Source organism: Rhizobium sp. CF122 (assembly GCF_000282035.1).
Taxonomy (GTDB): Bacteria; Pseudomonadota; Alphaproteobacteria; order Rhizobiales; family Rhizobiaceae; genus Rhizobium.
Map to the genome: position 1 here is coordinate 1 of NZ_AKKA01000080.1, position 56,311 is coordinate 56,311.

Consider the following 56,311-nt stretch of genomic DNA (forward strand, 5'->3'; position numbering starts at 1 on the left):
AGCCGATCGGCTTGCCGATCGTGTAGCCGAAGCCGCCGCTGGAGAGCCAGCCGACACGCTTGCCGTTGCGATAGATCGTCTCGCGGCCAAGCAGCACGACATCGGGATCCTCTGGCACGAAGCAGGCAAGCATCTTCTTGACGCCCGAAGTCAGCTGCCGTTCGATCACCTCTCGGCCGCGAAACTGCGTGGTCTTCCGAGTCTTCACCGCCCAGCCAAGCCCGGCTTCAACAGGTGTGTGATCCGGACCGATATCAGAGCCCCAGGCGCGATAACCCTTTTCGAGGCGGCAGCTTTCGATCGCGCGATAACCGGCATTGGTAAGCTGCAGCGGACCGCCCGCCGCCATCAGCGCGTCATAGACCGTCGTTGCGTATTCGACCGGTACATGCAACTCGTAGCCGAGTTCCCCGACATAGGTGATGCGTAAAGCCCGAACCGGGCAACCGGCAACGCCGATTGTCTTGATGCGGCCGAAGGGGAACGCGGCGTTGGAAACATCGCTCGTCGTGACCTTCTCGAGCACGGCGCGGGCATTCGGTCCCATCAGGGACAGGACGGAATAAGCGGAAGTGACATCGACGAGTTCGGCATGCATTCCATCGGGAATATTGCGTGCAATCCAGTCGAAATCATGCGTCGCGAAGCCGGTGCCGGTCACGATGTAATACTCGTCTTCAGCCACGCGGGCGCAGGTGAGATCGCACTCGATGCCGCCCTTGTCATTCAGCATCTGTGTGTAAACAAGCGAGCCAACCGGCTTTGCCACGTCGTTGGAGGCGATCCACGACAACGCCGCCTCGACATCGTGCCCTTTCATCACGAATTTGGCGAAGGACGTCTGATCGAAGATCACGGCGGCCTCGCGCACAGCCTTGTGCTCGCGACCAACGGCTTCGAACCAGTTCTGGCGGCCGTAGGTGTAGATATCCTTCGGCTCCTCGTTGGCGAAGAGATCGGCGAACCAGTTGGGCCGCTCCCATCCGAGCTTTTCGCCGAAGCAAGCGCCCTGTGCTTTCAGCCGTTCGTAGAGCGGCGATTTGCGGCATGGCCGTCCGCTTGAATACTCTTCGAAGGGGAAGGCCAGTGTGTAGTGCTTTCCGTAAGCTTCAAGGGTGCGGGTACGCACCCAGTCCGTATCGAAATGCGGGCGCCCGAAGCGGCGGATATCTACCGGCCAGAGGTCATAGGGTGGTTCGCCCTTGGCGACCCATTCGGCGAGTGCCATGCCGGCGCCGCCGCCGGAGGCGATGCCGAAGGCGTTGAAGCCGGCGCCAACGAAGAAGTTCTTCAGCTCCGGCGCTTCCCCGAGAATGAAGTTGCCGTCAGGCGTGAAGCTCTCCGGTCCGTTCAGCAGCTGCTTGACGCCGACATTTTCCAGCGCCGGGACGCGGCCGAGGGCCTGCTCCATGATCTGCTCGAAATGATCGAAGTTGCTGTCGAGCAGCGTTAAGTGGAAACCCTCGGGGATGCCATTCTTCGCCCAGGGGATCGGGTTCGGCTCGTAGCCGCCCATGACGATGCCGCCGACCTCCTCCTTGTAGTAGGTCAGCCGGTCTGGATCGCGCAGTGTCGGCAGGTTCGAGGGAACACCGAAGGATTCGGTGATGATGTACTGGTGCTCGACGGAAACCAGCGGCACATTGACGCCGAAGCGCGCCGCAAAGGCCCGCGTCCATTGCCCGGCGCAGACGACGACGCGTTCACACTCGATGCGTCCACGCTCGGTGATGACCGCGCGAATTCGGCCCTTGTCAATTTCGAGGTCGATAACCTCGGTATCCTCGAAGATCGAGACGCCGGACATGCGGGCGCCTTTGGCCAGCGCTTGGGTGATATCGGAGGGGTTGGCCTGGCCGTCAGTCGGCAGAAAGGCCGCGCCGACGAGATCGTCTATGGTCATCAACGGCCAGAGATCGAACGCCTCCTGTGGTGTCAGCAACTGCATTTCGAGTCCGAAGGATTGCGCGGTCGTCGCCTGCCGCTTGACCTCGGTCCAGCGTTCTTCGTTGCAGGCGAGGCGCAGGCCGCCATTCATCTTCCAGCCCGTCCCGAGCCCCGTTTCGGCCTCCAGCTTCTTGTAGAGATCGACGGAATAGCCGAGCAACTGGGTGATGTTGGCACTGGTGCGCAATTGGCCAACGAGCCCAGCGGCGTGGAAGGTCGTACCCGAGGTCAGCTTCCTGCGCTCGAGCAGCACCGTATCCGTCCAGCCGAGCTTGCCGAGATGATAGGCCGTAGAGCAGCCAATGATCCCGCCGCCGATGACAACCGCCTTGGCGGTCTTTGGCAATTCCTTCGTCATATTATCGATCCTGTTCGAATGCGTCGTAGGCGCGCTCGAAGCGCGCAAGATTCTCGGCCGTATAGCCGGCATAGTCGAAATCGATGGTGGAGTGGATTTCGGACACCATACTCCACAGTGTCTCGCGCAGCAGCGAGGCGCATTTCATGGCGTGATAGCGCCGCCCGAGATCCGCAGTCAGCGGCAGCTGATAATAGGTCTCGAGCATCGATCGCTCGGTCGCCTCGGAGAACTCGCTGTTGGAGGCGAGGCCGCCCAGATCGAAAAGCGGCGTGTTGAACCCCGCGTAGTCCCAGTCGATCAGCCATAGGCGCTTGCCATCATCGAGAAAGTTGGCGGCCAGCATGTCGTTATGGCCGAAGGCGATCTCGAAGGGGCCACCCGCCGCCTCCAGCTTTTCGGCCTTCGCGAGAAAATCCGGGAAAAGCCCGCGATAGGGGCTGCTGGCGGCCTCCAGATTGGCGATGTAATCGCGGATGACGTGGAAGACCCAGAAGATCGCCGCCGCGCCGCGAAATTCACGGGCGATGTCATGGTGGCAGGCCCGTACCAGCGGGATCACTCGCGCCAATGTCTCGGAGCGTCGCAGATCATCAGGTGAAAGCGCCCTCGACTCGATGTAGTCGAGAACCAGCACGCCTGGCGCATGATAGATGACCGCCGGCGAAAGCCCCGCTGCGTGTGCAGCTTGGCTAGCGGCAAGCTCGTTCTGCCGGCTGATATGGTGAACCGGAATGTCTTCTCCCAGTCGAACCACGCGGCGAACGGCGCGATCCCGCACCAGATAGTTCCGGTTGGTGATGCCGCCGGGGATCGGCACAATTTCAATCGGACCCTGCCAGATGCCAAGCGCATGAATCCGATCTTCAGGCGTCACGCTTTTCCCTTTCGTGGCCTATCCTATTGAAATCATGGCCAGAGCGGGATCGGCTGTCAAGCGCGGCTAGATTGCGGCGCCTGATGCGTCGAAGACGTGGCAGCGCGCTGGGTCAAAGGAGGCCTTCACGTTCGTTCCGCGTTCCACTTTCTGCTGTCCGTCGAGCGCGATCGTCATCTGCTGCCCATCCGCCGTCGTCGCGTAGAGCATGGTCGCACCGCCGAGGTTTTCAACGAGGTCAATGTTCACCGTCGCAAGCGTGATGCCGCTGTTCCCAACAACCGAAAGATGCTCCGGACGGATGCCGAAGGTCACAGTCTGGCCGGCTTCTGCCTTCAGTCGCAGCGGCAGGCGAACAGAGTTGCCGCAGACGTTGATGGTCGTCTCGGCCTCTCCAACCTGCTCAACGCGCGCCTGCAGGAAGTTCATCTTCGGGCTACCGATGAAGCCTGCTACGAAGCGGTTGGTCGGATTGTTGTAGAGATCGAGCGGCGCGCCGATCTGCTCGATGCGGCCGGCGTTCAGCACGACGATCTTGTCGGCCATGGTCATGGCTTCGACCTGGTCGTGGGTGACGTAGATCATCGTATTGCCAAGGCTGCGGTGCAGGCGGGAAATCTCCACGCGCATCTGCACGCGCAATTCCGCGTCGAGGTTGGAGAGCGGTTCGTCAAACAGGAAGATGCGCGGCTCGCGCACGATCGCGCGACCGATCGCCACGCGCTGGCGCTGGCCACCGGAAAGCGCCTTCGGCTTGCGTTCCAGCAGTTTCTCGATCTGCAGGATCTCGGCAGCGCGTTTCACCTTCGGCTGGATCTCGGTCTTCTTGTAGCCGGCCGTCTCAAGCCCGAAGGCAAGGTTCTTGTAGACCGACATATGCGGATAGAGCGCATAGGACTGGAACACCATCGCGATGCCGCGCTTGGCCGGCGCCACTTCGTTCATTCGCTCGTTGTCGAGCAGAAGCGCGCCGCCGGTGATTTCCTCAAGTCCGGCTATCATGCGAAGCAGCGTGGACTTGCCGCACCCGGAGGGGCCGACGAAGACCGCGAACTCGCCGGGATCAATCTTCAGGTCGATGCCGTGTATGACGTCCAGGGCGCCGTAACGCTTCTCGACCTTCTGGAGAACGACGCTTGTTGCCATGATCTCAGGATCCTCCCTGGTCCGTTATTTCGTGTGAGCACGCCAGTCGGCGTACTTCGGGCTGCCCGATCCGATCGGCAAGATGACTTCGCTGCCGGTATCGGACGATTGATAGATGGCGGTGACGAGCTCCAGTGCACGGCGGGCATCCTGGGTCGTCACCGGCAGCGGCCCGTTGCCGCTGAGATAGGCGTGGAAGTGTTCCATCTGCGTGGTGAAGCGCGGTGCGACCGGCCGCCAGTCGCCGATGACGGCATCGATGCGCGCCTGCACGTCGTCATTCGCGGCGATGATCTTCCAAGGGTCTTTGCCCGGCGAATAAGGTTCGTGATTGCTCTCGAAGGTGACGTTCTCGAAGTGCAGCCGCAGGCGGCTGATCTGCTCCTGCGAACCAAGAGTGCAGGAGAGCGACACGAAGGCGCCATTCTGCATCAGCAGGCTTGCCGAGGCGCAGTCTTCGACCTCGATGTCGTTGACGTGGGTCGCAACACGGCCGAATACCTTTGAAACCGGGCCCATCAGGTGCAGCAGCATGTCGTGCAGATGCAGCGCGTGAGTCACGAGCACGCCGCCAAGCTCGGTCGCCCATTTGCCGCGCCACGGCACGGAATAATATTCGGGCGTCCGCAGCCAGAAGGTCTCCACCGAGCCTATGTAAGGCTTGCCGGCGATGCCGGCCTCGATGATCCGCTTCGCCTTCTCGATGCCGTCGCCGTAGCGATACTGGAAAATCGGCATCAACGTGCCTTTGGCCGCCTTTTCCGCCTCCATGATCGTGTCGACGCCCGAGAGCGAGCCAGTCAGCGGCTTTTCGCAGATGACGTGCTTGCCCGCAGCCAGCGCCGCCACCACCTGCTCAAGATGAGTGCCGGGCGGCGTGCAGATATCGACGATGTCGACGCTCCCGCAGGCCAGCACATCGGCAAACGAGGTCGTGCGCTTGGCGATGTCGAACTCGTCGCCGATCTCGCGCAGCCGCTCTTCATTCAGGTCGCAGATCGCCACGACCTTGAACTTGTCGGGATGCGGCAGGTAGCCTTCAACGATGTGGGAACGGCCGATGCCGCAGCCAACGATGGCAACATTCTTGATACTCATTGACCTAAATCCGTAACTGCATCAGCGCTTCATGCCTGTCGTGGCGATGCCTTCGATCAGCAATCGCTGGAAGAACAGGAAGAAGAAGAACACTGGCACCAGCGTCAGCGTGGACATGGCAAACAGACCGCCCCAGTCCGAGGCGCTGGTCGAGTCGACGAAGGTGCGCAGACCGAGCTGGATCGTGTAGGTGTTCATGTCGTTGAGGTAAATCAGCGGGCCGAAGAAGTCGTCCCAGGTCCAGATAAAGGAGAAGATCGCGGCGGTCGCCAGCACTGGCAGCGACAGCGGCAGCATGATCTTCCAGTAGATCCGCCAGGGGCTGCAGCCGTCCATCATGGCGGCTTCATCGAGTTCGCGTGGGATTCCGCGGAAGAACTGCACCATCAGGAAGATGAAGAAGGCATCGCTTGCCAGGAACTTCGGCACGACGAGTGGCAGGATGGTGTTGACCCAGCCGAGATTGAGGAACAGCACATACTGCGGAATGAGCGTCACGTGGTATGGGATCATCAGCGTGCCGAGCATGATCGCGAACCAGAAGTTCCGGCCAGCAAAGTGCAGGCGCGCAAAGGCATAGGCTGCCAGCGAACAGGCAACGACATTGCCGATGACGGTCAGCACCGAGATGACGAGCGAGTTCCAGAAGAAGCGACCGAAGGTGATGTCGAGCCCGGTCCAGCCGCGAAGATAAGATGAAAAGTCGATCGACGACGGAATGAGCGAGGTCGACGAGAAGATCTCGTTTTCCGGGCGGACCGAGGCCGAGACCATCCACAGGAGCGGATAGAGCATCAGCAGCGAGCCAAGGATCAGCAGCGTGTGGATCGCAACAGACGCCGGAAGGCTGCGCTTGGTGATGTCGGATGGCGGTGCCGCAATCGCGGTGGTGATCCCGTTAGTCATCGTAGTGCACCCAGTAACGCGAGGTCAGGAAGGAGAAGGCCGTAAAGATCGCGATGATCAGCACGAGGATCCAGGCGAGCGCCGAGGCGTAGCCCATGCGGAAGTTTCCGAAAGCCTCCTGATAGAGATAGAGCGTGTAGAACAGCGTCGAGTTGATCGGCCCGCCCGTTCCGCCTGAGATAATAAAAGCCGGCGTGAAGGCCTTGAAGGCGTCGATCGTCTGCACGACGGCATTGAAGAAGATGACCGGCGTCAACAGCGGCAGTGTGATCTTGTAGAACTGCCGGAACTTGGATGCGCCGTCGAGGCTGGCGGCCTCGTACATATCGGTCGGAATCTGACGCAAGCCGGCGAGGAAGATGATCATCGGCGAACCGAACTGCCAGACGCTCAGCGCCACCAGCGTATAGATGGAATAGCTCGGGTGCGAGATCCAGCTCGGGCCTTCGATCCCGAAATGGGCGAGCGCCGCATTGACCAGACCATCGCCGGCAAAGAGCTGTCGCCAGAGGACGGCGATCGCCACGCTGCCGCCGAGCAGTGACGGCAGGTAGAAGATTGCGCGGTAGAGCGGCAGGCCGCGAACGCCCTTGTTGAGCGCCATCGCGACCAGGAGTGCGAAGGTCAGCTTGAACGGCACCGACAGCACGACATAGGTCAGCGTGACCGTCATTGCCGCGGCAAATTTCGGGTCGGCGGTTGCGATGCGCACATAGTTCGCCGCTCCAACCCACTCAGCAGACCGGATCATGTCGAAATCCGTGAACGAGAGGTAGAGCGAGATGACGGCCGGTCCGAGCGTCAGCCCGAAAAAGCCGATCAGCCACGGCAGGAGAAAGAGATAGCCTGGAGCATTGGCAGTCCAGAGGCGCTTGAAACGCCCCTGGGCCGCCGCCCCATATTCACTCTTGATGGCGTCCGGGGCGGTCGTGCGCATCACATCACTCATCCGCGTCAGCCTTTGGCGAGCAGGCGGCTGATCTCATCGACCAGTTGCTTGCCACCGTCGCTCGGCGAAAGCTGGCCGAAAGCGACTTGCTCGGCGATGGTGCGCAGCACCACCTGGCCTTCGCCGGCGCCTGAGGGCGGTGGCGGCGGCAGCTTGCCTGCGAGGTCGCCGAGACCGCTGACGTAGTTGAGCGGGACCTTGCCCGTTTCGTCGAGCTTGGCGGCCACGACGTCGCGCATCGCCTTCGATTCCGGAATGCCGCGTTCGACGTCGAGCGCGAGAGCAGCATCGGGATTGGTGACGAAGAAATTGACGTAGTCGACCGCCTGGTCAATCACCTTCGACTGCGAGGATACGGAGAAGAACATCGATGGCTTGCGATAGTGGCCGCCCTTCGAATCCGGCTTGATGCGCATGTAGTTGGTCAGCGCCAGCTTGTCTTTGCTGATGGCCTGGAAGCCGACGAACTGGTTGCTGTGCGCGTAATCGGCCGCAGCCTTGCCAAGGGTGAGCGGGCTGGTGTCGATCGTGTCCTTGTAGAGCGCCTGAACGTCGGGCGGTACGCAGGCGCTCGCCTCGCGGAATTTGCTCCACATGTCGAACCATTCGGAAGCCTCTTCGGCGCCGAAAGCGATCTTGGAATCGGCCGTGTAGAGTGCTTTGCCGCGCTGGCGGAGATAGTTTTCCAGAAGCGGTTCGTTGCCGCTACCGTCGGCAAAGCCGTAGAAGCCTTTGCGCTTGCCGGCCTTGGTGATCTCGGCGCCGATCTTGCCGAATTCCTCCCAGGTGGTTGCCTGTGTCGGCAGGTCGACACCGGCTTCCTGGAACGCGGTGGTATTCAAGACCGTTGATGCGGCGTTTGCGCCGAGGCTGACGCCGTAGAAGTGTCCGTCAACGCTGCCGCCCTCGATCTGTGCCGGGTCGAAATCGCCAAGATTGAGCTTGGCCGGCATGTAGGATTCGAGCGGGGCGAGCGCGCCGCGCCGCGCATATTCGACGATATAGCGGTAGTCCATCTGGATGACATCGGGCGCATTGCGGCCGGCGACCTGCGTCGCCAGGCGTGGCCAATAGTCCCCCCATCCGAGAAATTCGCCGGTGATCGACGTTCCGGCATTCTTCGTCTGATAGAGCTGAGAAACCTTGTTGGTGCGGTCGGCGCGCGGCTGCGAACCCCACCACAGAAGCCGCAGGCGGGTATCGGCGGCAAATGCCTTCGATCCCAGTGCGGACAATGAAAGAAGCGTTGCTCCCCCCGCCATAAAATTACGTCTGCTTACGCGTAGTGTCATCTGTTCTCCTCCTCCCTTGGGGAACGCCTCCACACGTTCCTTGCTGGTTTCTCTTGCAACAAATAACCAATTGGTTACAAGCTATGGACAAGCTTCGAGCCTGTCAAGCGCTGATGTGATAGTGCTCCTCGCGGTTCTCGTTTTTTACAATTTGCTCACAACGTACTATGAGCGCGTTGGGGAATTAAGAAAGGTGGGTCGATGGACAGCGCCAGCGGAAATAGGGAAAAGAAGACAGCAAGGCGTCAGTCATCCGAGCGGGTCTTGCAAAGAGACCCGGAGCGGACGCGCGCGGCAATCCTCGAAGCAGCGACAAAGGAATTCGCCGAAAACGGAATGGGCGGGGCGCGCGTAGATGCGATCGCCGAGCGAGCCGGCACCAATAAGCGCATGCTCTACCACTATTTCGGCGACAAGGAGCAACTCTATCTGCGGGTGCTTGAGGAGGCCTATGTCGGCATCCGTACGGCGGAGCGCGAGCTTCACATCGGCGATCGCACGCCGCAGGAAGGGATTGGCGAACTGGCGCTGTTCACCTGGCGCTATTTCCTGAAACACCCCGAATTCCTCAGCCTGCTCGGCACCGAAAACCTTCATCGCGCGCGCTGGCTGCGCCAATCCGTTCGGCTCAAGGAACTGCATTCGCATCTAATCGGAGAACTTGCCGAGGTGCTGGAGCGCGGCAAGAAGGCTGGCGTCTTTGCTGCCAGCGCTGATCCGCTGAATGTCTACCTGACGATCGCCTCGCTCGGGTACTTCTACCTCTCCAACCAGTATACGCTTTCGACGATCTTCGGTCGTGACCTGGTCGAACCGGGCAATCTCGACGCCTGGGAACGGCACATCGTCCATGTGACGCTCGCGTCGATTTCCGCCTGATCCGCGAAATTCGCAATCGGCTATTGACAGTGGACGGCGTCTGTCATCAGGTAACTGTTTAGTTACAGCCTGATATGGTCCGCAGATTGGGGAGCCGCGACTTGTTGGGCACCAGACCAATTTTCGTTTCATGACGTATGAAGGAGGATCATAGGATGGAGAAACGTCGCTTTGCCTTGATTGGAACGGGAAACCGCGGCACCACCATGTGGGGCAAGGAACTGCTTGCCGGCTGGCGCGAGCATGTGGATCTCGTCGCGATCGTCGACACCAATTCGCTGCGTGCCGAGCGGGCCCGCACGATGATCGGCAGCAATGCGCCGATCTATGAGAACATCGACGCCATGCTCGCCGAACAGCAGGTCGACCTCGTGATCGTCTGCACGCCCGACTATACGCATGACGATATCGTCGTCCGTGCGCTGGAAGCCGGCATCGACGTCATCACAGAAAAACCGATGACCACCGCTGTCGACAAGATCCGCCGTATCCTCGATGCCGAAAAGCGCACAGGCAAGCGCGTCGACGTCTCCTTCAACTACCGCTATGCGCCGACAGCCGCCAAGATCAAGGAACTGCTGAACGCCGGCGAGATCGGCCGCGTGACCTCGGTCGACTTCCACTGGTATCTCGACACCAAGCATGGCGCGGACTATTTCCGTCGCTGGCACGCCTATACGGAAAATTCCGGCAGCCTTTTCGTCCACAAGGCGACGCACCACTTCGATCTCTTGAATTGGTACCTGGACAGCGACCCGGATGCAGTCACCTCTTTTGCCGATTTGCAGAATTACGGCCGCAAGGGACCGTTCCGCGGCCCGCGCTGCAAGCTCTGTCCGCATACCGGCGAGTGCGACTACTATCTCGATCTCGAGGCCGATCCCTTCCTCGATTCTCTGTACGAGGATCCGTCGAAGATCGACGGCTACTTCCGCGACGGCTGCGTCTATCGCGAGGATATCGACATCCCCGACACGATGGTCGTCAGCATCCGCTACAAGAACAATGTCCACGTCTCCTATTCACTGAACACCTTCCAGCCGATCGAAGGCCACCACATCGCTTTCAACGGCACGCAAGGGCGCATTGAGTTGAGGCAATACGAGAAGCAGCCGTGGGAAACACCCGATGAGGACACCATCCTGCTCGTGCGCAACTTCCCGAAGGGCAAGGATGCCGTCGAGCGAATCGTCGTGCCGCACTCTCCTGGCGGCCATTACGGCGGCGACGACCGGATGCGCAACATGATCTTCAAGCAGGGCATGGACGACAAGCTCGGTCAGCGCGCCGGGACGCGCGCCGGCGCCATGTCGGTGCTCTGCGGCATTGCCGCTCTGAGCAGCTCGCGCACCGGCAAGGTCGTAAAGATCTCCGACCTGATGCCGGATATAGTCGCGGCCGGTGTGCCGGGCAATCTGAAAGCCGGCTAAGCAATCAGTTCCAGATCACGGCGCTGGATCTGATAGCGGAGCGGTTCGCCTTTGACGAACCGCTCTATTTCATCAGCGGCCATGTCACCGAGGCGTCCGCGTTCCAGCCCCACGGCGCCGGCGATGTGTGGCGTCAAGAAGACATTCGGCAGGTCATAGAAGCCGGATGCCTTCTCCGGTATCTCAGGATCGGTCACGTCGATGATGGCGTCGATCCGGCCGGTGTGAAGCGTCTCCAGCAGTGCGGCTTCATCGATCAAGGCGCCGCGCGCCGTGTTGATCAGCGTGGCGCCGTCTTTCATCAGCGACAGTTCTCCGCTTCCGATCATATGACGCGTCGATGGCAGCGAGGGTGCGTGCAGGGAGACGATGTCGGACTGCTGCAGGAGCGTCGGCAGATCCACCTTCTCGGTTCCGAGGCTTTTTGCCTCGGTGGCATCGAGGGTCGGGTCGAAGAGAAGCACGCGGTACTCGAATGGTCGCAGCAGCTCGATAACCCGTCGACCGATGCGGGAGGCGCCGACCATGCCGACCGTGCGACGATAGTTGCCGATTGCCAACCGTTGCATCGCATGCGTCCGGTCGCGATTGCGTTCAGTGACGTAGAGGTCGCGGAAGCGGAACACCTGTTTGCCGGCAAAGATGATCGCCGCAAGCGTAAACTCCGCGACGGGGATGGAATTTGCTTCCGCGGCGTGCGTCACGGCTATACCGGCATCGAAGATCTGCTCGTCGACAATCCCCTTCACAGTTCCGGCCGCATGCGCGATCAGCCGCAGCCGTGGAGCAGCCGCAAGCACCTCGCGCCCGACGTAAGGGGACCCCCAACCCGTGACAAGAATCTCGGTCTCTGCGAGAACGCGCCGGGCGCGATCATCATCAAAGCGCTGCAGGGGTTGGGTATCAAGCAGGTCGCCAAGCTCGCTGAGCCGGCGCAGTGTCGCAGCGGGCAGGACATGCTCCGTCCGCGAAGGCTGCATCGCAAGCGCGATGGAGGGGTGCTTCATGGCATCTGCCCCGGCGCCTCGATGGCACTGACCCTGATGCCCTCTTTCGCGACAAGCGCTTCGAGTTCGGCAATATCAGGGACCTTCGGTGGGGTGGTCCAGGCACCGGTCTCGGTACCTGTGTCGTTTGCGGCAAGAACGGCTGTCATCAGGATCGTCCGGCCAGCCGGTACTTCTCCGCGCAACTGCGGCACCAGCGTCTTGGCGACGATCATGTTGGTATTCGGAGGCGCCTTCTGCGTCAGGCCCGTGCGCGGTACCTCAGAACCGATGTCGAGAATGCCGCTGAAATCCTCTTCTCCGATCGCGTAGGTGCTCGAGCCCTCCGCGACCAGCGTATCGAGCTCGAAATCGCGGCGCGCGATCGCAAAGCCTCCTTCCGCGGTCTGCAGCGGCCGTGGCGTGTTGATGCGGTGAACGCGGATGTGCCAGGGCGCTGCCGGCACCAGCCAGGTTTCGACCTCCACGTCCCGGAATGGTGACCACTTTGAGTAGAGAACGTTGCCCGCAAGCTTGGCTTCCTGGTTGGTCTCCCGAACCCGGTAGTGCAAGCCGTCATCGCTGAAGGCGAGGGTCGAATCGAGGGCCGCGCCAGCGAAGTTGCGCTCGTCGGATTCCACACTGAAGCCGTAGCGGCTGGAATAGGCGAATTTCGCGTATTTCTCCGTGCCGAACCGCATCTGCAGGTTCTCCTGGCCGGAGGAGAGCGCCACCACGTCGCCGGCATTGCGCATCATCACCATGCCGGGATGGCGTTGCGGCAGGACACTCGCCGTCTGCTGAGGCGGCGTTTCCTCGATCGTCCAGAAGGGATGATCTTCTGCGAGGGCAAGCGGCAGAAACGCCTTGAAGGCCCAGTAGGGCGAACCGGCGGAATTGTAGTTCTCCGACATCAGCAGGTTGGGATAGCCGAAACCGATCGACAGAATGCCGTCACGGTTCGTCATTGGCTTGTCCTTCCACCAGCGCAGATGCTGAAGGCACAGGCTCTTGATCTCGCCCCAAGGCAGCGCTTCAAGATCGGCAAAGGCAAGCGCTGACCAGAAGCCTGCACACGCGAAACGGTAGGTCAGGCTGCGGCCGAACGGAATCGTCGCCCCATCCGAGCCGAACCAGTGCTTGAAGTCGTTTGCGAAGAGGAGGGCGCGCTGGCGATAGCGCTTTGCGTAATCGTCATCGATGAGCTTGGAATAGATCAGGCCGTAGAAATGCATGGCGAACGGGATGTAGTGGTCGATGCGGCGCACATTGCCGTCACGGTACCATCCGTCGCCGATGTAGAAGCCCTCCAGCTCCTCGAGATATTGCTTGGTCAAGGTGCGGTCGAAATTGGCGCCCACGCGGTCGAGTGCGATGTCGACGAAAATGCGAAAGAATTTCCAGTTGTTGTCGGCATAATCGAACTGCCGCGCGTGCTTGAGGTAGGCGACGACGTTGTCGCGTGCCCGGCCGCCAAGCGGCTCCCAGACCTTCTCCGGCACGAGCGCCAAGGCAAAACCCAGCGCCGCAAGCTCGACCATGCGCTGGTCGCGGCCGTTGACGGTTCCCCAATATTCGGGGTGTTTCGGGTCGGTGCCATTGGCGATACCTTCGGCAAAGCGATGCCACTCCGTAAATTCGCCGCCGCCGGCTCCTAGCGGCGCCAATCCCCAGAGCGGCCGCGCAAAGCCTTCGAGATCCGCTGCAGCGCGGTCGAAATGCGCAGCCGCTCCGTCGAGCCGCACGCGCGCATTGCCTGCCGAGAAATAGGACAGCAGCGGATCGAAGAGGTCGCGAAGTGCGCGCGACATATCTTCGCGCGTTTTCAGCGGGTTGTTGGCGAGCGGATTTGCACTGGCAGGGTCATAGGTCATCGGCATTGCTCTTTGAGGAGTGCGGGACGGTGCCGCCGGCAATCGGCACGACGGCATGGCAAATCTGGCGGGCGGGGGCGGCGCGGTCCTTGAAGCGCGCAACCATGAGACCGGCCGCCTCCCTGCCGAGCGTCACGCGATCCACACGCATGGTCGACAGCGGCGGGTTGGTCATCAGCGCGCAGGGAAGGTCGTCGAAGCCGACAATGGCGAAGTCATCAGGCACGCGTAGCCCGGCCTCGGTTACGGCCTCGAGAACGCCGACGGCGATGAAGTCGTTCATGCAGAAGGCGGCGGTGAAACCAGCATTCTCGCCGAGCACGGCGGCCGTCAGTTCGTGCGCCTCATGGCTGGCGCTCCCCTGGAAGGTCATCGACACGAGACGCCCTTCGGCGCCTTCGACCTCGGCGATCGCAGCCTTGAAACCCCGCACGCGTTCGCGAATTGTGTGACGATGCGAGCCGGTCAGATGTAGGATCCGGCGGTGGCCGGCATTCAGCAGGCGGGTCGTCGCTTCATATGCGCCGAAGAAATTCGATGGCGAAACGCCATCGAGCCGCAGCCGCGGATCGGTGCCATTGACAAGCACTGTCGGAATTGCCGCGTCCTCTAACCAGGCGCGCAACTCGGCGCTCGGATCGATCCCGACCAGGAACAGCCCACCGGCGCTTGCCGTCTGCATGTATTCGTGAACGACATCGGGCGTCGCCCGGTTCTCGCGGATCAGCCGCACCTCGAAGGGTATGCCGGCGTCAAGTGCGCCGGCGCGCAATCCCTCGACGATCCCTTCGTAAAAGACGCTCAGCCCGCCGGTTACGCCGTCGCTTGCAATCAGCGCCAGGCCGCCGCGCAGCGGCCCGGTCACGGTGCGGGCCGAATAGCCGTTTTCGGCCGCCACTTTGAGAATATGCTGGCGCACGCTCTCGCTGATGCCGGGCTCGTTGGCGAGCACGCGGGACACGGTGGATACGGACACGCCCGCCATTGCGGCGATATCGGCCTGCCTCAGTCGCTTGGTCTTGATCTCGTTCATGGCAACGAAATTATGCAAATAATGCAAATTTGCAAGAGAAAGATAATTTGTTGCATGGGAGATTTTTTTGCGTAATCTACGCCGCATGGCCCGTTTAGCTGTTGGAGGATGGCGGGGCGATGAAAGAGGAGGATGAAACATGCAGGTCAATCGCCGTTCATTTCTGATGGGCTCGGCAGGTGTCGCTGCCGGGCTGGCCTTCGGGGCCGGAAGCGCAATTCCGGCCTTTGCGGACGACGCCAAATTGCGTGCCATGTGGTGGGGATCGAACGATCGTGCCAAGCGCACGCTCGATGTCGCCAAGCTCTACGAAAGCAAGAATCCCGGCGTCTCGATCGTCGGCGAATCGCTGAGCGGCGACGGCTACTGGACGAAGCTCTCCACGCAGATGGCCGGCCGCGCCATCGCCGACGTCTTCCAGCTCGAGCCGGGAACGATCTCGGACTATTCCAAGCGCGGCGCATGCCTGCCGCTGGACGAATTCGTCCCCTCGACATTGAAAGTCGATTCCTTCGGCAAGGACATACTGAAGCTGACGACGGTGGACGACAAGCTCTACGGCATCGGTCTCGGCCTCAACTCCTTCGCACTGTTCTTCGACCAGACAGCCTTTGAAAAGGCAGGCATTCCGGTGCCGACGGCGGATCTGACCTGGGATGAGTACGCCAAGCTCGCGGTCGAACTCACGAAAGCCGGCGGCAAGGATAACTACTGGGGCGGCCCTTATGGCGCGCGCTACGCCTACGTCTTCGATGCTTGGCTGCGCCAGCGCGGCAAGAGCCTCTATGCCGACGGCAAGCTCGGCTTCAATGTTGATGACGCAACGGCCTGGTTCACCTATTGGGAAGATCTACGCAAGAAGGGTGGCACGGTTGCGGCCGACGTGCAGACGCTCGATCAGAATACGATCGACACCAACTGCCTGGCGCTCGGCAAGTCGGCGATGGGTATGGCCTATTCCAACCAGCTTGTCGGCTATCAGCTGATTTCCAAGAACACGCTCGCGATCACGCTCCTGCCGCGTGAAAAGAAGGGTGGTCCGTCCGGCCACTACTATCGCCCGGCGTTGATATGGAGCGTTGGCGGAACCACGAAGAACGGCGAGGCTGCGGCCAAGTTCATCGATTTCTTCGTCAATGATGTCGAGGCTGGCAAGATCCTTGGCGTGGAGCGTGGCGTGCCCCTATCGCCTGCCGTGCGCGAGGCGATCCTGCCCAACCTTAATCCGACCGAGCAGGCCACCGTGAAGTATATTAACCTGCTGAAAGATCAGGTCGGCGAATATCCGGCGCCTGCGCCGCTCGGTTCGACCCAATTCGATCAACGCGTCTTCCGCCCGATCGCCGACGAGCTTGCGTTCGAGCGGACGAAACCTGCCGAAGCGGCGGCACGTCTCCTGGAGGAAGGTAAGGCGACGATCAAGGGCTGATCGCACGCCACATCGGCTAAGCTTTCGATCGCGGCGGCCATTGGTCTGCCGCGTTTTTCTTTGTCTCCAAATGCTTTAATGACAATCGTATGATTTTTGCGTGAGAAAACCTTTTCTCACTTGACGCAAAAGTTGGGAAAAGCTTTTCTCATCTTTAAATGAGGAGAAAGCGCGGTGAACATCGCGGGAGGAAAAAGAGGCCGGATCACCATCCACGACGTCGCGGCGGCGGCGGGGGTCAGCATTTCGACCGCCTCGAAGGCTCTGAACGAGACCGGTCGCATGAGTGCGGAAACCCGCGAGCGCGTAAAGCGCATTGCCGGCGAAGTTGGTTTCCGCCCGAATGCGCTCGCCCGGGGCCTCTTGAGCAAGCGCAGTTTCACGATCGGCCTGCTGACCAATGATACCTACGGGCGCTTCACGCTGCCTGTGATGGCCGGCATTTCAGAGGCGCTCGTCGATCACGGCGTATCGGTTTTTCTCTGTGCGATCGAAGATGATCCGGCGCTTGGCCAGATTCATGTCGACGCAATGCTCGAAAAGCAGGTCGATGGCATCATTGCCACCGGCAAGCGATTGGATCGGCAGCTTCCGGTCGATCTGTCGAACCTGCATGTCCCTGTCGTCTACGCGTTCACAGAGGGGACGCCGGCAAGCGTCACCTTCCGCTCCGACGACGCGCAGGGTGCGCAATTGGCGGTGGAGTGGTTGGTCAAAATGGGCCGTCGGCGGATTGCCCATGTGACTGGGCCGGAGAGCTTTTTTTCCGTCCGCGAACGCGCGGATGCCTATCGCGATGTCATTGGCGGTGAGGGCCTCGTCATGTTCGGCCATTGGGCGGAGGCCTGGGGGCACGAAGCCGTTGCAGAGATCTGGAACGGAGAGAGCGAAAAACCGGACGCCATCTTCTGCGGCAACGATCAGATCGCCCGTGGCGCTGTGGATGCGCTCCGCGAGCGCGGTGTTCGCGTGCCGGAGGATGTTTCCGTGGTCGGCTTCGACAATTGGGAGATTGTCGCCGGCCAGACGCGGCCACCGCTTACCTCCGTCGATATGGAGTTGAAGGAGCTGGGGCGCCAGGCCGGATTGACGGTTCTGGCGCTGGCGGAGGGACGCCCGGTGGAACCAGGCGTCAGGAAATTGCCGTGCCGTCTCGTGGTGCGGCAGTCATGCGGGGCCCAAAACCCCAGGAGATGAAGAACCGGCGCGGAGGAGATGCGCCAATTTGGGAGGAAGTGCCATGATTAAGCGTCTGCTGGCTGCGACAAGCGTTGCCACCCTATGCCTGGTGTCCGGAGCATCGGCCGCCGAAAAGGTCGAAATGTGGGTCCGCACGGGTATCGGCGAGTCCTTCAAGAAGGTCGTCGAAGCCTACAACTCCAGCCACGAGAACCAGGTTGTTGCGACGGAGGTTCCGTTCTCGGAACTTGTCCAGAAATACGCAACGGCGATCGCCGGCGGCCAGGCGCCGGACGCCTTGTCGATGGACCTTATCTACAACCCGGCCTTTGCCGCTGCGGGACAGCTGGAAGACTTGACGGATTGGGCAAAGAAATTGCCCTATTTCAATGCGCTATCGCCATCGCATGTTCGCCTCGGCACCTATCAGGATCGCGTCTACGGCCTGCCGCTTTCTGTCGAAACGTCGGTCTTCGCCTGGAACAAAGACCTGTACAAGAAGGCTGGTCTCGACCCTGAAAAGGCGCCCGCGACCTGGGAGGAAATCACAACCAACGCCGAGAAGATCCGCAAGCTCGGTGACGATACCTACGGCTTCTATTTCTCCGGCGGTGGTTGCGGCGGCTGCATGATCTTTACGTTCACGCCGCTCACCTGGGGTGCAGGTGCTGATATCCTGTCGGCCGATGGCAAGACGGCGACGCTTGACACCCCGCAGATGCGCAAGGCCGTCGACTACTATCGCGACATGGTGAAGAAGGACCTTGTCCCGGCAAGTGCTGCCAGCGACAATGGTGCCAACTTCCTGACCTTTACCAACGGCAAGATCGGTCAACAGAGCCTCGGCGCATTCGCGATCGGCACGCTCGTCACCGAGCATCCCGACATCAACTTTGGCGTGACCCTCATCCCGGGCGTTGACGGCAAGCCGTCCTCCTTCGCCGGCGGTGACAACTTCGTCATCACCAAGGGCACCAAGAAGATCGATGCCGTGAAGGAATTCCTCGAATACATTTACTCGATGGACGGCCAGAAAGTCATGGCGAAGTACGGTAGCCTGCCGACCCGCGGCGATATCGCCGACAAGGTGCTCGCCGGTCTCGATCCAAGGATGCAGGTCGGCCTGAAAGCCATCTCGGTCGCAAAGACACCGTACACGCTGCAGTTCAACGATCTGATCAACAGCGCCAACGGTCCGTGGGCAACCTTTACGAACGCCGCCATCTTCGGTGACGACGTCGACGGTGCCTTCAAGAACGCACAGTCGGAGATGCAGTCGATCATCGACAGCGGCCAATAATCTCCCAACGGCCGTGGCCGGAGGGTGGTGGCAGTCCTCCGGCCGATTTTATCAGGAATGATGCGGAGTGTTTCGATGACCGTGACGGGTCGAAAGCAGACAGCATGCGTGCGCAGACGCGCCCCGAGACCGGAATGGACCGGCCTCCTCTATATCGCTCCGGCGATGCTTTTGGTGATCATGTTCTTCGTGTTGCCGGTCGCCTTCACCGCCTGGATGAGCCTTCACAACTGGCCGCTGATGGGGGCCTCGCGCTGGATCGGCTTCAACAACTACTTCCGCATGTTCAATGACGGCCGTTTCGTCGCGGCGCTGAACTTCACTGCCTATTACACGGTCATCGTGACGATCCTCATCTTCGCGGTCGCCTTTCCGCTTGCTCTTTTCGTCGAGCGGCAGCGGGCCTTCGTCAGTACCTATCGCACCGTCATCTTCCTGCCCGTCGTCGTCGGTCTAGCGTCGGCGTCGCTGCTGTGGGTATGGCTTGCCAATGTCGACAGCGGGTTCATCGGACCCGCCTTGAAGGCGCTCGGACTTGTCGAGAAGAGCCCCAATCTGCTTGCCACCTTCGACAGTGCATTCCTGACGATCTGCGTCATGGTGGTGTGGAAGATAGCCGGCTTTACAATGATCATCCTGCTGACAGGACTGCAGGCGATCCCGGCCGATCTGACGGAGGCCGCCGTCGTCGATGGGGCAAGCTGGTGGCAGCGGTTCCGCTTTCTGACGCTGCCGCTGATGCGCAGGACGATCGCGCTCGCGCTTATCATTTCCGTGACGGGGTCGATCCTCGCCTTTGATCAGTTTTACATCATGACCTCTGGCGGACCGCAAAACCGTATGATCTCCGTCGTCTACTACATCTTCAACCAGTCTTTCGTGTCCTTCAATCTCGGATATGGCGCGGCCTTGTCGATTGCGCTTCTCGCCATTCTCGTGGTCATCAGCGTCGCGCAGCTCTGGCTGCTGCGTGTTGGGGAGGAGAGCTGATGAGCCTCGTCACCGGTCGCAAGAGAAGCCGCGAAATCCGTGGGCAGGCCGCCTACCACGGCACCGGCATAGCCGTTGCCATTTTCTTTCTCGCTCCGTTTGTCATTACGCTGATGGCCTCGTTCCGGCATGGAACGGAGGCGCGGCTGCCGCCGCTGCCGCCATGGCCGACAAACGGCATCAGTTTCGATTCCTACCGTTCGCTCGACAGTTTCGGCGCCGGCATTTTGCAGCACACCCTCAATTCGCTCATCGTGTCGCTTGCGACCGTTGTGCTGACCGTGGTGATCAGCCTGCTCGCCGGCTACGGCTTTTCGCGCTATCGCTTCCCGCTGAAGAATGTCTTCTTCATCCTGATCATCGCGACGCTGATGATCCCGTTCCAGTCGATCCTCACGCCGCTCTTCATCATCCTCGCCAGGCTCGGGCTCAACAATTCGCTCTTTGGCCTGACGCTGGTTTACGTGACGCTGCAGCTGCCGTTTTCGGTGTTCATGATGCGCAACGCCTTCGATGCGGTGCCGAAGGAGATCGAGGAAGCAGCGCGTATCGACGGCGCCCACGATCTGAAGATGCTCGTGCTGGTTCTGCTGCCGCTCGTACTGCCGGGTGTCGCGACGGTGGCGATCTTCGCCTTCCTCAATGCCTGGAACGAATTCCTGGCCGCGCTTGTGCTGCTTTCCAGCAACGAGAAATACACGCTGCCTGTCCTTATGATGGCGGTGCGCGCCGGTCGCCTCGGGGCGATCAACTGGGGTGCCGTGCAAGCGGGTGTCGCAGTCATGACCATCCCTTGCCTCATCGTCTTCCTGCTTCTGCAACGCTACTACATGCGCGGGCTCATGGCCGGCGCGGTGAAATGACTTCTGAAAGAGAGATGGATCAAGCCATGAACAAGTTGAAAAGAGACCGCCAGTTTCGTCCGCTTCCCGTGCCTGATGTCGATGTGCACGGCCTCTTCGGGGAGCGCCAGGACGCGATCTGCGATTCCACCGCTGAAACGCTGCTCGACCGTTGCGTCGAGGCGGGGATGTTGCGTGCGATCGATATCGACCAGCCGAGCCCCGGGATCGTGATCCCGATCGGCCCATGGGGTGGTTCTACGCAAATGTTCTGGGATAGCGATTTCGGCAAGTCGATCGAGACCGTTGCCTACTCGCTCTATCGCCGCGCCAATCCCGCTCTGGAAGCCCGTGTCGATGCCATCGTCGACATGTATGAGAAGCTGCAGGACAAGGATGGCTATCTGAATGCGTGGTTTCAGCGGGTTCAGCCCGACCGCCGCTGGACCAACCTGCGCGACCATCACGAACTCTATTGCGCCGGCCACCTGATGGAAGGGGCGGTCGCCTATTATCAGGCCACCGGCAAGCGCAAGCTGCTCGATATCATGTGCCGCTTTGCCGACTACATGATTACCGTCTTTGGTCACGGCCCGGGCAAGATCCCCGGCTATTGCGGCCACGAGGAAGTCGAACTGGCGCTGGTCAAGCTTGCCCGTGTGACCGGCGAGAAGAAGTATCTGGACCTTGCCAAGTTCTTCATCGACGAGCGCGGAACCGAACCGAACTTCTTCACCGAAGAAGCAATTCGTGACGGCCGCGATGCCGCCGACTTCCATCAGAAGACCTATGAATACGGCCAGGCGCACGAGCCGGTTCGCGAGCAGAAGAAGGTCGTCGGTCATGCCGTGCGCGCCATGTATCTCTATTCCGGCATGGCCGACATCGCGACGGAGTATAATGACGACAGCCTGACCGGGGCGCTCGAGACGCTCTGGGACGACCTGACGACCAAGCAGATGTACGTCACCGGCGGCATCGGCCCGGCGGCCGCCAACGAAGGCTTCACCGACTACTACGATCTGCCGAACGAAAGCGCCTACGCCGAAACCTGCGCATCAGTCGGCCTGGTTTTCTGGGCGAACCGCATGCTCGGACGCGGCCCGAACCGGCGCTATGCCGATATCATGGAGCAGGCGCTTTATAACGGCGCCATGGCCGGCCTGTCGCTCGACGGCAAGACGTTCTTCTACGAGAACCCGCTGGAAAGCGCCGGCAAGCACCATCGCTGGATTTGGCACCATTGCCCCTGCTGCCCGCCGAACATTGCCCGGCTGCTCGCCTCGATCGGCTCCTATATGTACGGGGTCGCGGAAGATGAGATCGCCGTCCACCTCTATGGCGAAGGCAGGGCGCGATTCAAGATGGCGGGTGCCGATGTCGCACTGACCCAGAAGACCCGCTACCCCTGGCATGGTGCTGTTCATTTCGACATCAAGACGAGCAAGCCGGCGCAGTTTGCGGTTTCGCTGCGCATCCCGGGATGGGCAAACGGCGCCACGCTTGCCGTCAACGGCGAGGCAATCGACATCGGTTCGGTCGACGTCGACGGTTACGCCCGCATCGAACGCGAATGGCGCGATGGCGACAAGATCGATCTGGACATCCCGCTGGAAGCGCGCTCCCTCTGGGCAAACCCGTTGGTGCGCCAGGACGCCGGACGCGCCGCCCTGATGCGCGGCCCGCTCGTCTATTGTGTGGAGGCAACGGATAATGGGGCGGGCCTGAACGGCATCCGGCTTGGCGAAGACATTGCGGCAAAGACGGCGGAGATCGCCGAGCTCGGTGGTGCGATTGCCCTCGATATTCCTGTGACGAAGGATGAGGCGGATTGGGGCGCGACGCTCTATCGCACCAGGCCTCCCGCGGCCGAGAAGGCGACAGCCCGTTTCGTGCCCTACCATCTCTGGGACAATCGTGCGCCCGGTGAAATGCTCGTCTGGGTCCGTTCCGCGACCCAGCGTGAGTGATGCCGCGTTAGTTCGCCTACTGTCGTCGCCGGCTTTATCTGCCGGCGACTGCCTTGGGTTGCCGCCGCGCCTGCGCTTTGATCATGCATACCCAATTGCGCCCGATCGCAAGACCGCTTGCATCTGATTCGCTCGCATGCTTGGCAGCAAGCCCCGCATAGCCTTCATGCCAGCCCGGCTCCATCTGCTCGATCGAAGCGGCAAATTCGGCCTTCCAGCTGTCGATCACCGATGCGCTGGCCTCGAAGTGGAACTGCGTGCCATAGGCCGCGCGTCCAACGCGAAACGCCTGGTTCTCCGTCAGGCCGCTTGTGGCGAGACGCGTCGCGCCCTCCGGTAGCGTAAACGTGTCACTGTGCCACTGGAAGGTTGTGAAATCGTCCGGGAGGTCGGAGAGCAGTGCATCCGTCTGGCCCTCCTTGGACTTGCTGACTGCGTGCCAGCCGAACTCCAGTCCGGCGTTCAGATGGTTCTCCGCGCCGTAAGCACGCGCGAGAATCTGTGCGCCGAGGCAGATGCCGAGCACTGCCTTGTCGGCCTCGACGAAGTCGCGCATCAATTGCGCAAGCGTCGGCAGATACGGATAGTTCTGATCATCGATCGCATTCTGCTCGCCGCCGAGCACCACCAGAGCGTCATGACCGGCACTGCCCGCAGGCAGCTTGCCGTCGATCCAGGGACGGAAGCGCTCAATCTCTGCGTTGGCCTCCGCCAGCGCCACGCCCAGCAAGCCAAGCGGCGTGCTCTTCATGTTCTCGATGACGGCGACCCGCATCAGCATCTCCAATACGATCTTCGACTCGGACAGGAACACCAAGCGCTCTACGATTGCAATATCGATTGCGCCACGCCTCGGCAGTTCTTAAATCGGCATGACGAAAGGAAACCTGACATGAGTGACAAGAAGGCCCGCGTGACGATCCTCTACTGCACCCAATGCAACTGGCTACTGCGTGCCGGCTGGATGGCGCAGGAGCTTCTGCAGACCTTTGCCGACAGCCTCGGCGAGGTGGCGCTCATTCCTGGGACTGGCGGCAACTTCGAAATACGGGTCGATGACGTGCTGATCTGGGAGCGTAAGCGTGATGGCGGCTTTCCCGGTCCGAAGGAGTTAAAGCAGCGCGTCCGCGACATCATCGAGCCCGGCCGGGACCTCGGTCACGTCGACCGCGCCTCGCTGGAAAGCTGAGCCTAGTCGTAAGGTGAATTGCAGGTCTTGTAGATGCCTTCGTAAGTCACGAATCGGTCGGTCTTCGGATTGTAGGTCCGATACTGATTGCGGCACCAATCGACGTGAAATTGTCGTCCTTGCGTCTTAGGCTGCACCGTGCGCACTGGCGGCGGATCGTAATAAAGCGGTGCCGGTCCCCGCGCGCCTGGCCGATAGTAGGTCGGGCCGGTGGCCGTCGGCGGTCGATAGTTAGGCTGGACGTAGGACGGTCGGAACGATTGTACCGGCCCGAAGGTAAAGCAGCCGCGCGCATCGCACATGGTCGACCCCACAGGGACGATGTCCGACTGGCCGGCGACGGGCGAAAAGGCGCCAAGCGGCATCGCAAAGATCGCATTGGGCAGCAGCGAGAAGAGCGCAATCAGGCAGAGTTTGTGAAGGCCGGACATCGGACGATCCTTTCTTGCTGCATTTATATAGGGCCGATTGTGTCGATCGCTACCGCTGCCTCAGATTGGGCCCTCGTCAACATAGACCGGCATCAACGAGTTTTTTGCTGCCTGTCAGGAAAACTTTAAAAACCCTGTTGACAGCAAGAGGCCACGCCCGTACATGGCTCTCCGTCGCCCAGATGGCGGAATTGGTAGACGCGCAGGTTTCAGGTACCTGTGCCGCGAGGCGTGGAGGTTCGAGTCCTCTTCTGGGCACCATTCCATTTTGATCGTTATCCAGATCAAATACTTAGGCCTTTCCAATAAGTTGCGCTCACCACACCGTGTAACAAAGGTGAGTAACATGAGGCTGCAACTGGTGGCGCCGACGCAGCGAAAAGATTCGGCCAATCCGCATTTATCCAGCGTATTCCCAGCGACTTGAAGGCCAGTATGGTCGGCATGACGGTCGAAATGCCGCTTGGTACTGACGCTGTTCCCATCACCATCACCGACAAGATGCAGGCCATACGGTTGTCCCTACGCACGGCAGATGCTGGCGAAGCGAAGGCAGGCAGCAATCATTGCCTATCTTGAAGGCCTCTACCGCAACCTTCGGGCTACCGCGCGGATCTCGCCGACCATAAACAATGCGTGGCGCTGTCCGGCGAATTGTATCGGTCTTGGTTGGCCGACCTTGAGACATCCCGGCGGATCACGTTTCAAGTCGAGGCAGAAGCGTCGTGGGATACGGCGTTGACTTGGAGGAAGAGGCCGCCGCCCTTCTCCTGGAGGCGGACAGGGTGGAGCAACTGGACAGGACGGACCTTGAGCAACACCTAGGGCCGTTGGTGAACCGGCTGTTGTTGAGGCGTGGGTGTTACCTGAGCCTGTGCCATATAAATCTCGGCTCTATAGCGCGACGATCAGGATGAGACGGCGTCTCACCTTGATTGTCGCCGCGCACGGCTCAATCCTAAGCACGGTATATGCACATTTCTGCGCACATGAAGACCCCTTTGAGAACTGCACCCTCCCCGGCTCCCCCAATTTAGGACGAGGAACGGTCGGCGTCGCGGCGGCTCCTGCCAAGCCTCTCCCGTGATTACCGCAGGGCTTAATATCTAGCAGGGGCCTGGTTCGGGGACGATCATCTGGCTCAGAGGGTTCCTGCATCGGATGGCTTACGGAAGCACCGGGCCGTTCAATATCGGTGGATCGCCATCTGGCGCGGATTCATCAACAGTGCCTTGCGGCCCATCAGGCCCTACCGTCAGCGAATCCCTTCCCGGAAAGACGATGGCCGATTCTGTATAGCCAGACAGCGCTCATTCGCAACGGGCAGCGGACCGTCTTTGCCTGGGAGACGGAAGCGGTGCATCTCTTGCTTACGCTTCTGTGCAAGAAGCGCTCGCGTGGCTCGACCGAAGGTCGTCACCGCCCCGGAAAGGACTGCCACCTCTTGCACTTTCGCCATCGGCAGTAGAGAATCTCACGCATTGCGGTATTGGTAATTGCAGAACTTAAAAGGGCAGATTGCCTTGATCATTCTCGAACAGCTCGATCATCTCCCCGACAAGAAGCGCCGTGAGCTGAGCCGCGTCGTGCAGATCATCTTCGAGGAGTTCGAGGACGCCCAGAAGAACAAGTTGTCGGACAAAGCCCGCGCCGGCCGAATCCTGAAACTGATCCTGTTTGGCAGTTTCGCACGTGGCGATTGGGTCGAGGATCGCGACAGCGGCTATCGTTCCGATTACGACCTGCTGGCCGTCGTCAACGTCGAGAGCTTCGCCGAGGAGAACGACGTCTGGCAGGCGATCGACGATCGGCTGACGCGGGAGTTCGCCGTCACCGGCCATCTCGAGACACCGACCAAGGTGATTGCCCATAGCCTGGCCGACGTCAACGACAAGCTGGCGCGGGGACTGCCGTTCTTCATGGACATCGCCCGTGACGGGATTATGCTCTATGAAACGCCCGGCCATCCGCTGGCCGCGCCGAAACCGCTGACACCGGAGGCGGCCCGAGCGGAAGCGCAGCGGCATTTTGATCAGTGGTTCCAGCTGTCGGTAGATGCACTCAAAGTCGCTGAATTTAGTCTCTCCAACGACATCTGGCGTCACGGCGCGTTCATGCTGCATCAGGCGACGGAGGAAGCCTATCATTGCGCCCTCCTCGTGCTCACGCTCTACTCCCCGAAATCGCACCGGCTCAGCGTGCTTCGAACGCATGCCGAACGTATCGAGCCGCGGATGATGGAGGCATGGCCTCGCGACAGCAAGTTTGCCAGGCGCTGCTTTACCCGGCTTGACCGGGCCTATGTCGATGCCCGTTACTCGCCGCATTACGAGATCACGACCGAGGAGCTTGCCTGGCTGGTCGGGCGGATCAAGGTGCTGCAGTCTCTCGTCAAGGATGTCTGTGAAGCGCGCCTGCGCAGTTAAGGCCGGTCGAAGGCCCGACGGCAGGCGTTGCCGGCAGATGGCCCGCGCGCCGCCGGATAGCAAGGTAAGCTACGCCGGCTCCCCCTTCACCGTCGCTACGATCCAGTCTATCCGGAGCCGCTGTCGAGCGGTCATATGCCGTAAGCCAGGATTATGCCGCATGGCCCAGAGTTGCAAAGCGAAAGCCGCTACAACGGCTTCCTGTTTCTTCCGCGAAAAGACATCACCAACGCAGGTAACGACGTCCGATCAGGCTGCCGATTGCAGTCAAGGCCGCGATCGGCAGATAAAAGTGATGCAGTCGTGTGGGGTATGATCGAGCAGCCGCAGCATACGGTAGAGTTTCTGCGGGATCGTCAGCCCCTGCATATGGTTCATCGCGATTTCATCGTGCATGGGCGTGTCTCTACACATGAGTTAGCGAACGGAACAAAATGCGTCCGTCCGTAAGGCACCGGCGAGATTAGCCGAGAGGTAGAACGCAGGAGTCTCCGCAACAGCCGCCGCGACCGAACCGGCAAGCGACATGCCTGCTGCCAGTGCTTCGATATAGGCGGCACCACCGGCCGGCAGGCGATGAACCTCGACGCTCATATGAGCTCGGACGATCAGCGCATCTTGGCCGCACCAGTCGACAACCGGCCCGAGTTCAGATCGATGGCTGGCATGTCGCCGACAACGCAGTCTGCCTGTTCGAGAATGAATACAAGTTGCCGTTCGTCGATGCTTGGATCGGCGCTCATCTGGTGGCAGTTGCCGAACACGTCTTCCCACGCTGCTGGTGATCGGTCTGGCAAGCCGTCTTTCCGCCCTTGCCCTTCTTGGCATGGCACTGGTGATCGAGTTATTCGTCTATCCCGATGCTTGGCCGACGCATGGCACCTGGGCCGTCTGCTTCCTCGTGATCATGGCGGGGGGGCCAGGGCGACCATCGATCGACCACCTGATCGCGCGCCACTTTGGCGACGCCGCCCGATAGCTCAGCGGACCGGCTGATAGTGTCCGCGCCGCGGCACCTGCGTCCCGACGCTCTCCACGCCGTCACGATCGCAGACATAGACGAGGGTCGGCAGCCCGCCGGTACGGAAGATCTTATCGTATCCGCGGCGAAGCGGCCGCGTCTCCGTCCGGCAGTCATACTGTTCTTCGTCCTTCGGCTCCGGCCGTGCCTTGACGCCCGGCAGGTTCGCGTAGGGATAGACCGACTGGGTCTGTGCTTCGCCGGCGCGCCGCCAGTCCGTGGCAAAGCTCGCTCCCGGCGCCAGGCTTGCGCCGGCGGCCATGGCTATCAACAACGCTCTTGCGAACCGCATATTTGGCGCCTCGCCGGATATCGGACTTCATTTTCTTCGTGGATGTAGGCGCAACTGCGATCCGCATCAAGCAAGCGGATCACTCTGTCGGCCGTCATCTCGAAAACGTGACTTCGTCGAGGTGAGTTGCATGCGGTGCTGCGTACGGCGGGGATACGCGTCTTGACGACGCAAGCGGAACGGAGTTTTGCGTGCTCTGCCGTAAGTTGGTCGCGACGGGGAGACGCAAGGGCCTGCAAGGTTCTGACGGTTTCTCTTGCAAATAGTTGCACGAATGAAGGCGCGGTGCTCTATCCGTGACTTTCGCTTTGATCTAAGCAGCCGGCCGATAGGCGGCGCGAGAGGACGGAACAGATGACGAGCTATGTATTGACGGTGACGTGCAAGTCGACGCGCGGGATCGTTGCGGCGATTGCGAACTACCTGGCGGATCAAGGCTGCAACATCGTCGATTCGTCGCAGTTCGACGACCTCGATACCGGCAAGTTCTTCACCCGTGTTAGCTTCATTTCAGAAGAAGGTGTGGGCCTTGCGGCACTGAAAGAAGGCTTCAAGCCGGTCGCCGAGAAATTCGAAATGGATGCTGAAATCCATGCTGGCGACAGCCGCATGAAGGTGCTTCTGATGGTGTCCCGTTTCGGCCACTGTTTGAACGACTTGCTCTACCGCTGGAAGATCGGTGCTTTGCCGATCGATATCGTCGGCGTGGTCTCCAATCATTTCGACTATCAGAAGGTTGTGGTGAACCACGATATCCCGTTCCACCACATCAAGGTGACGAAGGAAAACAAGCCGCAGGCCGAGGCTCAGCTCCTCGACCTCGTGGATCAGACCGGCACCGAACTGATCGTGCTCGCGCGCTACATGCAGGTCCTTTCCGACGCCATGTGCCGCAAGATGTCGGGCAGGATCATCAACATCCATCACTCCTTCCTGCCAAGCTTCAAGGGCGCCAACCCATACAAGCAGGCCTATGAGCGCGGCGTGAAGCTCATTGGTGCCACGGCGCACTATGTGACGGCGGATCTCGATGAGGGCCCAATCATCGAGCAGGATACGGCCCGCATCACGCACGCTCAGAGTGCGGACGACTATGTCTCTATCGGCCGGGACGTCGAGAGCCAGGTGCTGGCGCGTGCCATCCATGCCCATATCCATCGCCGCGTTTTCCTGAACGGCAACCGCACGATCGTATTTCCCGCAAGCCCGGGCAGCTATGCCTCCGAGCGCATGGGCTGATCGCTGCGGCGGGTTGCCGTTGAGTGAGTGAGATCTCCTCGCTTGCCGGTGGCAAGGATTCGATTATCTGCTTAGTCTGCAAAATCGAATCATGCCGCGGGGGATGCCATGACTGACGAGACGCTTGCCGATCGCGCGACGTTGCCACGCCCTGACGTGAGCGCCGCGGAAGCTGGCGACATTCTTCAGTCGCGCTATGGCTTGTCGGGTACGATCACTGAGCTCGGCAGCCAACAGGACCGCAACTATCGTCTGGATACGGACGAGCGGCGCTACGTGCTGAAGATCTGCCACGTGGCGTACGCGACGCTGGAGCTCGAGGCGCAGAACGCGGCCATCCACCACATCAGTACGAAGGAGGGTGCACCGCGCGTCCCGCGGGTGATCCCGTCGACCGACGCCCAGGACATCGTTGCTGTCACCGTCCGCGATCAGACCTATCAGGTTCGCCTTCTGGAATATCTGGAAGGTGAGGGGCTGACGCATCGGAAGCATCTGCCGAAGGAGTCGGTCGCGGCACTTGGGGGGCTCTGCGCACGCCTGGCGCAGTCGCTGGCCGATTTCACGCATCCCGGTCTCGATCGCAGCCTGCAATGGGATTTGCGCCGTGCCGGTCCAGTCGCCGTCCAGCTGCTGTCGGCGATCACCGACAGCGCTGCGCGCGATCGCATCGCCAAGACGATGGTATCAGCCGTGCGGCGAATCCAACCCTTGGCGCCATCCTTGCGTCTGCAGGCCGTGCACCACGATGTGACCGGCGACAACGTCGTCAGCCGTCGCGACGATCGCGGCCACCTGGTCCCAGACGGCGTCATCGATTTCGGCGATATCATCCGCGGCTGGCTGATCGGGGATCTGGCGGTCACCTGCGCCTCACTGCTGCATCAGGCAGATGGCGATCCGCTCTACATTCTTCCTGCGGTAAAGGCATATCACGAGGTCTATCCGCTCACGGAAGAAGAGCTGCGGGCGCTCTGGCCACTGGTCGTTGCCCGCGCCGTCATTCTTGTCGCCAGCAGCGAGCAGCAGATCTCGATCGACCCCGAGAACGACTATGTTCGCGGCAATCTCGAACTTGAGCGCCGCATATTCGATACGGCGGTATCCGTTCCGTTCGAACTCATGGAGATCGCTGTCCTCAAGGCAGTCGGTATCGAAACGGCCGCGCTGTCGTCGGAGAACTGGCATCCGCTGTTACCCGATGTCGATCCAGCGACCATTTCCTTCGTCGATCTCGGTGTCCAGAGTCCGCATTTTGCCGCGGGCAACTGGTCGCAGGCCGACATGGATTGGCGGCTGCTTGCCCGCGCGGCGACGGAGACCGGTACCGCGGCGACGCGCTACGGTGAATACCGATTGTCGCGCTCGAAGCTTCGGAGCGCCGCCCCGTCTTCAACCTTCACACTGCATTCCGACATCTGCCTCGCAGGCGGCACCACGGTTGCTGCTCCATTCGCCGGGAAGGTGAGTTGGAAGAACCACCATTTCGTTCTGGCAGGCGAGGGCATCAGCCTTCATCTCGACGGAATTGAGCCGTCGCTTGAGGATGAAGCAGAGGTCGAAGCCGGGCAGTCGATCGGGACCGTCTCTGGCGAAGACGGCTCTCTCGGTGGACTGCGCGTGCAGCTCTCCACCCTGCAAGGCGCGGAGCCCCCGCTGTTTTGCGCCCCGCAGGAAGCGGTCGCCTGGTCTGAACTGTGTCCGTCGCCAGCCGCCCTTCTCGGCCCCGATGTGAATGCGCGGAAGCCGGTGTCGGCGGAACTGTTTGCGCTCAGGCAGGCCCATCTCGCAAAGCCGCAGAAGAACTACTACGAGATGCCGCCGCAGATGGAGCGCGGTTGGAAAGAGCATATGTTCGATGTCGAAGGCCGCGCCTATCTCGACATGCTCAACAACGTCACGATCCTCGGCCATGGCCACCCGCGCCTGGCCGAAGCGATCAGCGAACAGTTGCTGCGGCTGAACACCAATTCGCGATTCCACTATGCCGCCATTGCCGAATTTTCGGAGCGCCTTGCGTCACTTGCCCCGGAGGGGCTGGACACGGTGTTCCTCGTCAACAGCGGATCGGAGGCAAACGACCTCGCGCTACGGCTTGCTTGGGCTCACACCGGCGCCAAACAGATGCTCAGCCTTCTCGAGGCCTATCACGGCTGGTCGGTTGCGAGTGACGCAGTCTCCACGTCAATCGCCGACAACCCACAGGCTATGACGACGCGGCCCGACTGGGTGCATGCCGTTCTCTCGCCAAATACATATCGGGGTGCCTTCCGTGGGTCGGAATCAACGATCCACTACCTGGAAGCGGTCGTTGAGGTCCTTGAGGCCATCGACGCAAAAGGCGAGGGGCTGGCCGGCTTCATCGCCGAGCCGGTCTTTGGAAATGCCGGCGGAATTTCGCTTCCGGACGGTTACCTTGCGGCGGTTTATGGGCAGGTCCGGGCTCGTGGCGGCGTCTGCATCGCCGACGAAGTGCAGGTGGGTTACGGACGGCTTGGGCACCATTTCTGGGGTTTCGAGCAGCAGGGCGTCGTCCCCGACATCATCACTGTCGCGAAGGGTATGGGAGACGGGCATCCACTCGGCGCTGTGATCACGACTAGGGCCATCGCCGGTTCACTGGAGAAGGAAGGCTATTTCTTTTCGTCCACGGGCGGCAGCCCGGTCAGTTGTGTGGCCGGTATGACGGTGCTCGATATCATGGCCGATGAAGGTCTGCAGGAGAACGCGCGCGATGTCGGCGATCACCTCAAGGGTCGTCTTGTGGCGTTGATCGAACGCTATCCGCTCGTCGGTGCCGTGCATGGCATGGGACTTTATCTTGGCCTCGAACTGGTCCGCGACAGAACGACGCTGGAGCCGGCGACCGAAGAGACCGCGGCAATCTGCACCCGACTCCTCGATCTTGGCGTCTTGATGCAGCCGACTGGCGATCACCTGAATGTGTTGAAGATTAAGCCGCCGCTCTGCCTGACAGTCGAGAGTGCCGATTTCTTCGTCGACATGCTGGAAAAGGTGCTCTCGCAGGGGTGGTAGGCCGTTTGTGGCAGCGTTAACCATTTCGGTCATTTCGAGGTTTTCCGTCTTTTAATCAAATGCCCCATTGCCGGAATCAGCAGCACTTCCTATGTCTGCTCCGTGATCGAAAGAGAGCTTCGGACCGTCACGCGAATTGCACAAAGACTTGATAGGGTTCTTGCAGTTAATTCGAGCATGATGGAATGAAATTTTCCGAATGGTCGATTTTTTGACATGTTTCGGAATATGTTTCTGACAGACTGCGATGTATAGTCTACCAATGAAGTAGATTAATAGCGCAGTCGTCGCCGGCCCTGGAACACCAGGGCCTCAAGCAAGCGCAACGCCAGAGAAAGGAACGAGACATGACTGACATCGATACTCTCGCCAATTTCCTTGGGCGATCCGTGCTTGGCAATGACCGTCCGGGCGCCCTCTCCCGCCCGAACTGTCGAATGTGACCTTCGTCCACCTTTACGGAATCAGACAAGTCAATTCGCCATCGCCAGCGCATACCGCGCGGCAGGAGTTCTACGCATGAAAAAAGAAGTAATCGAGTACGCAGGTGTTCCCGTCGGGATCGTCATCCCGGATGAGAACCGGTTGAAGTTCATCGCAGTGAAGTTTCACGTTCACGATCTGGACGAGCAGCATTTCAGCTCGCCGGCGGAAGTGAAGCTCGCTATCCATGATCTGATGACCCGCCGTCACCCGAAGCCCATCCATGCCTGAGAGCATGAAGCACGGCCTAACCAGCCTTGACGGATTTCAGACCGGTCTTGCCAAAGGTGAGGCCGGTCTTGTCTTTTGATCGCCGTTGCGGTCCTATCGCGCGCTCTTGCTTAAACAAGGATGACGCGCGTGCTCAATCTGATCACCGACATTGAAGGGGTCTCCGTCGGGAACGCGACGGATCTGAAGCTCGGCTCAGGTGTAACCGCAATCGTCTTCGACGAACCTGCGACGGCCTCCGGCGTGGTACTAGGTGGTGCTCCCGGCGGCCGCGACACAGCTCTTCTCGATCCGTCGATGACGGTCGGCGCAGTCGACGCCTTCGTGCTTTCCGGTGGCTCCGCATTCGGCCTTGACGCAGCAGGCGGCGTTCAGGCGGGTTTGCGGGAAGTCGGCCGAGGCTTTCCGGTCGGCGATGTGAAGGTGCCGATCGTTCCCCAGGCGATCCTGATGGACCTGCTGAACGGCGGTGACAAGAACTGGGGTCTGCAGTCGCCCTATCGCGACATGGGCTATGAGGCTTTCAAGGCGGCGGCGAAAGGGCCGTTCGCTCTCGGTACCGTCGGCGCTGGCGCGGGTGCAACGACCGCGACTTTTAAAGGGGGGCTCGGTTCGGCAAGTGCCGAAACCGGCGCCGGCCTGAAGATCGCGGCGATCGTTGCCGTCAATGCGCTTGGCTCGGCGACGGTGGGGGAGGGGCCGCATTTCTGGTCGGCGCCCTTCGAGCAGAACGGAGAATTTGGCGGCCTTGGCTTGCCCTCGCCGATCTCTGAAGCTGACACCCGCATGCGGCTGAAGGGCATGAGTACCACGGCGACAACAATCGGCGCCATTGTCACAGATGCCGAATTGACCAAGCAGGAGGCCCATCGCCTGGCGATCATGGCTCACAATGGTTTCGCGCGCGCCTTGCTGCCGGCTCATCTGCCGCTTGATGGCGATACCGTCTTTGCGGCCTCGACGGGCAGGAAGCCGCGGCTGGACCTTTCCGCTTTTCTGGAGCTTTGCCACTTTGCTGCAACGGTCATGGCGCGCGCCATCGCGCGTGGCGTCTACGAGGCCACCGTTCTTCCGGTCGCCGGCGCGCAAGAGGCTTGGCGAGACCGCTACCCGGATCGCGCAAGATCGCCTAAACAGGGCGACATTGCCTGAAGCGGCGGAGACCACGACATGCAGATCCGTGCCCTGATGTATTTCGACGAGCTGGTGCGCACGAACTCCATGCGCCAGGCCGCGGAGAATTTGAACGTTGCGCCGACGGCGATCAGCCGGCAGATCGAGAACCTGGAGTATCACTTTGGCGCGCCGCTTGTGGAGCGCAGCGCCCGCGGCGTCAAACTGACCGCTGCCGGCGAGTTGCTTGCGGCGCGCGCAGGGCGGACGCTGCGCGAACTCGATCACGTCGGCGAGCTTATCGAAGACCTGAAGGGGTTGCAGCGCGGCAAGGTCAGCATTTATGCCAACGGCGCCACCGTCGCCAATCTGCTCGCTCCGGCGCTGGCGGAATTCAGCCTGAAATATCCAAAGCTGCGCTTCGAGGTCGCGATCACCAGCGCGCGGCAGGCGATCGAAGCGGTCAACGGCGCGGAAGCCGATATTGCCGTGACGTTGTTCGCGCCTCCGTTGTCGGGCACGAAAGTACGACTGCGCTCGGAAATCGCCTATGATCTGATCGTTGCTCCAACACATGCCGCCGCGGAACGGCCCGAAATCCAGCTGAAGGATATCGCCGAGTACTCCTTGGCGCTTCCCGACCAGTCTTTCGGTTTCCGCCAGGCTTTCGATGCGCGCATCGAGAAGGATGGCCTTGATGTTGAGCCCGTCTTCGTCACCAGTTCGCTCGAAATGCTCAAGGAGCTGGTTTTGAGCGGCGCAGCCGTAACTCTGTTGCCGGCGTTGACTGTCCGTCGCGAGATCGAGGCAGGCCAGCTTCGCGCCATTCCCTTGGCCGGCAAGAATGCGATACGCACTTATGTCGATCTCTGCGTCGCTCCTGACCGCCAGCTTTCCTTTGCGGCAACAAAGCTGGTGGATTTTATTGAACGGTTCATGCGTGAGCGCGCCGAAACAAGTTTGCAGCCAAAAGATTAGCCCCATGGACTTGCTCGGAACACATCTTCGAGTGTAGCACTTTCGGCTACACTGAGCACACATAATCGCCATTGTGTGTGCACTCCGAGAATGACACCTTAGCGCGCGTAAAGGTCATCGCCACGGCGGCGGCCAGACAGGGGAATATAATGATGAAGGTTTCGCTTGCGCCGTCGGCGCGGCTGACTCGGCGGCTCTATCTCGGCGCGGCCGCTTCGGTCGGCGTCGCTCTGCTGGGGCTTACCCCGGCGGAAGCCGCCAAGACCACGCTGACCCTCGGTATGACAGTAGAGCCGACTGGCCTGGATCCAACGATTGCGGCCCCTGTCGCAATTGGCCAAGTGACATGGCAGAACATCTTCGAAGGCCTTGTCGCAATTGATGAGGACGGCAAGGTGCAACCGCAACTCGCCAAGAGCTGGGAAGTCTCCCCGGACGGCCTCGTCTATACCTTCAAGCTACAAACCGGCGTCAAATTTCACGATGGCGAGGCTTTCGATTCTGCCGCGGCGAGGTTCGCGCTTGATCGTGCTCGCGGTGCCGATTCGGTAAATCCGCAGAAGCGCTTCTTCGCTTCGATTGCTTCCATCGAGACGCCCGACCCGGAAACGCTCGTCCTGCATCTCTCGGCTCCAACGGGCAGCGTCCTCTATTGGCTCGGTTGGCCAGCCTCCGTCATGGTGGGGCCGAAGTCTGCCGCCGCAGACAAAACGACGCCTGTCGGCACCGGCCCGTTCAAGTTCGTGAATTGGGCAAAGGGCGACAAGGTCGAGCTCGAAAGGAACGCCGACTATTGGAACAAAGATGATGCGGCAAAGCTCGACAAAGTGACCTTCCGCTTCATCGCCGATCCGCAGGCCCAGGCCGCGGCGTTGAAGTCGGGCGATGTCGACGCCATTCCGGAATTCGCGGCGCCCGAGCTGATGAGTTCGTTCGACGGCGATGCCAAGCTGGTGATTAAGATCGGCAATACCGAGCTCAAGGTCGTGGCCGGGATGAACAACGCCAAAAAGCCATTCGACGACAAGCGCGTGCGTCAGGCCCTGATGATGGCGATTGACCGCAAGACGGTTGTCGACGGTGCTTGGTCCGGCCTCGGCACGCCGATCGGCAGCCACTACACACCGAATGATCCGGGTTATATCGATCTCACCGGCGTTCTGCCCTACGATCCCGAAAAGGCCAAGGCACTGCTTGCCGAAGCCGGCTATCCCAACGGTTTCACCTTCACGATCAAATCGCCGCAAATGGCCTATGCGCCACGAAGCGCACAGGTCATGCAGGCAATGCTGGCTGAAATCGGCGTGACGGTGAACATCGAGCCGACCGAGTTTCCGGCCAAATGGGTGCAGGATGTCATGAAGGACCGCGCCTACGAGATGACGATCGTCGCTCACGCAGAACCGCTCGACATCGACATCTACGCTCGTGATCCATACTACTTCAACTACAAGAATCCGGCTTTCAACGACCTGATGAAGAAGGTGCAGGAAACCTCGGATCCTGCAGCGCAAGCGAAGATCTACGGAGAGGCTCAGAAGATTCTGGCCGAGGATGTGCCGGCGCTCTATCTCTTCGTCATGCCCAAGCTCGGCGTCTGGGACAAGAAGCTGAAAGGTCTCTGGGAAAATGAGCCCATTCCCTCGAACGTCCTCACGAAGGTCTCCTGGGAAGACTGATTGCGGATGGATGGTATGGCGGGGCGGCAAACAGTACCGGACGTGAAATGATAGCCCTTCTGTCCCGTCGTCTTGTTGGTCTGATCGCAACGCTCGCCGTCGTTTCCCTGTTGATCTTTGCTGTGATGGATCTTCTGCCGGGCGATCCGGCCTCCATCATGCTCGGTACGTCGGCTTCGCCGGAAACGCTGGCAACTCTCCGTCATGAACTTGGTCTCGATCAGCCGCTCTTGTGGCGCTATGGTGAATGGCTCGCCGGCGTATTCCGCGGCAATCTCGGCCAATCCTATACCTACGGCGTGCCGGTGGCCGGGCTGATCCTTGAGAGATTGGCGGTGACGCTCCCCTTGGCGCTGATGGCAATTGCGCTCTCCGTCGCCATCGCCATTCCTCTGGGTGTCCTAGCGGCCGCGCATCGCGGTGGGCTGCCGGATGCAGTGGCTTCGGTGTTTTCGCAGATCGGCATCGCCGTTCCCGGTTTCTGGGTGGCCCTGTTGCTGATCATGCTCTTCTCGACTGCGCTCGGCTGGATGCCGGCTGGAGGTTTCCCGGGGTGGGGTGTCGGCATCTTGCCCGCTTTCAAGGCACTTGTTATGCCCGCAATAGCGCTCGCCTTGCCGCAGGCAGCCGTCCTGACGCGCGTCACGCGTTCCGCCGTTCTGGAGACCCTGCATGAGGATTTCACGCGAACAGCGCTTGCCAAGGGACTGTCGAAGCGCCGGGTCCTGTGGCGCCATTCGGTGCCGAATGCCCTCGTTCCCGTTTTGACGATCCTGGGCTTACAGTTCACTTTCCTGGTCGCGGGCGCGGTTCTTGTCGAAAACGTTTTCAACCTCCCAGGCCTCGGTCGGCTTGCCTATCAGGCGCTGTCGCAACGCGACATCATCGTCATGCAGGATGTCGTGCTGTTCTTTGCCGCGCTCGTTGTTGTCATGAACTTCATCGTCGATCTCTCCTATTTGGCGATCGACCCGCGCTTGCGGAAAGGCGTCTGATATGGCGCCCATCGTATCCAATCAAATGAACGCTCGGCGCCGGCGATTTGAAATTAGCCGGAGAACGGGTCTGGTGGTGGGCGGCGGCATCATTGCTGTTCTTGTTGTCGTCGCGTTGCTGTCGCTTGTCTGGACACCGCTGCCGCCGGCAAAGATGCAGATCGTTCACAAGCTGCAGCCACCCTTGGCGTTCGGCGTTCTCGGCACCGACCAGTTTGGCCGGGACGTCCTTTCGATGATGATGGTCGGCTGCTGGAATTCTCTTTCGATCGCCATCGCCGCCGTGTTGATCGGCGGGACGCTCGGATCAATCGCCGGTATCGCGGCCGCCGCCGTGCGGGGCACATTCGAAACATTGCTGATGCGCGCCTGCGATGTCGTCTTCGCATTGCCGCCGATCCTCTCGGCAATGATGCTGGGAGCCTTTCTCGGTCCGGGTCGACTGACGGCGATCACTGCGATCGCGACATTTATGATTCCCGTGTTTGCGCGGGTCACGCTTGCCACAGCCCTGCAGGCGTGGAGCCGCGACTATGTGCTCGCCGCTCGCGCAATCGGGAACAGCCGCTTCACGATCTCCGTCCGACACGTGCTGCCCAATATCATCAGCCAGATCATCGTCCAGGCGACGATCCAATTGGGGCTGGCAGTGCTGACGGAAGCGGGCCTCAGCTTCCTTGGCCTCGGTATCGCGCCACCGGCTCCTACCTGGGGCCGTATGCTTGCTGACGCACAAACTTACCTTGCACTCGCGCCGTGGCTGGCAATCCTGCCTGGGCTTGCCATCGCGCTCTGCGTCTTCGGCTTCAACATGCTTGGCGATGGGCTGCGCGACATGCTCGACCCTCGCGAGGCGAATCGCCGTTAGTTTTCGAAACCACAGGCCCGGATGACCATGCCATGTCCGAAACCGACTTAACGATCCGTGACTTGAGGCAGCGTTTTGCCGATCGCAGCCTGTCGCCGCTCGAATATTGGTTGGCGTTGGAGCGACACATCGAAGCGTGGGAGCCCGCCATCTGCGCCCTTTACGCCTACGATCCAGAGGCGGCGCGCAAGCAGGCGCAGGCTTCGACCGACCGATGGATGAAAGGCGGGACACTCGGCCCGCTCGACGGCATCCCGGCGACGCTGAAGGAGTTAATCGCCACCAAGGGGCAACCGGTGCCGCTCGGGACCAGAGCCGTCGACTTGGTGCCTGCGACCGAGGATGCCCCCGCCGCCGCGAGACTGCGCGAGGACGGCGCCGTGATCTTTGCGAAGACAACCTGCCCGGACTATGGGATGCTCTCCTCAGGCCTCTCGAGCTTCCATCCTCTGAGCCGAAATCCCTGGGATACGACGCGCAATCCTGGAGGATCGAGCGCCGGGGCCTCTGCCGCGGCCGCCGCGGGTTACGGACCTCTGCACGTCGGTACCGATATCGGTGGCTCGGTGCGCTTGCCGGCTGGCTGGACAGGCATCTTCGGCTTCAAGCCGAGCCACGGCCGCATACCTGTCGATCCGTTCTATGTCGGCCGCTGCGCCGGGCCAATGACGCGTACCGTCGAGGATGCCGCCTACGCAATGGCCACGCTCTCGCGCCCGGACTGGCGTGATGGCACCAGCCTGCCCCCGAACGACATCGACTGGATGGAGCTCAACACGGATCTCCGCGGCCTAAGGATCGGGTTGATGCTCGATGCCGGATGTGGCCTTGCGGTCGACGATGAGGTACGTGCGGCGGTCGAGGCGGCCGGTCAGCGATTTGAAGATGCGGGCGCAATTGTCATTCCGGTTCAGCCCGTTCTGACGCGGGTGATGCTCGACGGACTGGACACATTCTGGCGGTCCCGCTTCTGGGGCGATATCGAGAATCTGAGCCCGGAGCGTCGAACCAGAATTCTGCCTTACATCTACACCTGGGCCGAAGGCGGCGCCTCCATCAGCGGCGCCGAGGCCGTCAGGGGCTTCAATCAGACGATCGAGATGCGCAAAAGCTGCGGCCTGCTGTTCACGAAGGTCGACGCCGTGATTTCGCCAACCAACCCCATTGTCTCCTATCCGGCAGACTGGGCTTCGCCGACGAACGATCCGACGCGTCCCTTCGAGCACATCTGCTTCACCGTGCCGTGGAACATGTCCGAGCAGCCCGCCGCGTCAATCAACTGCGGTTTCTCGCGATCCGGAATGCCGATCGGCCTGCAGATCGTCGGTCCGCGCTTCGACGATATGCTGGTGCTGAGGCTGTCGAAGGCTTTCGAGAGCTGGACAGGCGGTGTTAGGTCATGGCCGAAGCCGCCGGTCAGGTGACCGGGCGGCGATAGCCCGTCGGCTGCTGGTAAAGCCAGCCGATGCGCTTGATCGCCTCCTCGAGGTTTTCGCGAGCAACCGTCATCGTATGTCCGTTGGCATGAATAATCGTTTCCGAATCTTCCAGAACGGCAACATGACCCTTCCAGAAAACCAGGTCGCCACGGCGCAGTTCCGACCGACCGATCGGCTCCCCAAGGGTTGCCGACTGCATGTCGGTGTCGCGCGGCGCGCTTCGTCCAGTCATCAGCATCGAAAGCTGGACGAGGCCTGAGCAGTCGATGCCAAGCCCGGAGCGACCGCCCCACAGGTAAGGCGTCTCGATGAATCGGCTTGCCACGTCGACATAGTCGCCCCCTTCGCCTGCGCCGATCGGCTGCAGATGCTTGGCAAAGATCGCCGTGCCGTCTTCCAGCATCGCATAGCGGTTGCCGCGCGTTTCGGCCTCGCCGACAATCCGAACCCGGCTGCCCATGGACAAGATGCTCTTGTGGGGCTTGCGCAGCTCGGATTCCAGATAGAGAAACGTCCGCTGAACCGTGACGATATGCGTGGGCTCAACCAGCGCATCCGAAAGGGCGGCTTCCGGCAGATAACCGACATAGCCATCGGAGGCGGCCTTGACCCAGCACCAGCCCTCTGCACGGTCGAACACGGTGACGTCCTCGCCGAGGAGCAGTTCGGTATCAATTCCCTTGGCGAGATCCGGCGCGGGTCTGAGCCCAACGACCGGCACGCCTACACGGGCCCGTGTGCCAGGAACGAAGCGCAGGGCTTCCACACGTCCTTCCAGTCCAGCCTCGGCGAGGTCCGGTCGATAGGCATGAAGGCGGCGATCGAGCATCGTCATCATATCCCTTTCACGGCGTCAGGCGGCGACCCTTGTCGCGCACGAGATCACCAAGCTTTTCCAGATAGAGCGCCCCGCCGACGGTGCGCTTTATCACGACGTTTCGCCGGTCGCGTTCGTCGCGCACACGGTCGACCAGACCCATATCTCCCATCGTATCCAGTGCCCGTGTAATGACAGGCTTGGTCACGTTGAGCGTCGCCGCCAGACCGCGCACGGTATGCGGCGGCGGCACGAGATAGATATGCAGCAGGATCGCCATCTGGCGCAACGTCAAATCGCGATCGTCGAGCCTCACTTGATCGAGCGTCACACCATGCCACAGGCCCAACGCCTGCGAAGCCGTCAGTTCGATCGGCATGGGTCCTCCGGAAACTCGTTACGCTCGCGTTCCATTTTCCGGCAGTGCACCGTGCGAAGCAATGGGACGGCAAACTTTGCCGCCCGTCACGGTAAATAAAATTTTAACGATCGCCGCCTAGCGCACGCTCTGCCGGATGTGATGGTAGAGCGCGCGAATTGCCTGCGCCTCGCCGCCGCCAGGAGAGTGCGGTCGTTCGGACGGCGCCCAGCCGTAGATATCGAAATGCGCCCAGCTCGTGGTGTTGGAGACGAAGCGCTTGAGGAACAGGGCGGCAGTGATCGCACCCGCCATGCCGCCTGCCGGCGCATTGGTGATGTCGGCAAACTTGGCGCGAATGTCCTTTTCATAGCCGGCGTAGAGCGGCAGCCGCCAAAGGGGATCGTCCGTCTCGAGGCTTGCTTCGGTCAGGTCCTGAGCGAGTTCGGCATCATCGGTAAAGAAGGGTGGCAGGTCGGGACCGAGCGCCACGCGGGCAGCACCCGTCAGCGTCGCCATGTCGATCAAGAGGTCCGGCGCGTCCTCATCTGCATAGGCAAGCGCATCTGCGAGGATTAAACGGCCTTCGGCGTCCGTATTGTCGATCTGCACCGTCAGCCCCTTGCGGCTCCGGTAGATGTCACCCGGGCGAAAGGCATTGGACGAGATCGAGTTTTCGACGACAGGAATGATCACCCTGAGATCGACCTTGAGCTTGGCGTCCATGATCATCAAGGCGAGGCCCATGACGTTTGCCGCGCCGCCCATGTCCTTCTTCATCAGCAGCATCGAAGACGCCGGCTTGATGTCGAGACCGCCGGTATCGAAGCAGACGCCCTTGCCGACGAGCGTGATCTTGCGGTGCCCCTTCTTGCCCCAACGCAATTCGAGCAGGCGCGGCGCATCGGCGCTGGCGCGGCCGACGGTATGGACGAGCGGAAAGTTCTGTCGGAGGTCGTCGCCGCTGACGACATTGATCTCGGCCTTGTAGTGGGCCGCCAGGCCGCGGAAGGCTGCTTCCAATTCGTTCGGCCCCATGTCGTTGGTCGGCGTATTGATTAGGTCGCGTGCCAGGAAGACGCCGGCCAGCTGCCGCTTGATGTCAGCTCCATCGGCATCGCGCGGGATCATTAGCGTGGGCGCCGAGGTCTTCTCCGATTTGTACCGGTCATAGCGATAGCTGCCGAGGCCGAAGCCAAGCGAAAGGCGGTTTGCCGTCAGCGGAGCCGTTTCGATGTGCCAGTCGCCGGCCGGCAGCGCGCGCGCAAGCTTGCCGGTGATGTAGGGTTGTTCAGACGGATTGGTGCCGAGCCCGAACAGCGCGCCACCGAGATGACCTTCGTCCGTCGGAATGAGCAGCAGCGAGCCGCTCTCGGCCTTGTAGCCCGCCTTCTTGGCCCAATCGAGTGCGATCGGGTCGATCGTGCCCGTTTCGATATGCGCCGGAGTGACGGCAAAGATCGGCAGCGTCGAGCCGCCCTTGCTGTTGAACGGTGTCGGTCTCTCGATGAACTGATAGGGTGCCATGAGTATCCTTTGGGGCGTCCGGGAATCGCGTCTTAACGGTCTGTTAGGGTTAACAGACTATTGCTGGAGTGAAGATTGCGTCAAAACCTTTCCCTGTGCCGTTTTGAGGTCAGACGCCGATTCGGATCTCAGGGACGCACGATGCCTGCTTCGGCCAATACTCTGCTTGAAACCCGTGTTTTTCAGGGCGTCGCGACTGCGCTCGTCGTACTGGCGCTTGCCGGTTGCACGACGACGAAGGACCGCATGACGACCGGATCCGTGCCGACGCTCACCAAGCCGGTCGAAACGATGAATGAAGTCGAGCTGCGCAGCTCGACCGAGCGCGTCGGACAAGCATACGAGAAGAATCCTCGTGATGCCGCCAATGGCGTGAACTACGCCAACCTGCTGCGCATGCAGGGCCGCGATGCCCAGGCATTGGCCGTCATGCAACAGGTTGCGATCGCCAACCCGAACGACCGAAACGTTCTGGCCGCCTACGGAAAAGCTCAGGCCGCAGCCGGTCAACTGCAGCAGGCGCTCGATACGATCGGTCGCGCCCAAACGCCCGACCGTCCCGATTGGAAATTGACATCGGCCGAAGGTGCCATCCTCGATCAGCTCGGCCGCTCCGCCGAAGCCCGCCAGCGCTACCGTGAAGCGCTCGACATCCAACCAGGCGAGGCATCGATCCTGTCCAATCTCGGCATGTCCTATGTGCTGACCGGCGACCTGCGGACAGCCGAGACCTATTTGCGCCAGGCGGCAGAGCAGCCCACGGCCGACAGCCGGGTCCGCCAGAATCTCGCACTGGTCATTGGTCTTCAGGGCCGGTTCCCCGAGGCAGAGAAGATTGCGCGCGGAGAGCTTTCGCAGCAGCAGGCCGATGCCAACGTCGCCTATCTGCGCTCGATGCTGTCGCAGCAGAATTCCTGGCAGAAGCTTGCGGCCAAAGATAGCGGCAGTAGCGCTCCCACCAGCACCAACTGACATCAGCGGCCGGCCAGCCCCGAGGTGACGAGCTGTACGCCGAGGCCGGCCATGACCGTCCCGGCCAGGCGATCGATCCACGTCTTTGCAGCCAGATAGAGCCGTCTTGGATGTCTGGCCGAGAATGCGAGCGCCACGACCGTGTACCAGCCGGCTTCAACCGCAAAGACGCCGATCGGCAGCGCCAAGATAAGCCCGAGTGGAACCGTCTTCGGTAGCAATGCTGCAAAGATGCTTGCATAGACGACGATCGTCTTTGGGTTGCTAACCTGCGTCAGCAAGGCGGTGGTAAAGCTTCGGGCGAGTGCCCGACGATCGCTTCCCGCATCACCGACATGGATCGGCTCGCGTGCCCCGCGCCAGATTTTGAAGGCCATGTAGACGAGATAGGCTCCGCCAGCCACCTTCAGAACCAGATAGAGCCATTCGAATTGCGAAAGCAGCGCGGTCAGTCCCGCGAGCGCCAAGATGCTGAACGCAACGCCACCAATCCCCATGCCGAGCGCCGCCGCAAGCCCGTCGAGACGTGAACGCGACATCGCAATGCGTGAAACGAGAACAAAACTCGGGCCGGGGCTTATCGCCCCGATAGAGAGAGCAGCGATGATGCTCAGGAAGATGCTTAGGGACGACATCAACGGCTCCTGCCGGCTTACGGAGATGTCGTCCAACCTATGCGCAATGCTTTGAGATGACCAGCCCGGCGGAAATGGCTGGCTAGAAGCGGTCGGCGACCTGGATGCCAGCCGGGCCGAGAATGACGGCGACGAGAACCGGCAGGAAGAACAGGATCATCGGCACCGTGAGCTTCGGCGGCAGGGCGGCAGCCTTTTTCTCAGCCTCGTTCATGCGTTCGTCGCGACCTTCCTGCGCCAGTACGCGCAGTGCCTGCGAAACCGGTGTGCCGTAGCGATCCGCCTGGATCAGCGCCTGGGTGACGGACTGCACCAATGGGATCTGCGTCCGTAGGCCGAGGTTTTCCAGCGCAACACGTCGGTCGGGAAGGAAGGAGAGCTCGGCCGTCGTCAGGATCATTTCTTCCGCCAGCGGCGGGGAGGCCTCGCCCAGCTCTTCCGAGACACGGCGCATGGCTGCCTCGATCGAAATACCCGACTCGACGCAGATCAGCATCAGGTCGAGCGCGTCGGGCCAGGCACGCTTGATGGAGTGCTGGCGCTTCGACATCCGATTGGAGATGAAGATATTCGGCGCATAGAAGCCGACATAGGCTACGCCAAGTGTCACGAGAAAGCGCATCGGCGTCGGCTTGTCGGCCAGATGATCGAGACCGAAGACCCAGAAGACTGCAAGGCCGAAGAACAGGAATGGCAGCAGGAAACGCGCGACAAGGAACATATTCAGCGCATTTTCCGAGCGGAACCCGGCGGCGCGGAGTTTGTTCATGGTGTTTTCGTCGACCAGCGCCTCGCGGAGGTTGAACTTCTCCACGATCTGCCGAACCGAACGGTTGTTCTGGGTACGAAGCGAGGTCTTTCCGCTCGTATCGGCGTTCATGCGCGCGCGTTCGCGGGCGCGGATCTGTTCGCGTTCTGTGGAAACAGCCTTCATGCGCTTGTTGAGGTCACCACGTTCGAAGAACGGGATGGCGACGGTGTAGAGGCTGGCGAAAACCGCGATCGCGACCAGCACCGCGATCAGCATGGCGGGGTCTGTCAGTTTACTAGCGAGATCAGATGACACGGCCCGTCCTCCATCAGATGTCGAAATTGACCATGTTGCGCATGACGAAAATGCCGATCGACATCCAGACCGCCGAAACGCCCATGATCAGATGGCCGCGAGGGTCAGTGAACAGGATCAGCATGTATTGGGGCGATGTCAGATAGACGAGCGTTGCGACGATGAACGGCAGCGCACCGATGATGACGGCCGAGGCCTTGGCTTCCATCGACAGTGCCTTGACCTTCGCCTTCATTTTCTTTCTGTCGCGCAGCACTTTGGCGAGGTTGCCGATGGCCTCCGAGAGGTTGCCGCCTGCCTGTGACTGGATCGCGATGACGATCGCAAAGAAGCTCACTTCCTGCAGCGGCATGTAGTTGCTCATACGCGCGCAGGCATCCGGCACACTGAGACCTACCTGCTGTGATTCCACAACGCGACGAAACTCGCTCTTCACGGGATCCTTGCCCTCGTTGGCAATGAGCCGGATGGCGTCGTTCAATGGCAAGCCAGACTTGATCGAGCGCACAATGACGTCGAGCGCATTGGGAAACTCCGCGAGGAACTTGTTCTGACGCCGCTTGATCAGAAAGCCAAGCACCCAGCGCGGCAGCCCAAGCCCGGCAATGATGGGCAGGCCGAGCACGACCATAACAGGTGCATCGGCCAGGAACGCGACGAACATCAGGACAAGGCCAAAAATAGCGCTGAACATATAGAAGCGCCCGGGTGTGATCCGGAGACCGGCCTGCGTCAGCCGCGACTTCAACGACAGCTTCTTCTTGGTGTTTTCCTGCTGGCGCTTCTCGAGATCCTTCAAATTGTCCTGCACCGATTTGCGGCGCTTCGACATTTCCTGGACGCGGTCACGAGCCGCCTTGACGCTGGCCTTGTCAGCCTCAGCCGAAACGACACGGTTAACGCGGTTTGCCGACTTCTTCTCGGTCTCGATCCGCGCGAAGAGAAGGCCATAGCAAACGGCACCGGCCGCGACGGCGGCAAGCACGATAATGGCCAACACGACAGGATCGAACCCGAACATCTTACTAATCCTTGGACTTGGCTTCCATTTCGTCGAGGGCGGCGGCAAGGCGCTTTTCTTCGTTGAAGTAGCGTGCGCGGTCCCAGAAATGCGGCTTGCCGATACCGGTCGATTTGTGCCTTCCGATCAGACGGCCGGAGGCGTCTTCGCCTTCAATTTCGTAGCGCATCAGATCCTGGGTGATGATGACGTCGCCTTCCATGCCGATTACTTCGGTGATCTGCGTGATGCGACGCGAGCCATCGCGCAGGCGCGCCGCCTGGACAATGATATCGATCGAGCCGGAGATGATCTCGCGCACCGTTTTCGCCGGCAGTGTGAAACCACCCATTGCGATCATCGACTCGATACGGCTGAGGCATTCGCGCGGCGAGTTTGAGTGGATCGTGCCCATGGAGCCGTCGTGACCGGTATTCATTGCCTGCAGCAGGTCAAAGACCTCAGGTCCGCGCACTTCACCGACGATGATCCGTTCCGGACGCATACGCAGGCAGTTCTTGACGAGATCGCGCATGGTGATCTCGCCTTCGCCTTCGATGTTTGGTGGGCGGGTTTCCAGGCGCACCACATGCGGTTGCTGCAGCTGCAGTTCGGCCGTGTCTTCGCAGGTGATGACGCGCTCATCTGCGTCGATGTAGCGCGTGAGGCAGTTGAGCAGCGTCGTTTTGCCCGAGCCGGTACCACCCGAAATGACGATGTTGCAGCGAACCCGGCCGATGATCTGGAGCAGCGTCGCACCTTCCGGCGTGATGGCGCCGAAGCGAACGAGCTGCTCGAGGGTCAGCTTGTCCTTCTTGAACTTACGGATCGTGAGTGCCGGTCCGTCGATGGCGAGCGGCGGCGCAATGACGTTGACGCGGGAGCCGTCGGGCAGACGGGCGTCGCAGATCGGGCTTGATTCATCGACGCGACGGCCAACCTGGCTAACGATGCGCTGGCAGATCGACAGCAGTTGCGAATTATCGCGGAAGCGGATTTCGGACTCGATCGTCTTGCCGCCGACTTCGATGAAGGTCTGGCCAGCACCGTTGACCATGATGTCGGCGATGTCGTCTCGTGCAAGCAACGGTTCGAGCGGACCATAGCCGAGAACGTCGTTGCAGATGTCCTCGAGCAGTTCTTCCTGCTCGGAGATCGACATCGCGAAGTTCTTGATCGTGATGATGTCGTTGACGATATCGCGGATTTCTTCGCGTGCGCTTTCACCGTCGAGCTTGGCAAGCTGCGAAAGATCGATCGTATCGATCAGCGCGGAGAAGACCTGCGCTTTGGTATCGTAATATTCGTCTGTACGGGTAGGACGCTTTCGCTGCGGCGTCTGCATCGGTGGCGGTGAAACCTGTTGACGCGGAGGCTCGCGCTGCGGTTCGACCAGAACCGCGGGTGCTGACGGGGAGGATTGTTGCGCCGGCGGAGGCGGTGCGAACGCGCCACCCGCCTTGCCAAAACCCTCGTTTCCGCGCTTTCCGAACATGCCTTATTCCAATCCACTCTTGGCGGGCGTCATTTGCGTTTCAGCAGGCCGAGCAAACCGCCCTTCCGTGCCTTTTTGATAGCAATCCGCCCGGTTACGACGTGCGATATCTGCGAGAATGTTTCCGCGGTTGGCGACTTTGCATCCATCTCCGAAATCATCCGGCCGCTGTTGGCCGCGTTACCGAAGAGGTTGGCATCGAAGGGGATGATCGCGATTGGATCGGTTTCCAGTGGCTCGCAGAAGTCGGAGGGGCTGATCTCCGGCCGCTTCGGCATGCCGACCTGATTGAGGATCAGATGCGGCATCTTGTCGTTGGGCCGCATCTTTCTCAACGCGTCCATCATGTTCTTGGTGTTACGCAGGTTGGCGAGATCGGGCGACGCGCAGATGACAACCTCGTCGACGCTAGCCAGCACGGAGCGCGTCCATTCCGACCAGGCGTGAGGCACGTCGAGTACGGTGACAGGCGCGTTGCGCTGAAGGACATCGAGAACAGGCTGGAACGCCTGTCCTTCGAAATCATAGGCGCGGTCGAGAAGCGAGGGGGCAGCGAGCAGCGATAGATGCTCCGAACATTTCGTCAGCAGACGGTCGAGAAATACCTCATCCAGCCGGTCAGGCGCGTAGACGGCCTCGGCAATGCCCTGGGTTGGGTCTTGGTCAAAGTCGATGTTGGCCGTGCCATAGGGCAGATCGAGATCGGCCAGGATCGTTTCGGTCGAAAACAGGTTGGAAATGCCGAAAGCGCAATTGTGGGCGATCGTCGATGAGCCGACACCGCCCTTGGCGCCGATGAAGGCGATGCTGCGGCCAAGCGGCTCGGCATCCGGGTCTACGAAGATCGTGGCCATCGCCGCCATGATGTCGGGCATGGCGACTGGCTGGACCATGTATTCGGAAATGCCGTTGCGCACGAGTTCGCGGTAAAGCGCGATGTCGTTGTAGTAACCGACGATGATGACCTTGGTGGAAGGGTCGCAAACGGCGGCAAGCGGCGCCAGCTCGCTCAGCAGGTTCGCGGCTCCCGCCTTGGTTTCGAGAATGATCAGATTTGGTGTCGGCGCTGTCGCGAACATGTTCGCCGCGGCCGCAATACCGCCGCTGGTGATCCGCAAGCCGACCTTGGACATGCGCCGATCATGGCTGCAGCGTTCCACAACCCGCTGCAATTCTTCGCTCTCGCAGAAGGCGTGCACCGATATGCGAGGAAGTGGGCGCATATTCTCGAGCTCAGCCATGCGAATGGCATCCTCGGCGTTGCGCAGCTCCGTCGTATTCTTGATCTCGTATTCGACTGTACTCATCGTTCGGTCCTACCCCGATCAGAAGCTGTTGGCGCTGCCGCTGACTTCCTCGATATTGCTCGTCCGTTCGCGATACTCCTTGATCGCGGCGTTGCGACGGGTCGCATCGATCGGAGTCATGCCGCGAGGCGCGATCAGGTCTTCAGGGTTCGCTATTTGTGCAGCCAGGTTGTTCTGCGTTGCGCAGCCGAAGTTGTAGTAATTCTGGTTGCTGAAATCGTTGATCATGTCCCTCGGCCATTGACCGCACTGCGAGGTCATCGCCGTCGTCCCCACGAAGGTCAGGCGGATGGGCGCTGCGTCGCCCGCACCGGTGGCGGCGTAAGAGCTGTTGACGATCTTGGAGCTCGCGACGCCGCGGGCCGAGAGTTCGGCGCGCACCTGGCCGCGCAACTGACGGGCGGCTGCCGCATTTGGCGATCCCTCGGGCGTCAGCAGATAGACCGGTCCGGTCGCCCGCGACGTGTAGTTCTGCGCGAAGCCGCGGATCATGTCGCGCTGGGCGATGTTGAGGCGGCGGTCAGTGGAAGCGACCGGGATATCGACCGATTGCTCGGCTTCGGCCACCACGATCGGGTGGCGCTGGCGATAGTCGTCGGGGATGCCGCCGGTCGTCAGTTCGTCGTGGGAGGCGCAGCCGGAAAGCAGGGCGGCCGCCACCGCGACCATGGTCAGCAGCGATTTCGAAAGGCGGGATTCATGCGCAGTGTTCTGCTTGCGGGCCATCGGCTGATCTCTGTGTTGTGCCATTGCTGATCCTGCCGCGCTCATTTGTAGATGAACCCGATGGAGCCATGGAATTGAGCGTCGGCGACGGGCGTTTCGCGGCCGCCGTAAACCTTGTTGACGCGATTGAGCAGGAAAGCCGCAGCGTCGTTCTCAGGGCTGAAGTTGTCATCCGGACGGTTGAGCTGATTGCGGGCGACCGGGCGGACGAGATAGGGCGTTGCGATGATAACAAGCTCGGTTTCGTCACGCTCGACCGTGCGTTGCCGGAACAGTGTGCCAAGCAGCGGGATCTTGTTGACGCCGGGCGTTCCGTTCGAGGTCTGCGCAACGTTATCGCGGATCAGGCCAGCAAGCGCGATGGAGCCGCCGGAGGGAAGCTCGATGGAAGTCTCGGCAGAGCGGCGTTGATAGGTTGGCGTCGAGCCGGACACCGAAGGTGCAGGCTCCGATACGTTCGTCTTGATCTCCAGGCTGATGCGACCGGAGGAAAGAACCACCGGCTTGAAGGCGAGATTGATGCCGTAGTTGTAGGGGACAATCGTCGTGTTGCCGTCGTTGTCGGTCGTGGAATAGAGTACCTGGCCGCCCGAATTGAACGTCGCGGCCTGCCCGGAAATCGCGGTCAGGGTCGGCTCCGCCAGCGTCTTGACCACCTTGGCCTGCTCAAGCGCGCTCAAGTATGTCGAGATATCGTACTTTCCAATCGAGCTTTTGAAGAGTGCTGCCAGACCGCCGCCAATTGTCGCCGTTGCGCCGTTAACGCTCGGCGAACCCAGTTGCGCGACAGTCAGCCCTCCCGAATTCGAAACCAGATTATCGAAGCCGAGCTGCTTTAACACCTCTCGACGCACCTCGGCGATGGTGACCTTCAGCGTCACTTGATCCTCGCCCTGGATCTGCAGGAGATTGACCACCTGCGAGACTTGGCGACCTTCAGCAAACAGTGCCACTGACCCTTCCCCACCCGAGCCACTGGCTGTTTCCGTACGCGTTGTCGCTTCGCCACCTTTCAGGAAGACCTGTGCAAGGTCGGCGGCCTGGGCAGCATCCTGTGGCGTGCGTACCGTACCGGTCAGCACGATGTTGTCTGACACGATCTCGACTTTGATGCAGGAGTCCGGGATGAAGCGCCGGAGATTGGCTTCGAGGCCCGCGACATCGCGCTCGATCGCGATATCGAGGCTGACGATCTGCTGGCCGTCAGCGCCGAAAATGAAGATGTTCGTCTGCCCGACCGTCTTGCCGAAAAGATAGATGCGACGCGAGCTGCGGGTGACTGCGTCGGCCATGGAAGGGTCCGAGACGAGGATATCGTGGGCATCGGCGGGCAGATCGACGACGATCGCCTTCTTCAGACCGAGTTTCAGGCTGCGATGAGCACCGGGACCCGTCTGGGTTATCGTGACCATCCCGTCGGAATTGGCCCAGGCGGCCCTTGCGCCGAGGACGGGAGCAAGAAAGCCCGGCGCCATGCCGGAGAACCCGATCGCAAAGGACAAGCACCCCGCCATCAAGGGCTTCATATGGCGCTTCAAATTGCCCATTCCCATTTCCTTTACTCGGCCTTCGGCGCGCTGCTGCTGTCTGTAACGATTGAGCCTGATTTGATGACTTGGACCATAGCGCTGCCGTTGTCGCCGCTGAGGAGGTAGTCCGCAGCGCTGGTATCCTGCTCCTGGGCGTCGGCGACGGAGCGCAATGCCAGCGACAGCCGGTTGGCCATCTGCTGGGCAACGGCCAGCACTTTGGTTTGGTCAGGAGTAAGCTCCAGGGTTGCGGTCGTTCCGACGACCGTTTTGGAGCCGTCCTCTTTTTCCTGGATCTGCTGGTCGATCGCGAGCACGCGCACATTGCTGAGCACCGTCTCGGTCAGATACTTGTCGGCTTCCTTGGACTTGCGGACCATGATGACGTCGACGCGGTCGTTCGGCAGGATGAAGCCGCCGGCACCCGTGGAAACCGAAATTTCGGTTGCGACGGCACGTTTCCCGGAGGGCAGGAGCGAGGACATGATGCGGCTGTTTGAATCGGCGATCTTTTCCGCGCGGATCGGCTCGCCCTCGAAGATCGGAAGGCGAACGACGGCGCCCTGCATGTCTTTCAGCGCGTCGGGCTTGTCGGCTTCGGTGATAAAGCCCTGGACGACGCCACTCTGCGGCCACCCCATCCAGTGAACCGCCTTGTCATCCAATCGTGCGCCGACCGGCAGATTGGCGCTGGAGACGAGCACGTTGACAGTCGGCTCCTTCTCGACGACCGACTGAACCTGGGTGACGACGGAACCGCGGCCCGCGAGGCTCATCGCCAGCACGCCGGCAAGGCCGGCCGCAACGACAGCCACTCCAAGTATTAAAAGGCGGGCGGGTTTCATCGAACGTTCCTCGGGGATTCGCGATATTCGCTCCGAAGAATTGCCCGCAATTGGTATAATTATAGTTAATGAAAGCCTTTGATTTTAGGTTAACGGAGGCTTAAGCGCCGTCATTTCATGCTTTGCAATGCTACAATAAAAAGCGGCGAGGAAGGGAACGCAATAAAACCGCCCGCGGCGATAGCAATGCCATAGGGGATCTTCTTGGCGACGAGAAGCGAATCCGGTACTCGTAACCCGATTGTCGTGATCACGTCGCCCTGCATTCGTACCATGAGGATGGCTGTGGTCAGCAGGCCACCCATGATACCGACATAGCCAATGAATTCTACCAACGGTTCTCCGAAACCGAACCAGACGGCTGCGGCAGTCAGCAGTTTCGCATCCCCCCCGCCCATAATGTTGAGGGCGAAGAAGAAAAAGCAGGAAGCAAACACGACGGCGCCACCGAGTAGATGGTAGCCGAACGTCTGCCAATCCATCCCAATGAAGGGGGCCAGCGCAAGGAAAGACAGCAAAAGAATTGCTGAGATGCGGTTCGGGATGGTCATCGTCAATGTGTCCATCACCGCCGCGAATGCCAGGCACATCGGAAAGATGGTAATGATGACGCTTGAAGTCATGACCTGATTTACCTCGAAAGCCGGACAAAATGCAAAGCCGTCCTGAGGGTCAGGACGGCCTCTTTCCTCAACGGCGGCTTGGCATCAGCAGGTCATGTTGCCGGTGCCGCAGGCGCTGTTCATCTTGTTGGACAGGCCATTGAAGAGGTTGTTCAGTTTGCCGCCCAGTGCGGTTGCGCCGGTGATGAGCGCGACAGAGATAAGCGCTGCGATCAGGCCGTATTCAATTGCGGTCGCGCCGGATTCGTCCTTCAGAAAACGGCTAACAAGCTTGGTCATGGTAACTCCTAACTCCAGTTGATGTTCAGCACGTCCGCCAACTGTTGCCGTTGATCGGATTGCCACAATCTAGCGAGCCGCTGTTTCTATCAACTTAAAGAGTTAGGTTACCACTTCGTAAACGCCGACCAACACTTGAGAACGGTAAGTATCGGCTTGCGCCATTGTTTAGAATTTTAGGGAAAGGTCTGCATGCCCTTTAGTAGTTGAGCCTCCGAAGACATGGAGATGTCCCGCCGATATTCAAAATGGCGCTCAAATAGGCTTCCATTCACGTAAGGGTGTCTCCAAATCGCGCGTCAAGTCGGGATTGCGGACAGATCAAAAATGGAATTAAAGCTTCGTTCACCAATTTTTCTCATGCTGTTTCGTAAAATCGCCGTAACTCTTGAGAGAGAATCAAAATGTCGCCGAGTGGCAAGAGGATCATCCTAGCCAGCTTTCTTGCCGCCGCCGGCTTTAGCGAGCCCGTGTTTGCGCAGCAGGATGTTCTGCGGGTCTATATGGACCAGGCGCGCGTTTTGAAGCTTGATCGCCCGGTGAGCAAAGTCATCGTCGGCAATGCCAAGGTTGCGGATGCTACAGTCGCCGATGCGAAAACGATCGTGCTGACCGGACGCAGTTTTGGAACCACCAACCTTGTGCTGCTCGACGCGGATGGCAATGCGATCTTGGACGAAAGCATCCTAGTCTCTATCGACGAGGCAAACACGGTCCGTGTCTTTCGTCAGACGGAGCGCTCGGTCCTTTCCTGTACCCCCAATTGCGAACAGCATAGCCAGCAAGGAACCGAGGCTGCAGCGGCGGCCCAATAGTTAGACGCCAGATCTCGTTGGTGAACCTCCGTTAAACTTCTGATCCGGCTTGAAACGGAAAATCAACGATCACCCTTTAAAACCGTGTGGTCGAAGCTGTCCCGGATGCATGCCATGAAGGAAACGGATCAAGCGGCGGACGCGGCCTCCCGCCCCCATCGGCGGAAGCGGTCGCGGTTAGCCGCATTTGCGCACTCTCGCGACGGGTCGGCCGCGATCGAATTTGCACTCCTCGCCATACCCTATTTCATGGTGGTCTTTGCAATCATCGAAACATTCATTGCCTTTGCCGGCGAGGAACTCCTGTCCAATGCGGTGGATACGATGAGCCGCAAGATGCGAACGGGACAAATCACGCCCGCGAATACGGATGTGGCAGCTTTTCGGACGGCGTTCTGCAACGAGATTTCGATTCTGATAAAGTGCTCTACAACGGAAGTGGCCACCCCGAGCAAGCTGTTCATCGACGTACAGAACTTCGCCACCTTTGCCGCCATTCCCACGACGATACCGAAGACGTCCACCAGCGCCTACGCCGACATCAAAACCTCTGATTTTAAATATCTTCCCGGTGGCTCGGGCACGATCAACATGGTTCGGGCCTACTATCGCTGGCAAGTCATAACCGACCTGATCAGGCCTTATATTACAAACGTCCGCCCGGCCGATGGGTCGTCGTCATACTTTCTGATGGTCGCCACGACGGCGTTCCAGAATGAGCAGTACCCGTAATGGCAGGTCGTGGTGTACTGATCCGGCTTCATCGGCTCGCAAGACGCTTCGTCGGCGACCGGCAGGGCGTGGGTGCGATCGAGTTCGCCATCCTGTTCCCGATTCTGGTGATGCTTTATGTCGGCGCATTCGAGATCACGATTGGTCTCAGCATGAGCAAGCGTGCAAGCCGTGCAGCCGGGATGATCACGGATGTCGTGACGCAGCAGAAAAGCGTAACCAAGTCCTGGCTTGCCGATATGCCCTCGGTCGCTTCCGCGGTGTTCGTTCCCTATGGTTCGACCGGCCTTACCATCAAGATCACGGGCATCGCTCTCGATGGTACCGCAAACCCGACGGTGGCATGGTCGTGGGCGCAGGATGGCAGCCGTCCATACGTTGTGAATTCCGCCACGACGGTGCCCGCCGATATGAAAAAAGCGAACATCTTTCTGGTTCGTACCGAACTGAGCATTCCGTACAAGATGTTCCTGTTTGCGCCGAACTTGGTACCGAACAACAGCACGATCACGATCAGCCGCAATTATTATTACCTGCCCCGCGCAAGCGATACCGTCACCTGCGGCGATTGCTGACGCCCCAAGCTCGTTTGCCAAGTCCGCTCTGCCGTTATAAGGCTTCAGGAGTGGTCCGTGATGCGCGGGCCGTCAATTATCTGTCGCTAGGTGGAGCATGGCGCGAGCCTTTCTTTTCGTTCTGGATTCATTTGGTGTCGGCGGGGCGCCGGACGCGGCTGCCTATGGCGACGAGGGCGCCGACACGCTGGGGCACATCGCGGAATTCTGTGCGGCAGGCGCTGCCGATCGCGAGGGATTGCGCTCGGGCCCCCTCCAGCTTCCGAATATGTCGGCTCTTGGTCTGGTCCATCTCGCCAAGGCCGCCTCGGGACGCTTCCCGGCCGGGATGCCGGTGCCGGAAAAGGTCTATGCGATGTTCGGTTCGGCCACCGAAGTTTCGCGTGGCAAGGATACCCCATCCGGCCACTGGGAAATCGCCGGGACGCCGGTAACATTCGACTGGGGCTACTTTCCGACTGAGGGCGAAGCCTTCCCACCGCAACTCGTCGAGGCGCTCTGCAGGGCCGCGGACGTTCCGGGGATTCTCGGTAATTGTCATGCCTCCGGCACCGACATCATTGCCCGGCATGGCGAAGAGCATATCCGGACCGGAAAGCCGATCTGCTACACCTCGTCCGACTCCGTCTTCCAGGTTGCAGCGCACGAGACGCATTTCGGCCTCGACAGGCTCATGACCTTCTGCACGATCGCGCGGGCGCTGCTGGACCACCATAACATCGGCCGCGTCATCGCGCGGCCGTTCGTTGGGGAAACCGCCTCCAAGTTTCAGCGTACCGGAAACCGGCGCGACTTCTCGGTGCCGCCGCCCGAGCCGACACTTCTCGATCGGTTGGTCAAGGAAGGTCGCAAGGTCCATGCCATTGGCAAGATCGGCGACATCTTTGCGCATAAGGGAGTGTCCCGGGTGGTCAAGGCGAATGGCAATGAGGCGCTGATGGATGCGAGCCTCGCAGCCATGGACACCGCCGAGGATGGCGACCTGGTTTTCACTAACTTTGTCGATTTCGACATGCTCTATGGCCATCGCAGGGATGTAGCGGGCTATGCCGCCGCCCTTGAAGCCTTTGATTCCAGGCTACCCGAAGTGGGTGGCAAGCTGAAG

At 60.6% G+C, this 56,311-nt stretch carries 53 protein-coding genes, 1 tRNA gene and 1 pseudogene (1 of these 55 cut by a window edge); 27 read left to right on the forward strand and 28 right to left on the reverse strand.

Going from position 1 to position 56,311, the window contains the following annotated elements:
* The 7 genes from PMI09_RS19410 to PMI09_RS19440 all read right to left on the reverse strand — a co-directional run.
* Nucleotides 1-2,305, reverse strand: a 2,305-nt coding sequence (locus tag PMI09_RS19410; protein WP_007798246.1) for a GcvT family protein, incomplete at its 3' end; no start/stop codon positions are given.
* A gap of 1 nt (nt 2,306) precedes the next feature.
* On the reverse strand, nt 2,307-3,182 hold the full coding sequence (locus tag PMI09_RS19415) for a phosphotransferase (protein ID WP_007798248.1): 876 nt from the start codon (nt 3,180-3,182) through the stop codon (nt 2,307-2,309).
* A gap of 66 nt (nt 3,183-3,248) precedes the next feature.
* On the reverse strand, nt 3,249-4,328 hold the full coding sequence (locus PMI09_RS19420; protein WP_007798251.1) for an ABC transporter ATP-binding protein: 1,080 nt from the start codon (nt 4,326-4,328) through the stop codon (nt 3,249-3,251).
* 24 nt (nt 4,329-4,352) lie between these two features.
* Nucleotides 4,353-5,426, reverse strand: coding sequence for a Gfo/Idh/MocA family protein (locus PMI09_RS19425; protein ID WP_007798254.1), 1,074 nt, complete (start codon nt 5,424-5,426; stop codon nt 4,353-4,355).
* A gap of 21 nt (nt 5,427-5,447) precedes the next feature.
* The gene (locus tag PMI09_RS19430; RefSeq protein WP_007798256.1) at nt 5,448-6,332 is read right to left on the reverse strand and encodes a carbohydrate ABC transporter permease; all 885 of its coding nucleotides are present in this window, start codon (nt 6,330-6,332) and stop codon (nt 5,448-5,450) included.
* A complete protein-coding gene (locus tag PMI09_RS19435; RefSeq protein ID WP_007798261.1) occupies nt 6,325-7,281 on the reverse strand; it encodes a carbohydrate ABC transporter permease in 957 nt (318 codons plus the stop codon). The genes PMI09_RS19430 and PMI09_RS19435 overlap by 8 nt, the downstream gene beginning before the upstream one ends.
* Before the next feature lie 5 nt (nt 7,282-7,286).
* A complete protein-coding gene (locus tag PMI09_RS19440; RefSeq protein ID WP_007798265.1) occupies nt 7,287-8,573 on the reverse strand; it encodes an ABC transporter substrate-binding protein in 1,287 nt (428 codons plus the stop codon).
* 201 nt (nt 8,574-8,774) lie between these two features.
* Here PMI09_RS19440 and PMI09_RS19445 point away from each other — a divergent pair, with 201 nt between their 5' ends.
* Nucleotides 8,775-9,452, forward strand: coding sequence for a TetR/AcrR family transcriptional regulator (locus PMI09_RS19445; protein WP_007798267.1), 678 nt, complete (start codon nt 8,775-8,777; stop codon nt 9,450-9,452).
* Between the two features lie 155 nt (nt 9,453-9,607).
* Nucleotides 9,608-10,882, forward strand: coding sequence for a Gfo/Idh/MocA family protein (locus PMI09_RS19450; RefSeq protein WP_007798271.1), 1,275 nt, complete (start codon nt 9,608-9,610; stop codon nt 10,880-10,882).
* On the opposite strand, the gene PMI09_RS19455 is transcribed toward PMI09_RS19450, so the two are convergent.
* Genes PMI09_RS19455 through PMI09_RS19465 form a run of 3 tightly spaced genes read right to left on the reverse strand, consistent with a single transcriptional unit; the run spans nt 10,879 to nt 14,775 of the window.
* Nucleotides 10,879-11,889, reverse strand: coding sequence for a hydroxyacid dehydrogenase (locus PMI09_RS19455; protein WP_007798274.1), 1,011 nt, complete (start codon nt 11,887-11,889; stop codon nt 10,879-10,881). The two genes, PMI09_RS19450 and PMI09_RS19455, sit on opposite strands and share 4 nt — an antisense overlap.
* On the reverse strand, nt 11,886-13,742 hold the full coding sequence (locus PMI09_RS19460; RefSeq protein WP_007798276.1) for a DUF2264 domain-containing protein: 1,857 nt from the start codon (nt 13,740-13,742) through the stop codon (nt 11,886-11,888). The genes PMI09_RS19455 and PMI09_RS19460 overlap by 4 nt, the downstream gene beginning before the upstream one ends.
* A complete protein-coding gene (locus tag PMI09_RS19465) occupies nt 13,732-14,775 on the reverse strand; it encodes a LacI family DNA-binding transcriptional regulator (RefSeq protein WP_037083573.1) in 1,044 nt (347 codons plus the stop codon). Before PMI09_RS19465 ends, PMI09_RS19460 begins: the two co-directional genes overlap by 11 nt.
* Before the next feature lie 139 nt (nt 14,776-14,914).
* Between PMI09_RS19465 and PMI09_RS19470 the strand changes: the two genes are divergently transcribed.
* The 6 genes from PMI09_RS19470 to PMI09_RS19495 all read left to right on the forward strand — a co-directional run bounded on the left by PMI09_RS19470 (nt 14,915) and on the right by PMI09_RS19495 (nt 22,485).
* Complete coding sequence (locus PMI09_RS19470; RefSeq protein WP_007798281.1) at nt 14,915-16,204, forward strand: ABC transporter substrate-binding protein; 1,290 nt, start codon at nt 14,915-14,917, stop codon at nt 16,202-16,204.
* A gap of 174 nt (nt 16,205-16,378) precedes the next feature.
* Nucleotides 16,379-17,401 carry a LacI family DNA-binding transcriptional regulator gene (locus tag PMI09_RS19475; protein ID WP_007798284.1) on the forward strand — a complete coding sequence of 341 codons (1,023 nt, stop codon included), beginning with the start codon at nt 16,379-16,381 and terminating at the stop codon, nt 17,399-17,401.
* 43 nt (nt 17,402-17,444) lie between these two features.
* Nucleotides 17,445-18,683, forward strand: coding sequence for an ABC transporter substrate-binding protein (locus tag PMI09_RS19480; RefSeq protein WP_007798287.1), 1,239 nt, complete (start codon nt 17,445-17,447; stop codon nt 18,681-18,683).
* 75 nt (nt 18,684-18,758) lie between these two features.
* Nucleotides 18,759-19,673, forward strand: coding sequence for a carbohydrate ABC transporter permease (locus PMI09_RS19485; protein ID WP_007798292.1), 915 nt, complete (start codon nt 18,759-18,761; stop codon nt 19,671-19,673).
* A complete protein-coding gene (locus PMI09_RS19490) occupies nt 19,673-20,536 on the forward strand; it encodes a carbohydrate ABC transporter permease (protein WP_007798294.1) in 864 nt (287 codons plus the stop codon). The genes PMI09_RS19485 and PMI09_RS19490 overlap by 1 nt, the downstream gene beginning before the upstream one ends.
* 26 nt (nt 20,537-20,562) lie before the next feature.
* Nucleotides 20,563-22,485: a glycoside hydrolase family 127 protein gene (locus PMI09_RS19495; RefSeq protein WP_007798297.1), complete on the forward strand. Its 1,923-nt coding sequence runs from the start codon at nt 20,563-20,565 to the stop codon at nt 22,483-22,485.
* Between the two features lie 34 nt (nt 22,486-22,519).
* Here the strand turns inward: PMI09_RS19495 and PMI09_RS19500 are convergent, their stop codons facing one another.
* Nucleotides 22,520-23,260 (reverse strand): type 1 glutamine amidotransferase, encoded by a 741-nt coding sequence (locus tag PMI09_RS19500; protein WP_037083603.1) that lies wholly within the window; start codon nt 23,258-23,260, stop codon nt 22,520-22,522.
* 117 nt (nt 23,261-23,377) lie between these two features.
* On the opposite strand from PMI09_RS19500, the gene PMI09_RS19505 reads away from it, so the two are divergent.
* Nucleotides 23,378-23,674, forward strand: coding sequence for a SelT/SelW/SelH family protein (locus tag PMI09_RS19505; protein ID WP_007798303.1), 297 nt, complete (start codon nt 23,378-23,380; stop codon nt 23,672-23,674).
* 2 nt (nt 23,675-23,676) lie between these two features.
* Here PMI09_RS19505 and PMI09_RS19510 read toward each other — a convergent pair whose 3' ends face one another.
* Complete coding sequence (locus PMI09_RS19510) at nt 23,677-24,105, reverse strand: BA14K family protein (RefSeq protein WP_007798306.1); 429 nt, start codon at nt 24,103-24,105, stop codon at nt 23,677-23,679.
* Nucleotides 24,106-24,281: 176 nt separating this feature from the next.
* Between PMI09_RS19510 and PMI09_RS19515 the strand changes: the two genes are divergently transcribed.
* From PMI09_RS19515 to PMI09_RS19525, 3 genes are all read left to right on the forward strand, one after another.
* Nucleotides 24,282-24,366: transfer RNA gene (locus PMI09_RS19515), tRNA-Leu, on the forward strand.
* 174 nt (nt 24,367-24,540) lie between these two features.
* Nucleotides 24,541-24,684: a hypothetical protein gene (locus PMI09_RS31415; protein WP_007798309.1), complete on the forward strand. Its 144-nt coding sequence runs from the start codon at nt 24,541-24,543 to the stop codon at nt 24,682-24,684.
* Between the two features lie 944 nt (nt 24,685-25,628).
* Nucleotides 25,629-26,531 (forward strand): HEPN domain-containing protein, encoded by a 903-nt coding sequence (locus tag PMI09_RS19525; protein ID WP_007798312.1) that lies wholly within the window; start codon nt 25,629-25,631, stop codon nt 26,529-26,531.
* 267 nt (nt 26,532-26,798) lie between these two features.
* On the opposite strand, the gene PMI09_RS32555 is transcribed toward PMI09_RS19525, so the two are convergent.
* Together PMI09_RS32555 and PMI09_RS31595 are read right to left on the reverse strand one after the other, a co-directional pair.
* Nucleotides 26,799-26,927 (reverse strand): hypothetical protein, encoded by a 129-nt coding sequence (locus tag PMI09_RS32555; protein ID WP_007798315.1) that lies wholly within the window; start codon nt 26,925-26,927, stop codon nt 26,799-26,801.
* Between the two features lie 21 nt (nt 26,928-26,948).
* On the reverse strand, nt 26,949-27,125 hold the full coding sequence (locus PMI09_RS31595) for a hypothetical protein (RefSeq protein ID WP_007798318.1): 177 nt from the start codon (nt 27,123-27,125) through the stop codon (nt 26,949-26,951).
* 59 nt (nt 27,126-27,184) lie between these two features.
* On the opposite strand from PMI09_RS31595, the pseudogene PMI09_RS19530 reads away from it, so the two are divergent.
* Nucleotides 27,185-27,510: pseudogene (locus tag PMI09_RS19530) on the forward strand (DoxX family protein); the annotation flags it as partial.
* Nucleotide 27,511: 1 nt separating this feature from the next.
* Here the strand turns inward: PMI09_RS19530 and PMI09_RS19535 are convergent.
* A complete protein-coding gene (locus PMI09_RS19535; protein ID WP_007798321.1) occupies nt 27,512-27,844 on the reverse strand; it encodes a hypothetical protein in 333 nt (110 codons plus the stop codon).
* A gap of 354 nt (nt 27,845-28,198) precedes the next feature.
* Between PMI09_RS19535 and purU the strand changes: the two genes are divergently transcribed.
* The 9 genes from purU (at nt 28,199) to PMI09_RS19580 (ending at nt 39,890) form a co-directional block, all read left to right on the forward strand.
* Nucleotides 28,199-29,083 carry a formyltetrahydrofolate deformylase gene (purU, locus tag PMI09_RS19540; RefSeq protein ID WP_007798326.1) on the forward strand — a complete coding sequence of 295 codons (885 nt, stop codon included), beginning with the start codon at nt 28,199-28,201 and terminating at the stop codon, nt 29,081-29,083.
* A gap of 108 nt (nt 29,084-29,191) precedes the next feature.
* Nucleotides 29,192-32,119, forward strand: coding sequence for an aminotransferase (locus PMI09_RS19545; protein WP_007798329.1), 2,928 nt, complete (start codon nt 29,192-29,194; stop codon nt 32,117-32,119).
* A 519-nt stretch (nt 32,120-32,638) separates the two neighbouring features.
* Nucleotides 32,639-32,833, forward strand: coding sequence for a hypothetical protein (locus PMI09_RS19550; protein WP_007529092.1), 195 nt, complete (start codon nt 32,639-32,641; stop codon nt 32,831-32,833).
* A gap of 120 nt (nt 32,834-32,953) precedes the next feature.
* Nucleotides 32,954-33,985: a P1 family peptidase gene (locus PMI09_RS19555; protein WP_037083577.1), complete on the forward strand. Its 1,032-nt coding sequence runs from the start codon at nt 32,954-32,956 to the stop codon at nt 33,983-33,985.
* 18 nt (nt 33,986-34,003) lie between these two features.
* Nucleotides 34,004-34,924, forward strand: coding sequence for a LysR family transcriptional regulator (locus PMI09_RS19560; RefSeq protein WP_007798336.1), 921 nt, complete (start codon nt 34,004-34,006; stop codon nt 34,922-34,924).
* A 149-nt stretch (nt 34,925-35,073) separates the two neighbouring features.
* Nucleotides 35,074-36,603, forward strand: a complete 1,530-nt coding sequence (locus PMI09_RS19565) for an ABC transporter substrate-binding protein (RefSeq protein ID WP_007798338.1) — start codon at nt 35,074-35,076, stop codon at nt 36,601-36,603.
* Nucleotides 36,604-36,650: 47 nt separating this feature from the next.
* Nucleotides 36,651-37,598: an ABC transporter permease gene (locus PMI09_RS19570; RefSeq protein WP_007798342.1), complete on the forward strand. Its 948-nt coding sequence runs from the start codon at nt 36,651-36,653 to the stop codon at nt 37,596-37,598.
* Between the two features lies 1 nt (nt 37,599).
* On the forward strand, nt 37,600-38,466 hold the full coding sequence (locus PMI09_RS19575) for an ABC transporter permease (protein ID WP_037083579.1): 867 nt from the start codon (nt 37,600-37,602) through the stop codon (nt 38,464-38,466).
* Nucleotides 38,467-38,498: 32 nt separating this feature from the next.
* Nucleotides 38,499-39,890 carry an amidase gene (locus PMI09_RS19580; RefSeq protein ID WP_007798346.1) on the forward strand — a complete coding sequence of 464 codons (1,392 nt, stop codon included), beginning with the start codon at nt 38,499-38,501 and terminating at the stop codon, nt 39,888-39,890.
* On the opposite strand, the gene PMI09_RS19585 is transcribed toward PMI09_RS19580, so the two are convergent.
* From PMI09_RS19585 to PMI09_RS19595, 3 genes are all read right to left on the reverse strand, one after another.
* Nucleotides 39,883-40,740 carry a C40 family peptidase gene (locus PMI09_RS19585; RefSeq protein ID WP_037083608.1) on the reverse strand — a complete coding sequence of 286 codons (858 nt, stop codon included), beginning with the start codon at nt 40,738-40,740 and terminating at the stop codon, nt 39,883-39,885. The genes PMI09_RS19580 and PMI09_RS19585 overlap by 8 nt on opposite strands.
* A gap of 10 nt (nt 40,741-40,750) precedes the next feature.
* Nucleotides 40,751-41,101, reverse strand: coding sequence for a MarR family transcriptional regulator (locus PMI09_RS19590; protein ID WP_007798353.1), 351 nt, complete (start codon nt 41,099-41,101; stop codon nt 40,751-40,753).
* 117 nt (nt 41,102-41,218) lie between these two features.
* Complete coding sequence (locus PMI09_RS19595) at nt 41,219-42,607, reverse strand: leucyl aminopeptidase (RefSeq protein WP_007798356.1); 1,389 nt, start codon at nt 42,605-42,607, stop codon at nt 41,219-41,221.
* A 141-nt stretch (nt 42,608-42,748) separates the two neighbouring features.
* Here PMI09_RS19595 and PMI09_RS19600 point away from each other — a divergent pair, with 141 nt between their 5' ends.
* On the forward strand, nt 42,749-43,579 hold the full coding sequence (locus PMI09_RS19600) for a tetratricopeptide repeat protein (RefSeq protein ID WP_007798358.1): 831 nt from the start codon (nt 42,749-42,751) through the stop codon (nt 43,577-43,579).
* 2 nt (nt 43,580-43,581) lie between these two features.
* On the opposite strand, the gene PMI09_RS19605 is transcribed toward PMI09_RS19600, so the two are convergent.
* The 10 genes from PMI09_RS19605 to PMI09_RS19650 all read right to left on the reverse strand — a co-directional run bounded on the left by PMI09_RS19605 (nt 43,582) and on the right by PMI09_RS19650 (nt 53,084).
* Nucleotides 43,582-44,214: a LysE family translocator gene (locus tag PMI09_RS19605; protein WP_007798360.1), complete on the reverse strand. Its 633-nt coding sequence runs from the start codon at nt 44,212-44,214 to the stop codon at nt 43,582-43,584.
* Between the two features lie 82 nt (nt 44,215-44,296).
* On the reverse strand, nt 44,297-45,280 hold the full coding sequence (locus tag PMI09_RS19610) for a type II secretion system F family protein (RefSeq protein WP_007798363.1): 984 nt from the start codon (nt 45,278-45,280) through the stop codon (nt 44,297-44,299).
* A 13-nt stretch (nt 45,281-45,293) separates the two neighbouring features.
* Nucleotides 45,294-46,301 carry a type II secretion system F family protein gene (locus PMI09_RS19615; protein WP_007798366.1) on the reverse strand — a complete coding sequence of 336 codons (1,008 nt, stop codon included), beginning with the start codon at nt 46,299-46,301 and terminating at the stop codon, nt 45,294-45,296.
* A gap of 4 nt (nt 46,302-46,305) precedes the next feature.
* Nucleotides 46,306-47,775 carry a CpaF family protein gene (locus PMI09_RS19620; RefSeq protein WP_007798369.1) on the reverse strand — a complete coding sequence of 490 codons (1,470 nt, stop codon included), beginning with the start codon at nt 47,773-47,775 and terminating at the stop codon, nt 46,306-46,308.
* Nucleotides 47,776-47,804: 29 nt separating this feature from the next.
* Nucleotides 47,805-49,082 carry an AAA family ATPase gene (locus tag PMI09_RS19625; protein ID WP_007798373.1) on the reverse strand — a complete coding sequence of 426 codons (1,278 nt, stop codon included), beginning with the start codon at nt 49,080-49,082 and terminating at the stop codon, nt 47,805-47,807.
* Nucleotides 49,083-49,100: 18 nt separating this feature from the next.
* Entirely contained in the window at nt 49,101-49,832 is a 732-nt protein-coding gene (locus PMI09_RS19630; RefSeq protein WP_007798375.1) for a CpaD family pilus assembly protein, read from the reverse strand.
* Nucleotides 49,833-49,849: 17 nt separating this feature from the next.
* Nucleotides 49,850-51,361 (reverse strand): type II and III secretion system protein family protein, encoded by a 1,512-nt coding sequence (locus PMI09_RS19635; RefSeq protein ID WP_411969681.1) that lies wholly within the window; start codon nt 51,359-51,361, stop codon nt 49,850-49,852.
* A 5-nt stretch (nt 51,362-51,366) separates the two neighbouring features.
* On the reverse strand, nt 51,367-52,182 hold the full coding sequence (gene cpaB / locus PMI09_RS19640) for a Flp pilus assembly protein CpaB (protein WP_007798382.1): 816 nt from the start codon (nt 52,180-52,182) through the stop codon (nt 51,367-51,369).
* 110 nt (nt 52,183-52,292) lie between these two features.
* Complete coding sequence (locus PMI09_RS19645; RefSeq protein ID WP_007798385.1) at nt 52,293-52,805, reverse strand: A24 family peptidase; 513 nt, start codon at nt 52,803-52,805, stop codon at nt 52,293-52,295.
* A gap of 84 nt (nt 52,806-52,889) precedes the next feature.
* Entirely contained in the window at nt 52,890-53,084 is a 195-nt protein-coding gene (locus PMI09_RS19650; protein ID WP_007798388.1) for a Flp family type IVb pilin, read from the reverse strand.
* 404 nt (nt 53,085-53,488) lie between these two features.
* Between PMI09_RS19650 and PMI09_RS19655 the strand changes: the two genes are divergently transcribed.
* The 4 genes from PMI09_RS19655 to PMI09_RS19670 all read left to right on the forward strand — a co-directional run.
* On the forward strand, nt 53,489-53,899 hold the full coding sequence (locus tag PMI09_RS19655; RefSeq protein WP_007798392.1) for a pilus assembly protein N-terminal domain-containing protein: 411 nt from the start codon (nt 53,489-53,491) through the stop codon (nt 53,897-53,899).
* A 114-nt stretch (nt 53,900-54,013) separates the two neighbouring features.
* Entirely contained in the window at nt 54,014-54,631 is a 618-nt protein-coding gene (locus tag PMI09_RS19660; RefSeq protein ID WP_007798395.1) for a TadE/TadG family type IV pilus assembly protein, read from the forward strand.
* Nucleotides 54,631-55,206, forward strand: a complete 576-nt coding sequence (locus PMI09_RS19665; RefSeq protein WP_007798399.1) for a TadE/TadG family type IV pilus assembly protein — start codon at nt 54,631-54,633, stop codon at nt 55,204-55,206. Before PMI09_RS19660 ends, PMI09_RS19665 begins: the two co-directional genes overlap by 1 nt.
* Nucleotides 55,207-55,303: 97 nt before the next feature.
* Nucleotides 55,304-56,311 carry the 5' portion of a phosphopentomutase gene (locus PMI09_RS19670; RefSeq protein ID WP_007798401.1) on the forward strand. It continues 213 nt past the right edge of the window, so only the first 1,008 of its 1,221 coding nucleotides appear in the window; the start codon lies at nt 55,304-55,306; its stop codon lies beyond the right edge, outside the window.

What these genes read in the sequence shown, in the direction of transcription:
- PMI09_RS19420 (WP_007798251.1), bottom strand. Translation starts at nt 4,328, where the DNA reads ATGGCAACAAGCGTCGTTCTCCAGAAGGTCGAGAAGCGTTACGGCGCC.
- PMI09_RS19425 (WP_007798254.1), bottom strand. Translation starts at nt 5,426, where the DNA reads ATGAGTATCAAGAATGTTGCCATCGTTGGCTGCGGCATCGGCCGTTCC.
- PMI09_RS19430 (WP_007798256.1), bottom strand. Translation starts at nt 6,332, where the DNA reads ATGACTAACGGGATCACCACCGCGATTGCGGCACCGCCATCCGACATC.
- PMI09_RS19435 (WP_007798261.1), bottom strand. Translation starts at nt 7,281, where the DNA reads ATGAGTGATGTGATGCGCACGACCGCCCCGGACGCCATCAAGAGTGAA.
- PMI09_RS19440 (WP_007798265.1), bottom strand. Translation starts at nt 8,573, where the DNA reads ATGACACTACGCGTAAGCAGACGTAATTTTATGGCGGGGGGAGCAACG.
- PMI09_RS19445 (WP_007798267.1), top strand. Translation starts at nt 8,775, where the DNA reads ATGGACAGCGCCAGCGGAAATAGGGAAAAGAAGACAGCAAGGCGTCAG.
- PMI09_RS19450 (WP_007798271.1), top strand. Translation starts at nt 9,608, where the DNA reads ATGGAGAAACGTCGCTTTGCCTTGATTGGAACGGGAAACCGCGGCACC.
- PMI09_RS19455 (WP_007798274.1), bottom strand. Translation starts at nt 11,889, where the DNA reads ATGAAGCACCCCTCCATCGCGCTTGCGATGCAGCCTTCGCGGACGGAG.
- PMI09_RS19460 (WP_007798276.1), bottom strand. Translation starts at nt 13,742, where the DNA reads ATGACCTATGACCCTGCCAGTGCAAATCCGCTCGCCAACAACCCGCTG.
- PMI09_RS19465 (WP_037083573.1), bottom strand. Translation starts at nt 14,775, where the DNA reads ATGAACGAGATCAAGACCAAGCGACTGAGGCAGGCCGATATCGCCGCA.
- PMI09_RS19470 (WP_007798281.1), top strand. Translation starts at nt 14,915, where the DNA reads ATGCAGGTCAATCGCCGTTCATTTCTGATGGGCTCGGCAGGTGTCGCT.
- PMI09_RS19480 (WP_007798287.1), top strand. Translation starts at nt 17,445, where the DNA reads ATGATTAAGCGTCTGCTGGCTGCGACAAGCGTTGCCACCCTATGCCTG.
- PMI09_RS19485 (WP_007798292.1), top strand. Translation starts at nt 18,759, where the DNA reads ATGACCGTGACGGGTCGAAAGCAGACAGCATGCGTGCGCAGACGCGCC.
- PMI09_RS19490 (WP_007798294.1), top strand. Translation starts at nt 19,673, where the DNA reads ATGAGCCTCGTCACCGGTCGCAAGAGAAGCCGCGAAATCCGTGGGCAG.
- PMI09_RS19495 (WP_007798297.1), top strand. Translation starts at nt 20,563, where the DNA reads ATGAACAAGTTGAAAAGAGACCGCCAGTTTCGTCCGCTTCCCGTGCCT.
- PMI09_RS19500 (WP_037083603.1), bottom strand. Translation starts at nt 23,260, where the DNA reads ATGCGGGTCGCCGTCATCGAGAACATGAAGAGCACGCCGCTTGGCTTG.
- PMI09_RS19505 (WP_007798303.1), top strand. Translation starts at nt 23,378, where the DNA reads ATGAGTGACAAGAAGGCCCGCGTGACGATCCTCTACTGCACCCAATGC.
- PMI09_RS19510 (WP_007798306.1), bottom strand. Translation starts at nt 24,105, where the DNA reads ATGTCCGGCCTTCACAAACTCTGCCTGATTGCGCTCTTCTCGCTGCTG.
- PMI09_RS31415 (WP_007798309.1), top strand. Translation starts at nt 24,541, where the DNA reads ATGGTCGGCATGACGGTCGAAATGCCGCTTGGTACTGACGCTGTTCCC.
- PMI09_RS32555 (WP_007798315.1), bottom strand. Translation starts at nt 26,927, where the DNA reads ATGCACGATGAAATCGCGATGAACCATATGCAGGGGCTGACGATCCCG.
- PMI09_RS31595 (WP_007798318.1), bottom strand. Translation starts at nt 27,125, where the DNA reads ATGAGCGTCGAGGTTCATCGCCTGCCGGCCGGTGGTGCCGCCTATATC.
- PMI09_RS19535 (WP_007798321.1), bottom strand. Translation starts at nt 27,844, where the DNA reads ATGCGGTTCGCAAGAGCGTTGTTGATAGCCATGGCCGCCGGCGCAAGC.
- purU (WP_007798326.1), top strand. Translation starts at nt 28,199, where the DNA reads ATGACGAGCTATGTATTGACGGTGACGTGCAAGTCGACGCGCGGGATC.
- PMI09_RS19545 (WP_007798329.1), top strand. Translation starts at nt 29,192, where the DNA reads ATGACTGACGAGACGCTTGCCGATCGCGCGACGTTGCCACGCCCTGAC.
- PMI09_RS19550 (WP_007529092.1), top strand. Translation starts at nt 32,639, where the DNA reads ATGAAAAAAGAAGTAATCGAGTACGCAGGTGTTCCCGTCGGGATCGTC.
- PMI09_RS19555 (WP_037083577.1), top strand. Translation starts at nt 32,954, where the DNA reads ATGACGCGCGTGCTCAATCTGATCACCGACATTGAAGGGGTCTCCGTC.
- PMI09_RS19560 (WP_007798336.1), top strand. Translation starts at nt 34,004, where the DNA reads ATGCAGATCCGTGCCCTGATGTATTTCGACGAGCTGGTGCGCACGAAC.
- PMI09_RS19565 (WP_007798338.1), top strand. Translation starts at nt 35,074, where the DNA reads ATGATGAAGGTTTCGCTTGCGCCGTCGGCGCGGCTGACTCGGCGGCTC.
- PMI09_RS19570 (WP_007798342.1), top strand. Translation starts at nt 36,651, where the DNA reads ATGATAGCCCTTCTGTCCCGTCGTCTTGTTGGTCTGATCGCAACGCTC.
- PMI09_RS19575 (WP_037083579.1), top strand. Translation starts at nt 37,600, where the DNA reads ATGGCGCCCATCGTATCCAATCAAATGAACGCTCGGCGCCGGCGATTT.
- PMI09_RS19580 (WP_007798346.1), top strand. Translation starts at nt 38,499, where the DNA reads ATGTCCGAAACCGACTTAACGATCCGTGACTTGAGGCAGCGTTTTGCC.
- PMI09_RS19585 (WP_037083608.1), bottom strand. Translation starts at nt 40,740, where the DNA reads ATGACGATGCTCGATCGCCGCCTTCATGCCTATCGACCGGACCTCGCC.
- PMI09_RS19590 (WP_007798353.1), bottom strand. Translation starts at nt 41,101, where the DNA reads ATGCCGATCGAACTGACGGCTTCGCAGGCGTTGGGCCTGTGGCATGGT.
- PMI09_RS19595 (WP_007798356.1), bottom strand. Translation starts at nt 42,607, where the DNA reads ATGGCACCCTATCAGTTCATCGAGAGACCGACACCGTTCAACAGCAAG.
- PMI09_RS19600 (WP_007798358.1), top strand. Translation starts at nt 42,749, where the DNA reads ATGCCTGCTTCGGCCAATACTCTGCTTGAAACCCGTGTTTTTCAGGGC.
- PMI09_RS19605 (WP_007798360.1), bottom strand. Translation starts at nt 44,214, where the DNA reads ATGTCGTCCCTAAGCATCTTCCTGAGCATCATCGCTGCTCTCTCTATC.
- PMI09_RS19615 (WP_007798366.1), bottom strand. Translation starts at nt 46,301, where the DNA reads ATGTTCGGGTTCGATCCTGTCGTGTTGGCCATTATCGTGCTTGCCGCC.
- PMI09_RS19620 (WP_007798369.1), bottom strand. Translation starts at nt 47,775, where the DNA reads ATGTTCGGAAAGCGCGGAAACGAGGGTTTTGGCAAGGCGGGTGGCGCG.
- PMI09_RS19625 (WP_007798373.1), bottom strand. Translation starts at nt 49,082, where the DNA reads ATGAGTACAGTCGAATACGAGATCAAGAATACGACGGAGCTGCGCAAC.
- PMI09_RS19630 (WP_007798375.1), bottom strand. Translation starts at nt 49,832, where the DNA reads ATGGCACAACACAGAGATCAGCCGATGGCCCGCAAGCAGAACACTGCG.
- PMI09_RS19635 (WP_411969681.1), bottom strand. Translation starts at nt 51,361, where the DNA reads ATGGGAATGGGCAATTTGAAGCGCCATATGAAGCCCTTGATGGCGGGG.
- cpaB (WP_007798382.1), bottom strand. Translation starts at nt 52,182, where the DNA reads ATGAAACCCGCCCGCCTTTTAATACTTGGAGTGGCTGTCGTTGCGGCC.
- PMI09_RS19645 (WP_007798385.1), bottom strand. Translation starts at nt 52,805, where the DNA reads ATGACTTCAAGCGTCATCATTACCATCTTTCCGATGTGCCTGGCATTC.
- PMI09_RS19650 (WP_007798388.1), bottom strand. Translation starts at nt 53,084, where the DNA reads ATGACCAAGCTTGTTAGCCGTTTTCTGAAGGACGAATCCGGCGCGACC.
- PMI09_RS19655 (WP_007798392.1), top strand. Translation starts at nt 53,489, where the DNA reads ATGTCGCCGAGTGGCAAGAGGATCATCCTAGCCAGCTTTCTTGCCGCC.
- PMI09_RS19660 (WP_007798395.1), top strand. Translation starts at nt 54,014, where the DNA reads ATGAAGGAAACGGATCAAGCGGCGGACGCGGCCTCCCGCCCCCATCGG.
- PMI09_RS19665 (WP_007798399.1), top strand. Translation starts at nt 54,631, where the DNA reads ATGGCAGGTCGTGGTGTACTGATCCGGCTTCATCGGCTCGCAAGACGC.